This is a genomic window from Psychrobacter frigidicola, assembly GCF_007997305.1.
In the GTDB taxonomy this organism is placed as follows: domain Bacteria; phylum Pseudomonadota; class Gammaproteobacteria; order Pseudomonadales; family Moraxellaceae; genus Psychrobacter; species Psychrobacter frigidicola.
Map to the genome: position 1 here is coordinate 1 of NZ_VORZ01000002.1, position 57,671 is coordinate 57,671.

Genomic DNA, 57,671 nt, shown 5'->3' on the forward strand with positions numbered 1-57,671 from the left:
TATAACATAAAATGTAAGTCTGTCAACCCTTTGTTCTAATTCGTTTCAGTAAGTGAGTCAGGTTATAAGTGTGTTACTTATGTCGCTGCTCTCCCTTGCTGAGGGGCGTATTATAGACGCTTTTAAGTTGGTGTCAAGAGCCTTTTTAGAATTAATTGAATTTAGTCGCTAATGATCTGATATAGGGTGACTTAGAACCCCTTATTATTATAAAGATAGCTATCTGAGCTTAATTGTCAGCTTTGATGAAGCTACTATCTATCTTAGCGTACTACGTCATTTAGTGATTCAACTATTAATCATACACTTATATAGTGTAGATGGTTTTAAACTATCTGATTGATGCTCATGACTAACCTTCTATACATAGCGGCGCTACTAACTACTAGTTTATAGGTTTACCACATTATTAATAATGCCATTTGCGTTCTATTACTTGTATTACCTACTTTTTATAATGCTATCTTCTGCTGTCTAGTGTTTATATACAGTTTTTGCTATAATAATTGGTTTTCTGATTGTATAGTACGGCTCAACGGCACTATCAGTTAACAGTATTTAAAAGATAGGCTGCTGTATTTGGCTCTTGTTCATAATTAATAAGAGTAATACTCTGTTTCAGTCAATCATAATAGATAAGTCATGCTATTAACTCACAATATACCACGATGGGTGGTTATAACATATGTAGTCTTACGGTCATATGTTTGATGGTTGCACTCATCACTGCCAACAGACCCAAAACAGGTGAATAGATTATGGTAGCGATTACTTTACCCGATGGTAGCGTAAAAAACTTCGAAGGCAATACTACCGTTATGGAAGTTGCGCAAAGTATTGGACCAGGGCTTGCTAAAGCAACCGTTGCTGGACGTGTAGATGGTCAGTTAGTTGATGCTTGCGATCCTATCATTGCGGATGCTAAGGTCGAAATCGTTACTGCAAAAGATGATGACGGGGTCGATATCATTCGTCACTCCTGTGCGCATTTGCTCGGCCATGCGGTTAAGCAGCTATATCCTGATGTGAAAATGGTCATCGGTCCCGTGATTGATGATGGATTTTATTATGACATCTTTAGCGAAACACCCTTCACACCTGAGCACATGGAAAAAATTGAAAAACGCATGATGGAACTGATCAAACAGGACTATGATGTCATCAAAAAAATAACGCCTCGTGATGAAGTTATTGAGATATTCAAAGCTCGTGGCGAAGACTATAAGCTTAAGCTGATTAATGATATGCCGGGTGAAGATGCTTTTGGTTTGTATCATCATCAAGAATACGTTGATATGTGCCGTGGCCCCCATGTTCCGAACACTCGTTTTTTGAAAGTCTTTAAACTGACTAAAATGTCAGGTGCCTATTGGCGCGGCGATGCTAAAAATGAGCAGCTACAACGTATTTATGGTACGGCATGGGCTGATAAGAAACAATTAAAAGCTTATATCCAGCGTATCGAAGAAGCAGAAAAACGTGATCACCGTAAAATCGGTAAAGCGTTAAATCTATTCCATATGCAAGAGCAAGCGCCGGGTATGGTGTTTTGGCATCCAAATGGTTGGACGATTTATCAAGTACTTGAGCAATATATGCGCAAAGTACAAAATGATAATGGCTATGAAGAAATCAAAACGCCGCAAATCGTCGATCGTAGCTTGTGGGAGCGTTCTGGTCATTGGGGCAACTATGCGACCAATATGTTTACCACTTCTAGTGAAAGCCGTGATTATGCGGTGAAGCCGATGAACTGTCCGTGTCATGTGCAGGTTTTTAACCAAGGCTTAAAATCTTACCGTGAATTACCATTACGTATGGCTGAGTTTGGCTCTTGTCACCGCAATGAACCATCAGGCTCGTTGCATGGTTTGATGCGCGTACGTGGTTTTACTCAGGATGATGCACATATCTTTTGTACGCAAGCGCAAATTCAACAAGAAGTAGCAGACTTTATTAAGCTAACCCTTGATGTTTATGATGATTTTGGTTTTAAAGACATCATCATGAAGCTCTCTACCCGCCCAGAAAAACGTGTGGGTAGCGAAGAAGCGTGGGACTTTGCCGAAAAAGCGTTGGCTGATGCTTTAAATAACTCAGGACTTGATTGGGAATATCTACCGGGTGAAGGCGCGTTTTATGGTCCTAAAATTGAATTTAGCCTTAAAGACTGCTTAGGTCGTGTATGGCAATGCGGTACGATTCAAGTTGATCCGAATATGCCTGAACGCCTTGACGCTGAATTCGTCAACGAACAAGGTGAGCGCGAAGTTCCTATTATGTTACACCGTGCTATTTTAGGTTCATTCGAGCGCTTTATTGGTATGCTGATCGAACACTATGCCGGTTGGATGCCAGTATGGCTTGCGCCGCAACAAGTAGTGGTAATGAATATCACTGATAAACAAGCTGAAACCTGTGAAAATGTTGTTAAAGAGTTAAAAAATGCAGGCTTGCGCGCTATTAGTGACTTGCGTAACGAAAAAATTGGATTTAAGATACGAGAGAAAACATTAGAACGTATTCCCTATATGCTAGTATTAGGGGATAAAGAAGTCGAATCAGGCAGCGTCAACGTCCGAACCCGCGAAGGTGAAAACCTAGGCGTAATGAGCGTGCCTGAATTTATCACATTAGTAGAAACAGCTGTCGCCGAAAAAGGTCGACACATCCCAAAAATAGATCAGGAGTAATACCTATTAAACAGTCAAACCGTTTGAACATCAACGAAGATATCAGCGCTAAAGAAGTCCGTCTGGTTAAAGAAGATGGCGAACAGATGGGCGTAGTCGATATCGAAACCGCGATGAAAGCGGCACGTGAAGACAGTCTGGATTTAGTCGAATTGGTTCCCGAGGCCAAGCCGCCTGTATGCAAAATCATGGATTATAAACATTTTCTCTATGATCAAAAGCAAAAGGCGAAAGAAGCTAAAAAGAACCAGAAGCAGACTCAGCTTAAAGAGATGAAACTACGTCCTAGTACTGAAGAGGCGGATTATCAGGTTAAACTGAAAAAAATCGTTAGCTTCTTAGAAGACCAAGACAAAGTTAAAATCAGCATTCGCTTCCGTGGTCGTGAAATGGCGCACCAAGAAATTGGTCGTAAGCAACTTGATCGCATCATTGAAGATACCGCTGACATCTCAAACGTCGAGCAATATCCAAAAATGGAAGGTCGGCAAATGGGTATGCTGCTAGGGCCTACGAAAAAGAGATAATTATATAGTAGGTTTTAGTCGCTAAAATACTCATCTATACTTTCTAACCATCAATATGCTGCAGGATATTGGTGGTTTTTTGCCATCAATTCAGGACTTAGCCCTTATAATTACTTACTGGCCACAAATATTAAATAACTTTTAACCCTTACTATTTTACAAAACCAATCTTCATTACCCTTTAAGAACACAGTAACCTTACTATCTATTTAATTTTAATAAATTAACGTTTGATTACGAATCTTCATATTCAGGTTGTTTAATCAATAAATTTCAGCCTCTCTTAAATCTCGTTTGTTAAAAACTAAAATACTTAAAAGAAAATAATTCATATTTCAATGATAGGAAACCTTATGCAAGAGTTGACACCCCCAGACAACACCACGGTTCCAACTATTTCTCTAACGCCTCCTGCTGCTGTTAAAGAAGTACAAAAAAGCGAAGCAGACCAAATGGTCACGTTGGATTCCAGTCATATTCCCGAACTTGATGCCAAGGTTGCTGCTTTTGTTGATAACGTTATTAACAACTCAGTACACAGCTCTGACTTTCAACAAAATGTGCAATCTATCCATAATTTAGGCAACAAAGAAATTCGAGAATCTGCGCAAATATCCAATCGTATGCTAGAGCTACCAGCCAAAAGTCTCAATGACAGCTTGTTCGATAACTCACCCATTGCCAAATCACTTACTGAGCTGCGCGGTATTGTTGAGGATTTAGATCCTAGTAAGAAGGAGCTAACGCATTCACGCAAGCTGTTCGGTATGATTCCATTTGGTAATAAGGTACAAGATTATTTTCGCCAATACGAGTCCGCACAATCACACATCAATGCGGTAGTAACCAGTCTTTATAACGGTAAAGACGAGCTACTTAAAGACAATGCTGTGATTGAGCAAGAAAAAGTAAATATGTGGGAATTAATGCAGTCAATTCGCCAATATATCTATGTTGGTAAAAAAATTGATGAACAGTTAGAACAAAAAGTGTATGCCGTCGAAGCAACAGACCCTGAAAAAGCGCGTATCATTAAAGAAGAGATGCTATTTTATGTGCGCCAAAAGAACACTGACTTTTTAACGCAACTGGCTGTTAACGTCCAAGGTTATTTAGCATTAGATACCATTCGTAAAAATAACTTAGAGCTGATTAAAGGGGTCGATCGGGCCACTACGACCACGGTCTCTGCTCTGCGTACGGCAGTCGTGGTCGCGCAAGCGATGACCAACCAGAAACTGGTACTTGACCAAATTACAGCGCTCAATAAAACCACCAGTAGCTTGATTGAATCGACCTCCGCTATGCTCAAACGCCAATCAATTGAGATTCATGAACAAGCAACCAGCAGCACTATTGAGCTTGATAAATTACAAAACGCCTTCAATAATGTCTATGAAACCATGGATATGATTAGCAATTATAAAATTGAAGCTTTAGAGAATATGAAACAGACGGTTAATACCTTAACCACTGAAGTAGATAAAGCGCAAAAATATTTAGATAAATCAAACCAGACGACAGTGCTTGAAGTGTCAAGAGAATTGGACACTAAGAAGATAACAGATAAGTCTGGTTCGCTTGATATTGATATCTAGTACTTTTACATATCTAGTGCCTTTACCTGCTAAGAAACCACGGGCTGTCTACAATACATAAGATAATTGACGCAAGATATTGCAGCGTTGTTCGTGTTAAGATAGCTATAACTAATAATCTTAAAAATAGATACGGTACTTTATGAGTTGGAATGATCCAAACGCCTCGGCTGAAGCACAAAAATATATTAATCCTATTCCTAGTCGTGAGCTGATATTGAGCACGATTACAGAGCAAGGTGAGCTGACGCATCCGCAGTTGGCAAAAGCCTTTAATATTACTGATCCTGATCAATTTGATGCATTAGGCAACCGCCTTAAAGCGATGGTTCGTGATGGACAAGTTAATCGCGATGGTCGACCTTATCGATTTCGTACAGTGACGCAGCATGATGTTGTCAGAGGTACGGTATCTGCTCATCCTAAAGGTTTTGGCTTTGTACTATTAAGTGACATGCCTGATTTATTTTTGCATGAAAAACAGATGCGTTGGGTATTCAATGGCGATATAGTTGATGCTATCGGTACGTCAACTGACAACCGTGGCCGTACTGAAGGACGCATTGTTGACGTTACTGAACGCCATCAGAACCACTTTATAGGGACGCTTGCACAAGATGAAGATGGCTATTGCGTAGAGCTTGGTAGTCCTAACAACCATCAACCAATTACCGTTACTGAAGATAATGTGCAAGCATTAGGCGCTAAGCTTGGTAATCCAGTGAAGGTCGATGTGATTGATTGGCCTAACCAGCATGAATTTGCTACCGGCAAAATCACTGAATTGCTTAATGATGAGAATGACCGTGAATTAATTATTGAAACCACCTTATTAAACTACGATATTCCTTCTGAATTTAGTGCGGCGGCCCTTAAACAAGCTGATGACTATCGTGAGCCGAGTAAAAAAGATTTAAAAGGCCGTACTGATTTACGTGATATTGCGTTGATTACGATTGATGGCGCAGATGCACGTGACTTTGATGATGCCGTATTTGCTGAAAAGCGCGCTGGTGGCAATTATCGTGTACTGGTCGCCATCGCTGACGTGAGTTTTTATGTGACACCAAACTCTCCACTGGATGTTGATGCATATGAGCGTGGTACCTCAGTTTATTTTCCACATCGCGTAATTCCGATGTTGCCTGAAGTGCTTTCAAATGGTTTGTGCTCGTTGAACCCTAACGTTGATCGCTTATGTATGGTTGCTGATATCAAAGTATCGCGTGCCGGTAAGGTCACAGGTTATGAATTTTATCCGGCGGTAATGAATTCACAAGCGCGCTTGACTTATAACCAAGTAAACGATTATTTTGCCAATCCAAAAGATGAGAGCATTCCTAAATCGTTGACTGGTAATGACGCCGTTAAAAAATCTGTCGATACATTGCATCAGCTGTATGATTTACTGCTTAAGAAGCGTGAAGAACGTCATGCAATGGAATTCGAGACGGTCGAAACCTATATCGAATTCAACGAAAAAGGTGGTATTGCCGCTATTTTACCGCGTACTCGTGGCGATGCGCATAAGCTTATTGAAGAGTGCATGCTGCTTGCCAATACTTGTGCGGCAAACTTTGCGCTACAAAACGAGCTGCCTGTCTTGTATCGTAACCATGATAAACCTGACGGTGAAAAATCAATGCGTATTCATGAATATGCGAAGAACTTTGGTTTAAGCTTCCCGGAAGAGAACCCAACGCAAGCAGACTATCAGCGCATTATTGAAGCCACTAAAGACCGTCCTGATGCCATTAGCGTTCATAGTATGTTACTGCGTTCAATGATGCAGGCCAATTATTCACCTGATAATATCGGTCACTTTGGTTTGGCCTATGACGAATACAGTCACTTTACCTCGCCGATTCGCCGCTATCCTGACTTAATGCTACATCGTGCCATTAAAGCAAAAGTGACTAATAGTACGCAGCCAGTCATGGAATTCTCTCTTGAAGGCGCTGGCACGCAAACGTCAGATACAGAACGCCGCGCTGAAAAAGCGTCACGCTTTGTAGAGTCTTGGTTAAAGTGTCATTACATGAAAGATCATGTTGGCGAAGAATTCGATGGTGTGGTCACGACTGTGACAAGCTTTGGTCTATTTGTGACATTAACAGATTTGTATATCGATGGTCTGGTGCATATCTCTAACGTTGGTAATGACTTCTTTGTTTATGACGAGAAGCAACAACAGCTTATCGGTAAAGACAAAGGCACATTATTTGGGCTTGGCGATTCGGTACGCGTCAAAGTTGCTGGCGTGAATATGGACTTATTACAAATCGACTTTGATCTTAAGTCTAAACTGCAAGCGAGTCAGATGAATCAAACTGAAGCGAGTCCAGCTAAGAAAAAACCACGCCGTAGTAGTGGTAATAATGGTAATGGTAATGGTAAGAGCAAAAAAGACTAATACTATTTGAACATAAGACCCAATGAAAAAGAAAAGGCTAACGTTATGTTAGCCTTTTCTTATGCGGCTGATTTGATTGAAGTTGACTTTAATAATTAGAAACCGTTTTTATTACTGTGCCTTATTCATTTGCGCCAAACGTTCTTCCTCCGCTTGCTGCGCATCGTCTATCTGAACGCTCGCTTTATCAAGTATGGCTTTGGGTTGCTCGCCTAGGGGCTTATCTGTAATCATTGTCGATTCATTTACATTAATATCAACTTCATTCATAACATTATTGCTGTCTTGAGCTGGGTCTTCTTTAGTACCTGAGTCGACCATAGCGACTCTATTTTGTTCATGATGGTTACTGTTAACCATATTAAATCCCAGCAACATAGCCATACTTATTAACGCAATAACAATTAGATATTTTGCTTGCATAGTGGTTCTCTTTATAATGACACTTTCTATAATGACGCGCTCTACTATTAAAGATCGTTCTTAATTATCGAGCGCTGTGCCATATTTATTGCATTTTTCATGCCTATTCTTGCGGGCTATTCTTATTCAATAAATCAGTCTCATTAGTATTTTCAGCTATTTCTTGTTCAACCTTTTCCATCAGCTTTTCATCCGGACGCGCATTGAGCACGTCATCAGCATTGTGACCTTGTAGAATAATCTTGGCACGGGCTTTAGCCTGCTTTTTATCTTTATCATCCATCGTAGGTTCGTCGATAGCAAAGTCACTAGCTGGTATAGAAATAGCGGGCGTTATAATAGTCTCAGAGCTGGACTTATTAGCATCAAAATTGGTATTTAAGTTTGCAATTGCCTTTTCTAACTTATGATTGAAGCGTAACCGATAAATAGGTTCCGGTAAGCTAAAGCCTTCGTTCTCTAAAGCATGCTTGGTTTCACGAATGGCAATACTGCGCGCTTTAGAAAAATCGGTCGCTGATTGGTTAACCCACACTTGAAACTCAAGAAGGATGTTCGAGTCGCCAATTTCTTTAATAACAGCAATGGCTTTGGGCTTGTCTAATACAAAGTCTAACGTACATATCGCATCAATCCCGACTTTAATAGCGGCCAATGGATCATCATTGGCATCAACGCCAAGCTCAAAGGTAAAGCGGCGTTCAGGGTTTTTTGTGTAGTTTAAGATGGTACTTTTAAAAACTTCTCCATTGGGAATCCGCAGTTGATTGCCGTCTAAAGTCATTAAAATGGTCGCTCGAGAAGTTAACCGTACGACAATGCCCTCTTTACCATTAATGACGATGTGATCACGAGCACGGAACGGTTGGCGAACACTCAGCATCAAGGAGGCAATATAGTTTTCAATAGTATCTTTTACTGCAAAGCCAACCGCGATACCAATAACCCCTGCACCGCCCAGCAGTGTGCTCAAGATGGTTTCTGCACCCACGAGACTTAATGCCAATATTAAGCCAAAGATAATGAAAATAACTTTGACCGTTTGCGCTAACAGCTCAGCTACAAATGGATTGGGCGTCAAACGTTGCCACATTTTTTGTCGATTGGATAGCCAACTACCAAACCAAGTCACGATAGCAAACACTACAATGCCGACAAATAATAAAGGTAAAGCTTTAATCAACGTCTTACTTTGATTTTTAAGCACTTGATAAACGGTCGTGACATTATCTTGCACATCCAAAGTACGGCTAATCTTGTCCTCAACGGTAACCACATCGGTCAAGCGATTGGTCAAATTAATAGCTTGCTGGGCTTTCTTCTCATTGGGAGCCTCACCGCTTAAAGTGACCACACCTTGGGAGACATTGACATCAATCGCTTTCAAACCTTCGATTTCAGAAAAGATACCGCTGATACGTTGACGGATGTCATTGTCTTTTAGAGGTGTTGGGGTGGTTTCAATTTGGGCATTATTGGTACTTTCACCGCTAATAGTCGGTGCTGGCGTGATTGGCACAGGTGCTGTTGGTAACGCACTGCTATCGGCAGGACTAGTAGTAATGTTGTTAGTATTAATGTTAGGGACATTGGCGATGTTATGGGAGTTATCAGCAATGCGAGGTGGCGCATTAGACTCGCTACTCGCGGTTATTGCGCGTTCTGTTTGATTGTCTGAGGCAGAGTTAGTGGATGATTCAGAATTAAGGGCCGATTCAGAACTTTCTATTTGCGATGCAGTCGTTACACTTGCCTGCTCTTCTCCTACAGCATGGACAGGTAAACCATAAAAGACGTTAAGTAGCAGCAACCATTGACCGCACACCAACAAGTATTGACGTATTAACTGACGGTCAAGAGAAGTAGCCATAAACATCCTTTATAGTTATCTATTGATAATTTCAGTATGAAAAACAATATTAATATATCAATGGTAACAATATAGGCTTTGTCACCTCACTTAAAGTTATTTACGGTCTAAGTAGTTTTGCGCCTCGCCTAAATCTAACGTGCCTTCATAAATGGCGCGGCCAGTAATGATGCCTTCAAGACAGTCGCCATAAGGCTTGAGCAATTTAATATCCTGCATGTCAGTGACGCCGCCAGAAGCTATAACGGGTATACCACCTTCTCGGGCCAAATTGACCGTTTGCTCAACATTCACGCCTTGCATCATGCCATCACGGTTAATGTCCGTATAAACAATCGATGACACACCGACATCGGCAAAACGCTTTGCCAGCTCAGTTGCTTTAGTGTCCGTCACATTTGCCCAGCCATGAGTGGCAACCAAGCCGTCTTTGGCATCGATACCGACAATAATATGTCCAGGAAATTCGCGACAGGCCTCAGCTACGAACTCAGGGGCTTCAACTGCTTTGGTTCCAATAATAATATAAGTCAAACCCGCAGTGATATATTGTTCAATAGTTTGCATATTACGAACACCACCACCCAGCTGAATGGGCAGCTTAGGAAAAGCTTTGGCAATATCATTTACCACACTTCTATGAACCGGCACGCCATCAAATGCGCCATTCAAATCAACTAAATGTAGACGGCGTGCGCCTTCTTTAACCCAGCGTGCCGCTACCGCCACAGGGTCATCAGAGAATACCGTATCATCTTCCATACGACCTTGTTTTAGGCGCACACATTTACCATCTTTTAAATCAATAGCGGGAATAATCACAGGCGCAGCACACATATAGCACTCCTTATAGAAAATATAAATTTGAATAATTAAAGTGTTAAAGATTAAGATAAAACAAAAAAGACACAGTTTGAAATTAAGTATTAAGTTTGAAGCGGGTTCGAAACCAATAGATTTTAGCTACATTTTAAGCGTACTACCACACTCTATTCACTTTGATGCTATTTTATTATTGAATTTATTGTTGAATAAAATTTTTAGAGCAGTTGATTAAAGAGTATACCTCGATAATGAACTATTGATGAGCCATTTTGCTAGATTGCAACAGCAGTATAATGATAGAAAAGCAATTACTAACTGGCAATTTTGGGTCAATTTAGCGTATAATCCTAAGTATATTTGTATTTGTTTCTCTGTTAAATCCATCGCGCAGTTTTGTCGTATCAACATCAGACGTCGAGAATAAATTGTATTAACATTGATGGTAAAACACTGAACTTACAGTTTTTAAGATTGTATAAAACGTATGAAAATAATGCAGGTCAACTCAGGTCTATACCTTTAGCAGTAAGCTTTGGGCACCTATTTGCCACGATCAGCGTTATCATACATCTTGGTAGCCAGTCGCACCTTTGGTAATTCGACTAAGATTTTAACGTGTTGTTAAGGAGTCTAAGGTCAGCGTTAATATTCTTAAGCAGTAATGTCCAAGCGTCATTTTTGAGACCCATCATCACAGTTTTGCTTTAAGGCTACTGATGATCAAGCGTCTTTAGAGTTGCTTATAGCCATTATTGCAGTCGTACCAAACAGGACGTCTGGTATCGTTTTAGACTATGGACTAAGTTTTCGCTTATGATTACCATCAAAAAAGGTTTGGATTTGCCCATCACTGGTGAACCCTCCCGCGAGATATCTGAGCACAGACCCGCACATGTCGCCCTAATTGGCTACGATTATGTGGGTATGAAGCCCACGATGAACGTTAAAGAAGGCGACATTGTAGCAAAAGGTCAACCCGTTTTTGAAGATAAAAAACGAGTGGGCGTTATCTACACAGCGCCTGCTGCTGGCAAAGTCATCGCGATTAAGCGCGGTGAACGTCGGGTGTTCGAAAGTCTTGTGATTGCGGTTGACCCAAACGGTGAAGAAGTAGACTTTGAGCGCTACGACTCCCAACAACTTGCTGACTTAGACTCTAAAGTCGTTGAAACCCAACTGCTTGCCTCTGGCGAATGGACGGCGTTTCGTACCCGTCCCTTTAGCCGCTCTCCTGATATCGGTGCCCGTCCACATGCTATTTTTGTGACAGCGATCGATACCAATCCATTAGCGTTTGATCCGATGTTGCTTATCAATGAGCAACTACAAGCATTCAATGACGGCTTAGCAGTATTATCAACGTTAAGCCCAAAGACCTTTGTTTGCCATCATGGTGACGCCCAGCTGATGCCAGTAGCGAAAACAGCTGCTAATAATGTCACTGAGTATCATAGCTTTACTGGTAAGCATCCAGCGGGACTTGCCGGCACGCACATTCACTTTTTGCATCCTATTGCTCGCGGCGTGACCGTCTGGACAATTGGCTATCAAGATGTGATTGCTATCGGTAAATTGTTTACCACTGGTCGTCTATATACTCGTCGCCTGCTCAGCTTAGCTGGCCCTGCGGTTAACAATCCGCATCTTATCGCCACCGAACGCGGTGCGGATATTATGGCATTGACCAAAGGTAAGCTTGTCGATGGCGACAACCGTATTATTTCAGGATCAGTATTATCCGGTCGTAAGCTGTTTCCAAATATCGCTTATTTAGGTCGTTTCCATGATCAAATCAGCGTATTAGCAGAAGGCTATGAGCGTCCGGCGTTCCACTTTTTGACGCCCGGTTCTAACCGCTTCTCTAAACTGCCTATTTATATCTCGCAATTCTTTGGTAGTAAGAAATATAACTTCACCACAACTACCAATGGCTCACCGCGAGCGATGGTACCTATTGGGGTTTATGAAGAGATTATGCCGCAAGATTATTTGCCGACGCAGCTGATGCGTGCGCTGATTATCGAAGATATTATCACGGCAGTTGATTTAGGTGTCCTTGAGCTGGACGAAGAAGATGTGGCGTTATGCACCTTCGTGTCTCCTGGTAAATATGAATACAGTGACATTTTGCGTGATAACTTAACGCGCATTGAGCTGGAGGGCTAACCACGATGAAATTTTTACACAATATGTTCGATCGTATGGAGCCGTCCTTTCTGAAGGGTGGCAAACACGAAAAGTACTATGCTCTCTTTGAGATGTTTGACACTTTTTTACGTCAACCGAGCTCAACAACGTTTACCTCATCACACGTGCGCGATGGTATTGACCTAAAACGTATTATGATTACCGTATGGATGTGTACCTTCCCAGCGATGTTTTGGGGTATGTATAACGTTGGTCATCAAGCCTTAACAGCAGTTGAGCGCCTTGGCTTACAGCCTGACGGCTGGCGTACTATTATCACCAGTATGGCAGGCTATAACCCGGAAAATATCTGGGCGTGCTTTGTCTATGGTGCGATGCAGTTCTTACCGATTTATCTGGTCACCTTTGCAGTGGGTATTTTTTGTGAGATTTTATTTGCAGTGGTTCGTGGCCATGAGGTTAATGAAGGCTTCTTTGTGACCTCAGTACTTTATGCACTGATTCTGCCACCGGATATTCCGTTATGGCAAGTTGCCCTAGGCATTATCTTTGGGGTCGTCGTTGCTAAAGAAGTATTCGGCGGCACCGGTAAGAACTTCCTGAACCCTGCTCTATCCGGCCGGGCGTTCTTATACTTTGCTTATCCTGCTTATATGTCAGGCGACTCAGTATGGACGGCAGTTGATGGATTCTCAGGTGCGACACCGCTTGGTCTTGCTGCTCTTGGCGTAACACCAGACAAATTCGTTGACGTGTATGGTCAAGCGATCACATGGAGCGATGCATTCTTCGGTAATATACAAGGCAGTATCGGTGAAGTATCGACCATTGCTATTTTGCTTGGTGCCTCTGTTCTGTTATGGACGCGCATTGCCTCATGGCGCATTATGTTAGGCTGCGTTATTGGTCTGATTGCCACCTCAGGTATCTTTAACATGATTGGCTCTGAAGACAATCTCATGATGAACTTGCCCTTCTATTGGCACTTAGTCATTGGTGGTTTTGCCTTTGGCGCCGTATTCATGGCAACCGATCCGGTGTCAGCGGCGCATACTAATAAAGGACGCTGGGCTTATGGCATCTTGATTGGCTTTATGACGGTATTGATTCGAGTTGTGAATCCAGCCTTCCCAGAAGGCATCATGCTTGCCATTCTCTTTGCCAACTTATTTGCCCCATTGTTTGACTATTTTGTCACCCAAGCCAATATCAAACGCCAAACGGCACGGAGGGTTCGCCATGTCCAAGCCCAAAAGTAACCTTAAGCCTAAAAGCAACAATATGAAAACCATCAGTGTAGCGCTAACGCTATGCTTGGTGTGTTCCGTATTGGTTGCAGCAGCAGCTGTCGGTCTTAAGCCGGCGCAAGTTGAAAACGCGCGCTTGGACCGTAATAAGAACATCTTAGTCGCCGCAAGCATGTTTAACCCAGATTCTGATACCAATGAAGATGTCGCTGAGCGTTTTAAAGACTTCGATATCGAAATTGTTGACTTAAATGCCGGCACTTACTTAGATGATGACGCGCTAAGCAAAGTCGGTATCGCTGATCGTAATACTTATGATGCCAGCCAAGCCAATAAGAACCAGGCATTAAGCGAAGACTTAGGCGATAACGACCCTGCCAGTATCGGCCGTAAACCTAAATACGCTAAAGTTTATGTCAAAAACGATGCCAGCGGTAAACCTGAGATGGTTGTACTGCCCATTCAAGGCTATGGTCTATGGGGTACTATCTACGGATTCTTAACGATTGGCAGCGATATGAATACCATCGAAGGTATCAGCTTTTATGACCATAAAGAAACTCCGGGTCTGGGGGGGCGTATTGAAGAGCCAAAATGGCGGGCGATGTGGAACGGTATCCACTCCTACGATGAGAGTGGCAAGGTTGCTACAGGCGTCACCAAAGCAGGTAATCCAAAAGACAATTGGGTCGACGGTATTAGCGGTGCAACTTTGACCAGTCGCGGCGTGAGTAACATGATCCAGTTTTGGTTAGGGGATCAAGGCTATAAGCCCTATCTAGATCATTTGCGTCAAGAGAGTGGCCAAACACTTGAGAAAGCAGATGCTCAAGCTCGTCAACAGCTAGATGAAAGTCCAGCTCAAACAGAGGCGCACCCCATAACTGAGCTGGTAGCCATGGCACCAGCAGCACACGGCAAGGAGGCATAACATGGCTGACACAAGAAGTATTTTAGTCTCACCTATTTTTGATAACAATCCTATTGGCTTGCAAATCTTAGGCATCTGTTCTGCATTGGCAGTGACTACCAGTGTCGCCAATGCGTTAGTAATGAGTGTGGCATTGACCTTGGTAACAGCATTTTCAAGCTTTTTTATCTCGATCATCCGTAAGCAGATTCCATCAAGTATTCGTATTATTGTACAGATGACGATTATTGCCTCCTTGGTTATTGTGGTCGATCAGATATTAAAGGCAGTCGCTTACGATGTTAGTAAAGGACTGTCGGTCTTCGTTGGTCTGATTATTACCAACTGTATCGTGATGGGCCGTGCAGAAGCCTTTGCAATGAGTAACCCACCCGTGCCCAGCTTTTTAGATGGTATTGGTAACGGTATGGGCTACTCGGCCGTCCTATTATTTGTGGCGACTATTCGTGAGATACTAGGCTCAGGTAGCTGGTTTGGCATTACGTTATTACAAACGACGACTGATGGCGGCTGGTATGTACCAAACGGTCTGTTATTACTGCCACCTTCAGCGTTCTTTATTATTGCGATGTTCATCGTCATTATTCGTATTTGGAAACCTGAACAAATCGAAGAGGCTGAGTTTGTAATGAAGCCGCAATCTAAAGGCATGGCACATGGAGGCGGTCACTAATGGGACATTATGTTAGTTTATTTATAACCTCAGTCTTTATTGAAAATATGGCACTGGCCTATTTCTTAGGTATGTGTACCTTTTTAGCGGTATCGAAAAAAGTATCTACCGCTATTGGTCTTGGGGTTGCAGTCGTCTTCGTTATGGCGCTCACCGTGCCGCTGAATAACCTATTATTTCAGTTTATCCTTAAAGATGGTGCGCTAGCATGGGCGGGTTTCCCTGATATTGATTTAAGCTTTTTAGGCCTGCTCAGCTATATCGGTCTCATTGCTGCTGTGGTACAAATTCTAGAGATGTTTTTGGATAAGTTTGTCCCAAGTCTATATAACGCGCTTGGGATATTCTTGCCACTGATTACGGTTAACTGTGCAATCTTGGGTGGCGTGTTATTCATGGTTGAGCGTGACTACAACTTCGGTGAGTCCATGGTGTATGGCCTTGGTGCTGGTTTTGGTTGGGCACTTGCCATTACTGTATTGGCCGGTATCCGTGAAAAGCTTAAATACTCAGACATTCCAGCGCCACTACAAGGTCTTGGTATTACCTTTATTACAGTTGGTCTGATGTCCCTAGGCTTTATGTCGTTCGGTGGTATGACGATTTAAGTGTTTGTTTAAGTAGCTATTTATCTAAGTGCTTTTCTATTTATACACTTATTTAAGCCGCTAATTAAACACTTAAGCTTAAAACCATACTCAGCTATTTGACCTATTTAATTCATTTATTCGGTAGGGGCTCGGGACAAAACGCAATGACGTCTCCCTATACTCCTACCCCATAGATTAAGGATACATATCATGGATTATGCTACGGCGATTGGTGGCGTTGCTATGTTTACCTTGATCATCATGGGCTTGGTTGTCATTATTTTGGCGGCGCGCTCAAGACTGGTCAGTTCAGGCGATGTGACCATTCACATCAATGATAATCCCGACAACGATGTGGTGACAGCAGCGGGTGGTAAGCTACTACAGACCCTTGCTGGTGAAGGTATATTTTTATCTTCAGCTTGTGGCGGCGGTGGTACGTGTGCCCAATGTCGCTGCCGCGTTATTGAAGGGGGTGGTTCTATTTTGGCTACCGAAACGGGGTATTTTACCCAAGGTGAAATTCGCAATCATATGCGTCTTGCGTGTCAGGTTGCGGTTAAACAAGACATGCAAATTGAGATTGACCCTGAATTCTTTGATGTACAAAAATGGGAATGTGAAGTTATCTCGAACGATAACGTCGCCACCTTTATTAAAGAATTGGTATTGAAGATTCCAGACGGCGAAGAAGTGAACTTCCGCGCGGGTGGTTACGTACAACTAGAGGCGCCACCTCATGAAGTGCACTATAAAGATTTTGATATCGCGGAAGAATATCAAGATGACTGGAACAATTTTGGTATCTTTAAGTATGTCTCGAAAGTTGATGAGCCGGTTATCCGTGCCTATTCAATGGCGAACTATCCGGATGAAAAAGGTTTAATCAAGTTTAATATTCGTATTGCGTCACCGCCGCCGCGTGGCCCTGACGGTATACCGCCAGGTAAAATGTCGTCATGGACGTTTAGTTTAAAACCTGGTGACAAAGTCACCGTATCTGGCCCTTATGGTGAATTCTTCGCTAAGAAAACGAAAGCAGAGATGATATTTGTTGGTGGCGGTGCTGGTATGGCTCCGATGCGCTCGCACATCTTTGATCAGCTGAAACGTCTGCACACTGATCGTAAAATAAGCTTTTGGTATGGTGCCCGCTCTATTCGTGAGATGTTCTACGTTGAAGACTATGACCAGCTAGAAGAAGATTTTGCTAACTTCCAGTGGCATGTGGCTTTATCAGATCCGCTACCAGAAGACAACTGGACAGGCTATAGCGGCTTTATCCATAACGTCTTGTTAGAGGAATATCTAAAAGACCATCCAAATCCAGAAGACTGTGAGTATTACATGTGCGGGCCACCGATGATGAATGCGGCGGTAATCGATATGTTACACAGCCTAGGCGTAGAAGATGAAAATATCATGCTTGATGACTTTGGTGGTTAATAACAGTCATTAAGTAGAGTATTTAATAAACGAATCAAACATCATCGCGGTCAATGAAAACGGTATAAAAGGAGCGTCAACACTGGCGCTCTTTTTTTTAATCTATTTTTGCTGTTGGATAAATCTATGAGTTTTACAACGAACAATACCTTAAACCAGTTTAATAAAGTAGCGCTGCTTACAGGGGCAGCTTTCACAGTTGTCAGTCTATCGGCATGCCAGCAAACACCTGATTATAACTATCTAACTGGTGAGACTATGGGTACCAGTTATCATATTAGTTATCAGTTACCTGAAGGTGTGGATGAGACAGCTGTCCAAGCCGCAATAGACGCGCGCTTGCAGCAGATTAATGACAGTATGTCCACTTATCAGGCGGATGCCACTATCTCTAAATTTAATCGCTTAGCAAAAGACACGCCAATTACTATTGATGCGGATTTTAGCCACGTAATGGAAGTTTCAAGACAGGTCTATGAACAATCAGGCGGGGCATTTGACCCGACGGTTATGCCACTTATTGAGACTTGGGGTTTTGGTAGCACCATGACGGTTGAACGGCTACAAAGCCCGCCAAGTGCCGCCGAAATTGCGCAGGCACAAGCTCTAGTAGACTTCAAAGGGGTAGTGCAAAAAGAGGACAGTATTTATAAGACCAAAGATGGTATCGGTCTTGATTTTTCAGCGGTGGCGAAAGGTTATGGTGTGGATGTGATCGCTGATGTCCTCAAAAATAGCTATCAAATTCGCAACTATATGGTTGAGATTGGTGGTGAAGTAGCCACATCAGGAGTTAGCAGCCAACAGCAACCGTGGCAAATTGCCATCGATGCGCCTATTGAAGGCAGTACGGTGACAGAGCGGCAAACGATTGCAGCTATTCGTCAGCCCATGAATAATGGCAACCAAATGCATTTAGCGACATCAGGCAACTATCGCAATTCAATCCTATTTGCAGGCAAGCGTTATAGCCATACCATCGACCCAACAACTGGCTCACCTATTGTTGGCGGTGCGCCCTCAGTAACGGTGGCAGCAAGTTCGGTAGCGTTGGCTGATGCATGGGCCACAGCGTTGACAGCAATGCCTTATGAAAAAGCGTTAACGACGGCTAAAGAACAAAATATAGCTGCACTGTTTGTAATACTTGCTGATGGTATCAAAGCCGATGCAGCGGCTGATACCATTGACAATTGGCAAACGGTACAGACGCCAGCTATGCAGCAATTACGCGCGGATAAAAAGCGTTAACTCATGATGATAAACCGTCGCAATTAAACGGGCACCTCAAAATTTTGTTATACTGACAGTCAGTAACCTTCACAGACGACTGTCTCATTTTTTAAATACGAGGTCACCCCATGCTTAGCCAAATGCTGCCTATGCTTGCTATCACTTTTACCGTATTCATACTGTTTTTTATCTTTATGGGTATTGGCTACATGTTCCAGAAAAAACCGCTTAGAGGGTCTTGTGGTGGTGTCGCTAAATTAATGGGCAATGAAAAATGCTCATACTGTGGTGACGATCCGAATAAATGCGACTCTATAATTGCAGAACAGCAGGAAAATGCGCTTAAAGCTGCTGAGCTTGGCAAACCTGCTCTATAGTAGGTTTGATTTCTAACCACTTATTAAATGGCCAGTTTACTTAAATAGCGTTAAGAAGCACTCATTTATAGCATCTGGTAACTTTATATGGCTTGTAATAGTAGCTATTAGTTACTATACGCTGGTAGTAGTAATCTGTATCTCCTCTTATAATAGTCTCCAGTCTTATTTATAATCTGAGTAAAATCAGATAAATATCATTCGCTTTCTGCGATATGTATTATTAAATATTTTTTGAAATAGCTTTATCATATAAGTATATTCAACCGTTTTGTTCCATCCTTTATGATTTTCTTTCTGCAAAAACTTATACCATTCTAATCAAATAGTCAGTCACCGGCTTGGTGCAATTTTTGGGTGTTATTTTGCGAGTGGCGGTTTTCCGGCACTCGAAAGTGACGTGGCTTTTTTCTTATTTTGATTGTTGTGCTTCTATGTCTACCCCTTCTGATTTACAGTCCAATTCCCACTTGGATAAGCCGAAAGTATATAACCCACCCTCCTGCAAATTTACCTTTTGGTTAGTGCTCTGCGCCATGATTTTGCTGGGTACCAATATGCGTGGGCCTATTGTCGCGCTAGGTTCCATTAAACCCGTGGTAGAGGCCGCACTCAATATCTCCGGAACTCAAATCGGCTGGCTGGGTGCAGTGCCGATGCTGACTTTTGCCGTTGGTGCCCTAATTTCTCCTGCTATTGGTAAACGCTTTGGTATTGAGAATACGCTAATTGTTATGATTGTCATGCTGACCTTTGGTATGGTGCTGCGTGTTGTTGTGCCCACTTGGATTGGTTTTTTAAGTGGTACGGTGATACTGACTTTAGCCATAGGTTTTGCTAATACTTTAGCAGCACCCGTCATTAAAGAGCGTACCCCCAATAATATCCCGCTCATTACTGGCCTATTCAGTCTGACTATGACCGTAACCGCTGGCATAGTGGCAGGGGTCGTATTGCCATTGTCTGAGCGCGTGGGCTGGCAATGGGCGCTGGGTGGGTGGTCATTTTTGGGTATTTTTGCCATTGCTATCTGGATATTTTTGCGTATACGTTTAGGGTCATCTAGCAATCAAGCCGTTGCTCCTGTGGAGCAGGGTCCATCCAAGATTTCGGTATGGCGCACCGCCTTTGCTTGGCAAATCGCGGTCTTTATGGGCATTCAATCACTGTTATACTATACCGTCGCCAGCTTTCTACCCGCTATTTTGTCTAGTAAAGGCATGAGCGAAATACAAGCAGGACAGATGGCTTCAGTGTTTCAGTTTATGGCACCCGTTGCGATTATAACTTTAACGTGGCTGGTCAATCGTGGGCGTCCTATTCAGGCTCTAGCTGTGCTGGCAGCGGTATTTAACGTTATTGGTATTCTGGGTCTTAGCTATACGTCTACTGATTGGGCATGGCTGTGGTCAGCTCTGATGGGCGCTGGCTGTTCAGCGATTTTTACTTTGAGTATGATGCTGTTCTCCTTGCGCACTTATACTACCAATCAGGCCAGCGAGCTCTCTGGTATGGCGCAGTTCGTCGGCTATATCATTGCTTTTTTTGGCCCGTTAGGCACCGGTTGGCTGAATGAAGCGACTGATAACTGGGACTTACCGCTACTTATCATATTAATCCTGATGATTCTTAACGTCGGTATTGCCTGGCTAGTCAGTCGTCCAGTCATGGTCGATGGTAAAAAGATTTAAGAGGCATTAAAACGGTTTAGGATAAATCTAGGCGGGTTAACCATTCACAATTAAACACTGTTGAATGGTTAACCCGCCTTTTTATTTGCTACACTAGATTGATTGTAAATAGGACCAGACAGCCATGATAGATGTATCTCTAAGTTCCAGTAAACGCTATAACGTGGCAGTCATCATGCTGAGCACTTTATTAATGCTAACTATTAGTGGCTGCCAAAAAGCACCTGATGCGGATAGCGTTACTGATGACACGGTGATAACTACCCAAACCACGCCTGCCAGCCCGGCGCAAAATGAGCAGCAAGTGAACCAGTCAGTCAATAGTCAAGTATTAACGATATTGGCACTGGGCGATTCTTTAACAGAAGGTCTTGGGGTAGCAAATGATGACAATTATCCAGCGCAGTTAGAGGCACGGTTACAAGAAATGGGCTATAACAATGTCAAAGTGGTCAATTCGGGCTTAAGTGGCGAGACCAGTAGCGGCTTAGTTAATCGTCTAGATTGGGTCACCCAAACCAAGCCAGACATTACTATCTTAACGATTGGCGCCAATGATGCCATTCGCGGTATTGATGTGGCAATCGTTGAGGCCAATATTCGTACTGCCGTTAAGCACCTTCAAGATAATGGCAGTGAGGTAATCTTAGGTGGCATGCAGATTTATGACAATCTCGGCTCTGATTACGTGCAGTCTTTTGCCGCGATGTACCCAAAAATAGCCAAAGAGATGAATGTGACGCTGATTCCTTTCTTTTTAGACGGGGTCGGCGGTGATCCTAAGCTCAATCAAGCAGATGCGATTCATCCCACTAGCGAAGGCTATACCATCATCGTTAATGATAATATCCTACCGATATTGCAGCCTGAGGTTGAGCAAATGCTTGTGGCTAAGACTAATAAGACGAGCCTACCAGCACCAGTAGTCACAAATTAAATAGAGAACCATTAATGACACCTTCGTTGCCCTTAAAAACAGAAACACAAACAGATTTAGAAACTGAAGCAACTTCATCAGAGACAACCCTAACGGTTGAAGAAAAAGAAAATGCGCTGCTTGTTGGCTCGAACTTGAACAAAACCGTACAAGTTGGTGAACAAACCCTATCGATTATTAAAGACGTTAATATTCATGTTAACGCTGGCGAGTTTTTGGTTATTATGGGCAAGTCGGGCTCCGGTAAGTCCACCTTACTAGGACTATTGGCCGCTTTAGACTATCCTAATAGTGGTTCAGTGACGCTAGGCAAACAGACATTAAGCGAACTTAATGAAGACGCACTAGCAGTTATCCGTCAGCGTGAAATGGGCTTTGTGTTTCAATCATTCCATCTATTGCCAACCTTAACCGTCGCCGAAAACATTGCATTTCCTCTCGATATTGCTCGCCGTCCGAATAAGACGCGGGTTGATGAATTGATTGAGGCGGTTGGACTGGGTCACAGACGTAACAGCTTGCCCAGTCAGTTGTCTGGTGGTGAGCAGCAACGTACGGCAGTCGCACGCGCTTTGGTATCACACCCTAAAATTGTATTTGCCGATGAGCCCACTGGTAACTTAGATGAGCAGAATGCCGATCAAGTTATGCAGCTGTTATTAGATTTACGCCAGCAAGTCGGCTCGGCACTGGTGGTCGTAACTCATGATGCCGCGCTGGCCAAAATGGCTGATCGCGTCATTACCATGCACGATGGGCGGATTTTGTCTGAATGAATAATAAGCTAACCAATGATAACCCCATGGATAATGAATCAAATTATCCTAGTGGCATACTGAATTCATCTCTGACACGTGTGTTATTTACACGCACTTTGGGGACCCAAGCGTTAAGCCGTAGCTGGTGGCGACGCTGGGTTTACCCACTGCTGTTTTTAATTACCTTAACCTTGTCGCTTGCGACTTACCTGACCCTCGACTCTATCCAACAGTCGGTCAATAGCTATATCAATGACAATCAACGCGCGCTGGTCGGTGGTGATTTAGTATTAACCAGCAATCAAGACTGGCCGGCGGAAGTATTAAGCCAAGTACAAACTGTTGCTGATACCCAAATCGTTTATGACTATCAATTTAGTGCGATGGTGGTCACTGAGCAGCAAACGCTCCTTGCCCAAGTTAAAGGAGTGACTCCAGCTTATCCTTTATATGGTGACGTAGCACTGGCCTCTGGCAAACCCTTATGGCAACAGCTGAATTTAAATAGCGTAGTGGTCGCTCCCGAAGTTCTTAAAAGCTTAGATGCCAGCGTTGGCGATCGTATCAACGTGGGCGATGCACAGTTTATTATTAGTGATGAGCTGATTAAAGAGCCGGATCGTCCATTAACTGCCTTCGGTTTTGGCGGTCGCGTATTGATGCAGCAAGAGGCTCTTGAGGCCACTAACCTGATGGGGCAACGTAGCCGCGTCAGCTATCGTATTGAGCTGGCAGGTGGCCCTGAGCTGATGGCAAGCCAGCGTGAGCAGCTCACGCAAATATTAGAGAACTATCCTGATATTGAGCTGTCCGATGCAGAGTCTGCCGATACCTCAGTATCGCGTATCTCTGACAATGTCTTGAAGTTCTTAAAGCTGTTGGTCATTGCCGTCTTGCTATTATCAGCAGTCGCTATGTATGGCGTCATTACCGCCTTTGTGACCAAGCAGCAGTCCAGTAATGCCATTCGCATGGCGTTCGGTGAGCCTGTTGGAGCCATCAAGGCCAGCTATTATCGCTTGTTAATGAGCACCGCAGTCATTGCTTGTATTGCCGCCGTTATTTTAAGCTTTGCTTTTCTCAAAATCAGTCAGCCTTATCTGGCCGCAATTTTACCCGCAGATATTGGCCTTGCCATCAATCCACTGAGCATTATTAAGACGGTCATAATCGCTTCAGTATTGACCTTACTCATTACCCAACGCGGTCTTAATACACTCAGCACCACTAAACCTGCCACCTTACTGAATCAAGGTGCCAGTCAACCATCACAACGCTTGCCTTGGTATCGTCAGCTGCCGCTATTATGGTATGGATTGATACTAGTCGGTTTATATGGCTTCTTTGCCTATGAAGTGCAATCTCTGAAACTAGCTGCCCAATTACTGATTGGTTTAATCGGCTTTATTGCTATATTTTGGGCACTGGCACGGGCTTGGTTATGGCTACTTTCGCGCGTGGCGACGTATAGCAAGATCAGCTGGATGCAGCGTATCGCTATTCATAACCTTGCGCGTAAAGGCAATCAGTCGACGCTATTCTTCATTACCCTATCGTTAACGGTAGCCGTACTAACGCTAATTACCACGCTTAACCACAGTATTAATGCACAATTTATTAATGCCTATCCTGAGGATGCACCCAATTTATTCTTATTAGATATTCAGAGTGATCAACACGATGACATTAATAATTTGATTGCAGCACCGGTCAGCTATTATCCAGTGATTAGGGCACGGGTGGTGACGGCTAATAATATTCCTGTACAAGATATTGAGCCGGCTGAAGGCTTTGATGATCCAACCCGCGTCTTTAACTTAAGCTACGCTGATACGGTAATGGACACTGAATTTATTACCTCCGCAGTACAAGATAACACCCTCTATAGCCCTATTGTTAATGAAGATATCGTTAATGAAGATGTGGCCAATCAAAGTAAGGCCGCTCAAACTACTGAGCAAATACAGCCTTTGTCTATCTTAGACACTGCCGCTACCATGCTCAACGTGAAGATAGGCGAGCAAATTCGCTTTAATATTCAAGGTATTGAGATTGTTGGTCAAATTACCAGTATCCGTTCACGCTATGAGCAGGGTCCAAGTCCGTATTTTTATTTCTTATTTGAGCCGTCCGTATTGGCTACTGCCCCGCAAATTCAATTTGCCACCGTTCACGTGCCAGCAGATGCTATTCCTGAGATACAAGGCAAGCTCGTCCGCCGCTTCCCTGCCATTACTACTATTGATGGCACCGCCATTGCGCAACAAGTGCAAGAATTAGTCGCACAGATGAGCCGCTTGGTTTATATTTTCACCTTATTGGCATTACTGACCGGCATTATGGTGTTGATCAGCTCGCTATTATCTACCTCGCAAGATCGTATGCAGGAGAGCGCCTCCTTCCGTCTATTAGGGATGCAAAAGCGCGACTTGTATGTGCTTAATATTTTAGAGCTCGGTCTGCTCGGTATTAGTGCTGCTGCATTTGCGGTAACGATTGCTAGTGTTGGTGCGTGGGCGGTCATTACTTACTGGTTTAATTTACAGTTTAGTATGCCGTGGATAAGTATCGCTATTGGCTCACTGATGCTGATTGGTTTATTATTCACCATCTCTATTGTTTATGTGCGTTTGGTCATTGGCCGTGGCATTATGGCGCGGGTGCGAGCGATGATTTAGGGTGAGAGGCATTAAGAAATTGTATTCAATTTTAGCTTTGCAAAGAAAAACCCCTTCATGGGGTTTTTCATCTGATGTTATCTACCACACTTACCCGCTATAATTTTTGTTCAATCCCAATAACTACAAATTTCATTAGAATAATTAGTGATTGGGGAGATGAATTTTTTATCTATACTTAATAACTGACAGACTTCATCAAATTTTTGTAATACAGACTGTTTTATAGAAGGCTCACTAAAAGATAAGACATTAATCTCACCAAAAACTAAACCAATTATTACTTTTTTCAAAAACCCTCTAGTCTCATCTTGTAGAATCTCATATTTCATAGGTGAAAAATTCACCGTAGCTAAGAAATTTCTAATGATATTAACTTGTTCAGCGCTTAATGCTGCTTCCATCTCAACTATGAAAGAAGCTATCTCACTAGGGTCTCTGTATGCAATACTATGTAGGCTTTCTAAATTCATTTTTCTATCCCTATAAATCCAAGCTAATGTCATGGTGAGTTTGTAACCAATCATCAACGAACCAACTTAGCTCCAAAAATTCATTGTGACCTTCAAAACTAGAAACATTTTTTATTTCTTTAAATTTTTTATAAGATGTGAATAACCAACGCAGTCTCTTACTATTTATACTATCCCAATTTAAGCCTACTATATTAGCACTATCAACAATTATTTCATCAAAGAAACTAATATCTATCTCCAAACCACCTTTTATTACTTCGCCTTGTTTTATAAGGTTAGCTACTTTAGGAAAGTCTTTCTTATATAGGTGTAATGAATCCGTAAAATGGTTATGCAGTCCAACTTTTACATTCAACTCTCTTGATATATAAAACTGTATTAATCTAAAAACAAAAAAGTTGTATGGTACTCCTTTGTAAACATCATTAGATCTATTCAATACAGTCATATCTAACTGGTTATTACGGATTTTAAATAAAAGAGATATATTACAAGGTATATCTAATGAAGTTAAATTATTTAAATCTTCAGCCGTATAAATAGAGATAACTGCTCGTCTCGAATACGGGTTTTCTAATAGCTCTTCTATCACTTTTTCGACTTGGTTGACACCAAACTTATTGAAAATACGATAACCGTAGGCACCGTATAGAGAAATACTATCCTCAGAATACTTTCCATAACTATCTATTATAGTCTGTAAAGGCTTAAGCTCATTAGAACCTGTATATATCCAAGCTACTTCCATTATCGCGAAAAATATATTCAAACCTCTGCCCTTTATAAAAGGCAAACCACAGCTTAAAGAACTGATAGAAAACATAGCTGTAGAAAGATCGTAACAGTCTCCAACTCTTGATTCAGTCAAAGCAATACCAGAGTTAAACGCTTTTAGAGCTGAATAATAGGTTTTTGAATAGTTATCACCAATGAAATATTCCATTTATATACCATTAAAACGTTGTTTGTTTTTTTCAAGTTTACTTAGATACCCTTCTTCAAGATCAACATTGAACTGGTTAGATATTTTTATTAAATAAATAAAAGCATCCACAAGCTCTTCGTCTAAATCACCTTTGACGTCTTCTAGACTAAAATCACCTCTAGTAACTTTTTTTAAAATATTTGCAAACTCCCCGAGCTCACCTAATAGACAAACAATTAAGTGTTCTAATTCATGGATGTTACTCTCATTAATATCCACATAGAAAGCTTTATCCCCTACAGAATGGTTTCTATCAAAACCTTTCTGTAAAATCTTTATCTTTTCAAGTGATAAGCTCATTGCTCCACTCCAGATTCAATATACGTTATATAATTATTAATAACGATTAATCTAAAAATAGTTTATTCATAACTTCTAATATTTCATTGTGTATTTCGACTACGTCTTTATTAGCTGCAATAATAGCTAGGTTTCCTTTATAATTACTAAATATTTTCTCGTAATTCTTACTTACTAAATTTAGCTTTTCTTCATTCTCATATTCATCTGTAAAAGCTCTAGAAGCAATACGTCTAAGAGACTCTTCTACAGGGTTATTAAGATATATTACTAAATCAGGCTTCGGAAACTTACTATTGAGAGATTTAACAAATTGAAAGTCTTCTTCCGTAGTACAGTGATAAGCGTAAGAAGAGAAGTAGTACCTAGTACTAATAACTACTGAACCAGTGTTTACTAACTTGAAAACTCCATCTACTTCATTGTATAAGTGATCGTGTCGATCAGCGGCAAATAAGTAAGCCATCTGCTCATCAAACACATGATCTTGTTCTAAAGGATTATTATTAGACTTTGCAAAAGTGACTCTTCCTTTCATACCCTGTCTTATCAAGTTCCCTATAGGCCCTGAAGAAGGTTCTGAAGTTAAAAAGCAACTGTTTTGCTTCTCTTGGAAAAACTCTGCAAGGAGTTGAGACTGTGTACTTGTACCAGACCCGTCGATACCTTCAAATACTATAAACTTACCTTTCATCTTAGCTCTCTAAAATTTGTATACTAAATTACATATATCTTATTTTAAGATTTTATGCGTAAAATATGTCTTATCAACCGAGTATTACCTAATATCTCATCTAGCAAAGTCAGAATCAAACAATTGTATATTATTTTGTTATTTGTTACTCTCTTCTAACAGAATATGCTTATATAGATAAACGAGTCTACTATGTAGGTATTGGATAATACATATAATTATAACCTTTTACAAAGAGTAGAGTTGATGAGTTTTTTAGGAGAGCAAGAGCTTAAGGACAGAGTTGAAGTCGAAAAAATAATTCTAGACTTTCACGAAGATAATATAAAAAGTAACCACTATGAACTTACTCTTGGACAATCATATTGCTCTACAACTACGAACTCTAAGGTATTAAAAGCTGAAGATAATCAGATTGTGATAGAACCTGGTGAATTTTATTTTTTAGAATCCTCTGAAACACTTCATATACCTAATAACTTAATGGCTTTTATCTCCATAAAAAGCAAAGTAAAATTCAAAGGTTTAATTAATATTTCAGGTTTTCACGTAGATCCGAATTTCCAAGGTAAACTTGTATTTTCCGTGCTGAACGTAGGAACAAATCCAATAAACCTTACAGTAGGTGATCCATTGTTTCAAATATGGTTTTCAACTCTAACTAGTATCACTACTTATGAAGGCGACCATCAAGGCTTAAAAGGTGTCAACGGAGAGTTTCTTAGTAAGTACATGATTAGCAGTACAAATGCTTATCCTGCTGATTTGCAAAAACAAATTCACGAAATTGAAAAAAAAATAAGTATCTACCCTTCAAATACGCAAGAACAGATTCATGAATTGAAAACAAAATTAAGTAATATATATTTGTTTGTAAAAATTATTTCTGGTGTAATAATACCTATAGTGATAAGTATATCCGTAATGTTAGCTAAAAACTATTTCACACCCCCCGTTGTTTAGCTGTCTAAAAAAATAAAGCTAGCCATTAGCTTAGCATTCTAGACTAATATATTTATAAAATATCTGTGTTCTAGGTTAGATTTATTTTAAGATATAAGCCCTGCCTACGAACTACAGGCGCAAAGCAGGATTAGCTCCAAAATCCTAAGCCCCTAAAACACAAAATAAAAAACGTCCTCTATTAATTTAGAGGATGTTTTTTGATTCACTCGACGTATAGTCATATAAACTAATATAAGCCTTGATGGTTTACTCATTTAGAGTTTGTCATTTGATATACTAACGCTACATTTTTAACTTTATCAAATGACGGTAACGCTATGAAATTCTCAAAATTTGGGCAAAAATTTACCCAACCAACTGGCATCTCGCAGCTGATGGACGATCTAGGCGATGCCTTAAAAAGTGACCAGCCTATCAATATGCTGGGTGGCGGCAACCCTGCCCGTATTGAAGCGGTCAATGAAGTATTTTTGCAGACTTATAAAGCAATTGGTGATGATGGACTAGAAGGAACTGCCCTTAATGCCATGGGTAATTATTCTAACCCGCAAGGCGATGCCGCGTTTATTGATGCTTTAGTAGGCTTCTTTAATCGTCATTATGATTGGAACTTGAGCGCAGAAAATATCGCCCTCACCAATGGCTCACAAAATGCTTTCTTTTATCTATTTAATTTGTTTGGCGGTGCTTTTACCGATGAGCACAACCAATCGGTAGATAAATCTATCCTACTGCCCTTAGCACCAGAATATATTGGCTATAGTGATGTGCATGTTGATGGCCAGCATTTTGCCGCAGTGTTACCACATATTGATGAGGTTACTTACAATGGCGAGGAAGGCTTCTTTAAATATCGGGTAGACTTTGAGGCGCTAGAAAACTTGCCCGCGTTGGTTGAGGGTCGTATTGGCGCAATTTGCTGCTCACGTCCGACCAATCCAACGGGTAATGTATTGACCGATGAGGAAATGAGCCGTTTAGCAGAAATTGCCAAACGCTATGAGGTACCGCTCATTATTGACAATGCTTACGGTATGCCGTTTCCCAATATCATTTATTCAGATGCCCATTTAAATTGGGATGATAATACAATTTTATGTTTTAGCTTGTCTAAAATTGGCTTGCCGGGTGTACGCACGGGAATTATTGTGGCAGCGCCTGAAGTGATTGCCGCGGTCAGTTCGATGAATGCGGTCGTCAATCTAGCCCCTACACGCTTTGGTGCGGCGATTGCCACGCCATTGGTCAAAGATGACCGTATCAAGCAATTATCTGATGACGCTATTAAACCGTTTTATCAGCAACAGGCGAATACAGCGGTGCGGCTGTTAAAAGAAGCGTTGGGCGATTATCCATTAGTAATTCATAAGCCTGAAGGCGCGATATTCTTATGGTTATGGTTTAAAGATTTGCCCATTGATACCGTTGAGTTGTATGAGCGTTTGAAAAAACAAGGCACCTTAATTGTGCCGAGTAAATATTTCTTCCCCGGTGTCGATGTGGCAAACTATCCGCACGCGCATAAATGTATCCGCATGAGTATTGCCGCTGATGAGCAGACGCTAATTGATGGTATCAAGGTGATTGGAGAAGTGGCTCGTGAGCTTTATGATGCGAGTTAAATTAACCATGATGCAAGACTAGCTCACTTAACTTAATTTTAAAGAAAAGTACTTCAGTCTATTATCGCTGTTTTAATAAGCTGCTTGGTTTACTCACTGTCTGAAAAGTCTTAGTCCATAAAGTGAGGGCATAGAGCACATAAGAGAGCAGGCAAGTATTAATAATATCATGGATACTGGCCTTTATCTCTACGCTGCCTAATTCCGAGAGGCCTAGCTCTGCAATAGTATGGCGGTTGTCTAAATACTCGCCTAATAAGGCAATGCAGGTCACTGCGATTAAAGCAATAAATGATCGGACACTTTGCTTTTTAAAAATTGGACGCAGTAGTATTAAACATAACAGATAGATACTGATGCCAACATACATATGTAGCGCATCTTTATCTAATCCAGTAACAGCTATAATGCCATCTTTAAAATTTCCAAATTCCACTGAGGTCTCACTACCTTAATACAAAAAATCGTTATATCAAAAAACGCTCATAGTTATAATGCGCATTATATAAATCTCGTTGTTCATAAGAAACCTCAGCAACAAGTCTAAAAGCAAAAACGATTACTAAATATCCCAATCCACAAAATTCTTTAATAGTTGTAAGCCGGCGTTATGACTTTTTTCTGGATGGAACTGGGTGGCAAATAAATTATCTCGCAAAATACTGGCACAAAACGGCTGCCCATAATCACAAACCGCAGCAACTTGTGAGCTGTTTTCTGGCTCACAATAATAACTGTGCACAAAGTAAAAGTGCGAATTTTCCGCAATACCGCGCCACAAGGGATGCGCAAAATTCATGCCGCTAATGGTATTCCAACCCATATGTGGCACTTTAATTTGGCTACCATTTTTATCCGTCCATACCGGATTAAACGCTTTCACCGTGCCATCTAAAATACCGAGACACGCTGTGCCACCATTTTCAGCGGTCTGATGAAACAACGCCTGCATACCCACACAGATGGCCATCACGGGCTTATTGAACACCGCCTGACGGATTACCTCGTCAATACCTGCCTCATGCATGCCAGCCATACAGTCGCGCATCGCACCAACGCCTGGAAATACAATCTTATCCGCAGCGGCGACGACTTTCGGGTCATTGGTGATAGAAACTTCCGCGCCGACCGCTGATAGTGCTTTGCTGGCAGAGTGCAAATTACCCATGCCATAATCTAGTAATGCAATTTTGGTGGCTCGACTCATCTAAAACGCCTCTTTGGTCGACGGCAAGGTATTTAGCGCGCGCTCATCATATTCACAAGCCATACGCAAGGCACGAGCAAAGGCTTTGAACGTACACTCGATTTGGTGATGGCTGTTTTTACCTTTTAGATTGTCCAAATGCACGGTCATCCACGCATGATTAACAAAGCCGTAGAAAAACTCACTGAATAAATCCACATCAAAAGTGCCGACATGCGAGCGGGTAAAGGGAATATCCATATGTAAGCCCGGACGACCCGATAAATCAACCACTGCGCGGGTTAACGCTTCATCGAGTGGCGCATAAAAATGCCCGTAACGACGAATGCCCTTTTTATCACCGAGCGCTTTTGCAAATGCTTGCCCAACGGTAATACCGGTATCTTCAACACTGTGGTGATCATCGATAAAGGTATCGCCGTTACATTTAATATCTAAGTCAAACAAACCGTGACGCTTAATCTGATCAATCATATGGTCCAAAAATGGTACGCCGGTATCCACTACCCCTTGACCAGTACCATCAAGATTCACCGTACAGGTCACTTGCGTCTCCGCAGTATTGCGCTCAACCGTCGCAATACGCGGGGCATGGCCGTATAGGTTTTGAGCAGAATTTTGATTTTGTGCAGTAGAATTAGAATTGGCTGTCATGGCTACTCTCTATAAATAAAAAAGCAAACAATAAAATTGGGCTATCAATAAGCCCAACGTGTTCTCAATTTGAGAAACATAAAATCGAATCGGTATCTGTTGGCTGCCATTGTCCTATCCTCTCTAGAAATATCTTATATCTAGGAATAGTCGGATTAAGACCAGCACGCCATTATTTACCCTTATCATAGCAAACCCTGCGATTTACTGCCATGACCAAGCGGTATACGACGCGCAATTTTGTGCCATTCTGCTAAAATACAGCCTTTAGTATTATCAATCGACCTGATAATCCATCACGCCACCATAAACGCCGGAGCCAACTATGCCTTTAGAAGCCATTGCCATCAATCGCTTGGATGCACCACTGATTCAAAAACCTGCGCGCGACAATGAATTGGCCGAGCGTCTGCAAACTTTATATGACACCGATGACAATCAGCCTGCCGGTATGGAGGTGCTCACTATCATAGAACAAGGTTTTAAACGCGGTCAGTATCTGTATGTCGGCATGTTCAATGACAAGCCTATTGCCGCCGTGGGCTGCTTTGATGACGGGCAAACAGATGCCAAGCGCTTGCAATATTTAACCGTGCATACCGAAAACCGCAATCGAGCGATTGATGCTAAGTTTATTAAACTGGTCTATGATGCGGAAGTAAAAAAAGGCGTGCGTCAATTTGTGCCAGTCGATGCCGATATCCATCGCATTATGACCGAATACGACTTGCTACAGGTCAAAAGCTAGATGCCTTTGTTATCAACGCAGTAAAATCTACTTTGAATAACCTGACCTCTGAAGTCAATTTTTACCTTTTTATTACGGTTAGTGTAAAAATAACTTGACAGCAGCGCCAATATTTAGTTTAATAGCGCCTCAACGAAGACGGCTCGATAGCTCAGTCGGTAGAGCAACGGATTGAAAATCCGTGTGTCGGCAGTTCGAACCTGCCTCGAGCCACCATTCGTTTTAGAATTCTAAAAGCCTCAAACATTAATGTTTGAGGCTTTTTTTATGCTTGTAGATTACTGATTTAAAATCCTACTATACGCTTGGTTAACACTTTTGGGCTATAGTTTATATCATGGCGCTGATTATACTAAAAATCATTATCGTTAATAGGTAAAAACTATGCGAGAGTTTAATTATGATTTAGATTATAAAAGCCTAAATCTACGTGAGCAGCCTGAGCTATACCGTGTCGGTCGCGGCGAGCAAGGGGTATTATTGGTTGAGCCGTATAAATCTGAAATATTACCGCATTGGCGCTTTGCGACGCCTGATATCGCAACCGAAAGTAGCAATATTATTTACCAAATGTTCTTAGAGTATCTGGCTGCGGATGATTTCGTTGGTGCTGATATGGCACGCAAATTTATTCAAATGGGTTTTACACGGGCACGGCGCTATGCCAATCATAAAGGCGGTAAAAAATATAAAGGCGCGGTGCCTGACGATAAAAAAGGGCAAAGCGGAGCACACGGTCGCGCAGAGCTACCACGCCAAGAGGAAGATCCCATCAAAGCTGAATCGGCTCGTATTTTTAAACAAAAATGGGACTGTTGCCGTGACAATGAAGATTATTTAAGGATGAAAGCGGAGCACCGTGAACGTTATAAAGATGTTGAATAATACGCCAAAATTTAGATAGCCTCGGACACTGTGCTAAGCTAAGTAAATTAAAATATGATTTGTATAGCAATTATTTTTAATTACCAGCAATTACCAATTACCAATGATAATAAATAGTGAGCATAAATAATGACTAAAAAACTGTTAATGTTTGATTTTGATGGCACTTTGATCGATAGCGTCCCTGATTTAGCGGATGCGACTAACCAGATGCTCACGCAATTGGGCAAACCAACTCATACGCTTGATACGATAACAGAATGGGTAGGTAACGGGGCACGAGCGCTGGTTGAACGTGCCTTATCCGGTAGCAACAACGTCGATGCGCGTCTATCTGTAGCAGAGATTGAAGCGGCTGAGCAATTATTCTTTACCGCTTATGCTGAGCATGACGTTAGCAAAACCATTACTTATCCGGATGTTGACCAAGGTCTACGTCAATTAAAAGAAGCTGGCTTTACTTTAGCGTTAGTCACCAATAAGCCGATACGCTTTGTCCCAAATATTCTGGATGGCTTAGGGTGGACGCCATTATTTGATATGGTATTAGGCGGCGATAGCTTGTCCACTAAAAAGCCTGACCCCGCCCCGCTACTTCATACCTGCAAAACCCTAAATTTTGACCCCGCACAAGCCGTTATGATTGGCGATTCTATTAATGATGTCTCAGCTGGCAAGAATGCAGGCATCGAGACTATCGGTCTGTCTTATGGTTATAATTATGGAAATGATATCCGTGATAGTCAGCCAAATCAAGTCTTTGATAACTTCGCAGATTTGCTTGCTTACCTGCTAGAAAAATAAGCTTTTGGTGTCTTAGTTTTTAGTATCCAGCTTTTATTTCTCAAATTAACAATATGAATGCTAAAAGCCTTAATGGCATACCCTTACAACACTCCCCTCAAAACAACACTCCCCTCAAAAATTGAAATAGCGCGCTTAAAGACGCTATTTTTTTTTGAGTGCTATAAAGATTAAAGAGACTTTCAACATGACTGTACCTAGCGATATTGCTATTGCTCAGAGCACGACCTTACAATCCATCAATAGCATTGCCGCAAAAATTGGCCTATCTACTAATAATATAGAACCTTACGGGCACTATAAGGCGAAGATAAATCCCAACGATGTTTTTGCTAAGCCTGCAAAATCCAAACGTAGCAAACTGATATTGGTCACTGCGATTAACCCGACACCTGCCGGTGAAGGTAAAACCACGGTCACAATTGGTCTCGCTGATGCTTTGAATAGAGTTCATCAACAGCAAAAGTCTGCTGAGATAACGATGGTTGCCTTGCGTGAGCCTTCATTAGGCCCAGTGTTTGGGATGAAAGGCGGTGCGGCTGGTGGCGGTTATGCACAAGTGTTACCGATGGAAGATATTAACCTACATTTTACTGGCGACTTTCATGCCATTGGTGCGGCCAATAACTTATTGGCTGCCATGCTGGATAATCATATCTACCAAGGTAATGCGCTGAATATTGACCCAAAACAAGTATTTTGGCGACGGGCGGTAGACATGAATGATCGTCAGCTGCGCAATATCATTGACGGTATGGGCAAAACCACCGATGGCGTCATGCGTGAAGATGGCTTTGATATCACTGTTGCCTCTGAAGTGATGGCTATTTTTTGTTTAGCGACAGATTTGGCTGATTTAAAACAGCGTTTGGGCAATATCTTAGTGGCATACAACAAAGACAAACAACCTGTTTATGCAAGAGAACTCAATGCCCACGGCGCTATGGCTGCTTTATTAAGAGACGCACTCAAACCAAACTTAGTACAAACTATCGAGGGCACACCAGCCATTGTTCATGGCGGTCCCTTTGCTAATATCGCTCATGGATGCAACTCCGTGATTGCCACTCGCGTTGCCATGCATTTGGCAGATTACACGCTTACAGAAGCTGGCTTTGGCGCTGACCTAGGGGCGCAGAAGTTTTGTGATATTAAATGCAGACTATCAGGTCTGACACCAGATGCTGCCGTTATTGTCGCTACCATACGAGCGCTAAAATACAATGGCGGCGTTGCTAAAGATGCGTTAACTACTGAGAACTTATCAGCGCTTGCACAGGGTCTACCAAACCTATTCAAACACATCGAGAATATGCAAAATGTTTACGGTCTGCCAGTCGTCGTCGCTATTAATCAATTTGTTAGCGATACCGATGCTGAAGTAGAGATGGTAAGGCAGGCGTGCCAAGAAAAAGGCGTTGAGGTTGCTCTAACACAAGTATGGGAAAAAGGCGGTGCGGGCGGAGAAGCATTAGCGAATACATTACTTAATCTACTCAAAGATCAAGATGACCAATCTAGCCAGTTTCGTTTTTCTTATGACAGTGACAACACCATTGAAGATAAAATTCGTACGGTTGCTCAGCGTATTTATGGTGCTAAAGATATTGACATTAGTATACTTGCGCAGTCTAAGATTCGCCAATTAGAAGCACTCCATCTAGATAAAATGCCTATTTGTATCGCTAAAACTCAATACTCACTAAGCGATAATGCCAAGCTACTGGGCCGACCTACTGGCTTTGATATCCATGTGCGTGATATTAGTATCTCCTCCGGTGCAGGATTTATTGTGGTTATCTGCGGCCCTATTATGAAAATGCCAGGCTTGCCCAAACGTCCTTCAGCTGAACGCATTGATGTGGACGATACTGGCAATATTACGGGGTTGTTTTAATAGCCATCACACCCCAAAAATAAATCAGCGGCTGTTATATCGTCCGTATTGCTTATACTGTTTGTGCTATTTACTGCGATAGCTTAGTGCCTCAGACACATGGGCACTACTAATATTAGGGCTATCAGCCAAATCAGCAATGGTGCGCGCCACTCTTAACACACGGTGATAGCCGCGCGCTGACAGCTTGAGTCGTTGCTGTGCCATCTGTAATAACTGCTGCTCGCCCTCGCCTAATTGGACATACTCATCAAGCTCGCTTGGGCTAAGCTCATTATTGACTTTTTGTTGCCTTGCTAACTGACGCTTATGGGCAGCGATAACTCTCATTCGCACCTGCTCGGAGCTTTCACCAGCGTGGCTGTTTTGCAAGTCCGCAATCGGTAATGCTGGCACGGTGATATGCAAGTCAATACGATCCAGTAGTGGCCCTGATAGTTTGTCTTGATAGCGTTTAATCTGCTCAGGACGACAACGACAGCGTCCGGATCCGTCTCCATCATAGCCACAAGGACATGGATTCATGGCAGCAACCAATTGAAAATTAGCCGGGAACGTCATTTGTGAGTTGGCACGACTAATGGTAATTTGCTTGGCTTCTAGGGGCTGGCGCAATACCTCTAACACACTACGATCAAACTCAGGCAGCTCATCCAAAAATAGCACCCCTTTATTGGCCAAAGTAATCTCTCCAGGCTTGGGACGTGAACCCCCACCGACGAGTGCAACCGCCGATATGGTGTGATGTACTTGCCGAAAGGGTCGCGTACCGTAGTCATAGTCGCTGTCTGCTACTGAATACGTACTGGCGACTTCTAGCGCGTCCTCCGCGCTCAAATCTGGCAAAATAGTCGGGAGACGTGATGCCATCAGGGTTTTACCAGAGCCAGGAGGTCCGGTAAATAATAGCGAGTGTCCACCAGCTGCGGCAATCTCTAACGCCCGTCTGGCATGATGTTGCCCCTTTACATCAGCTAAATCCACTTGATAGCTGGCATTAGGCTGAATGCACCTTAATGGAACGACTGCCAAACGCGCCTCCATCGCACTGGGATCGGCTAGCGATTGCAAATGCGCACACACCTCTTTAAGGCTTTGCGCAGCTAATATCGTTACGCCTTCAACACGGCTGGCATCGCTGCTATTCTCCATTGGCACGATTAATTGCCGTGTCTCTTCTGATTGCTGTGTTTCTTGCAATAACTCTGATGGCAACATTTTTAATCCTAATGTTTTCAATGCCAAGGCTTCTGCTTTTATCGCTCGGGCAACCGCTAGACTGCCCGTTACTTGCCTCAGCTCCCCATTCAGTGCCAGCTCACCAATAAATTCAAATGCGGATAACACGTCAGGGTCAAGCTGCCCGCTGGCTGCCAAAATACCAATTGCAATAGGTAAATCTAACCGTGCACCATCTTTGGGTAAATCAGCTGGCGCTAGATTAATCGTCAAACGTCGATTGGGAAACTGAAAGCCAGAGTACAAAATAGCCGAGCGCACCCGATCTTTACTTTCTCGAACTGCCGCTGCGGGTAGCCCTACGATAGTCAGTGCTGGCAAGCCTTGGGACAGATGTACCTCAATAATCACCTTTGGCGCGTGCAGGCCGACGACTGAGCGGGTATAGACTTGAGCGAACGACATAGTAGCTTCTTAATTTAAAAGATTATTGATAATAGACTACTCTTTATCAGTGCGCAAATGTCGTGTCTTATGCCTTACGAAAAATTTTCATTTAATACTGGCCTGACACGTTAATGATATGAAAACTTGTCAGCTTCCACACTCTAAGCAGGGATTTGTTATAATAGTTGCCAGCTATTTAATCGTCATTATTAACACTATAAAAAACCAGCAATACAAGAGTCTTAAACTGCACAGTATTAGAGTAAATAAATAACGATATCTACAGTCAAAAAGAGGAATGTCGCATGCCAGAATATACCGACCATAACGACGCACCGCAGCAGCCTATCAATCAACAGCCACATGAGCCGCCCACAACTGTACGTCCTGTTGTGCAGCAGATTAGCCCTTATGCCAGCCTCCGCGGTACTCAAGCAAGCAAGCAGCTACCGGCGTTTGATGTGGAGATTATTAATAAGTACAATCGTTCTGGGCCGCGCTATACCTCTTACCCGACTGCTTTAGAGTTTTTACCAATGCCGGACGGTCTTGAAGCTAAGATTCTACAAAATCGTGAAGCGCACGTACCCTTATCTCTCTATTTTCACATCCCGTTTTGTCGCCATTTATGCTATTACTGTGCCTGTAATAAAATTATTACTAAAAAAAATAGCGATTCAGGTGACTATCTGCAATATCTTATTGCTGAAATTAAGCACAAACGCAGCTTATTACCCACACTAGAAGACGGCAAAAATCCACTGGTTAAGCAGCTGCATCTAGGCGGCGGTACCCCAACCTTTTTGCGCGATGAAGAAATGGTACAGCTTTGGGAATTCTTGCAAACCCAGTTTGAATTTTTACCAGAAAACGAGGGCGATTATTCCATTGAAATTGACCCACGCGAGCTAGGTGACAACACCCTACAGACCTTGCGTAAGCTCGGCTTTAATCGTATCAGCCTCGGTGTGCAAGACTTAGATGAAGCGGTGCAGATTGCCGTTAATCGGGTACATTCAGCAGAAATGATTGCCACTATATTAAATGAAGCCCGTGATTTAGGCTTTCATTCGATTAATATCGATTTGATTTATGGCCTACCGCACCAAACCCCTATTACATTGGACAAGACCGTACACCGTATTATTGAGATGTCGCCAGATCGTCTGTCCGTATTTAACTACGCCCATCTGCCTGAGCGCTTTAAAGCCCAGCGCCAAATTAAAGATGAGGATTTACCAGATCCAGCTGAAAAAATTGCCATGCTCGGTAATACTATTAATACTTTAACCGAAGCAGGTTATCAATTTATTGGTATTGACCATTTTGCAAAACCTGATGATGAGCTAGCAATAGCACAACGCGAAGGCCATTTGCATCGTAACTTCCAAGGCTATACCATCATGGCTGACTGCGATTTATTGGGTTTTGGAGTCTCAGCAATCAGTCAAATCACCAATGCTAATAGCAAATATATTTTGCAAAACCATACAGATTTACAGGTTTATCAAGATAATATTAACGCGGCAAGCAGTAACCTTACCGTCATGCCAGCGGTCAAATACATCAAGACCTCTATCAAAGATCGCTTGCGTGAATATGTCATTATGAATCTACTCTGTCATGACTATATTGACTTTAAAGACGTTAACCAGAAGTTTGGTATCGATGCTGTCACCTATTTTATTAATGAGATTCAACAGCTCGGTGAGATGCAAAAAGACAAGCTGATAGATATGGATGTGGCTGGTATCCGCATTTTACCTAAAGGTCGCTTATTGGGTCGTAACGTGGCCATGGTATTCGATGAATATCTTGAGAAAAAGCATAAGAATCGCTTTTCTAAAGTAATTTAATATATTCTCATTAATAATAAAAAGACCTCAACATGAGGTCTTTTTTTGGTTAAAAATAAGTGAAGTTAAGTGTACCTACTCGCTCATTTACTAGGCGCTACTATATTAGGTATTACGATATACAGTCGATTGGCATCCTCTATCGTTTTCTCACTATCTAGATATTTTTGTTCAACCGTATTGTTTAAATCTGTCATGGCAAAGTCATCATCATTTAGCAAACCAATTGAGCCATCTTGACGTAACCATAAGCCTTCAAGCTTATCGTGCGGATAATCAAGACTTGCAAGAACATCAACCACCAATGTTTTATTAACAGGTTTAATATTAATATCCGCAAGGGCTTGCCAGCTACTATGGTCATCAACCGCAATAAACTGCTCTAGTGTCTGGCTATTAATCAAGAGACCCAGCTCTTTATCTTGCTTCACGCTGTCTTCATTAGTTATAGACTCAATATCAGTCGCTTGCGATATGTCAATTTTGTAGATATATTTTTGTGCTGATTCATCTTGTAAGGGAAATTTACGATCATGCTCAATGATGTAAAACTCATGGCCGCTTAAAGCAACAATACCCGAATTGACGTGCTGTGCTTTATCGAGACGATACAAATACTGCGCAATCTGACCACTCACTAGATTTATCGTGACCACGCGCGTCAAATTTGAGTGTCTTCCTGACTTATCAGGATTGTCCATGGACGACTCCATAACACCCACTAACGTGGTTTGGTCAGGGGTAATAGTGAGACTTTCGATACCCCGATTGGCACGACGATTGATAAACTCTGCAGGCAATAATAACGGCTTATCATTAACAATAACCGTATTACGCTCATCATGCGCAAAAGGATTAATCCGTTCAATCTCTACCCCATCAGCATCATAATGAACGAGGTGCGGGCCATATTCATCACTAACCCAAAAACTGCCATCCTTTAACGCCGCTAACCCTTCAGGATCAAGTCCATTCATATCGTTTTTAATAGGATTGATAATCTCGTCATAGGGCAATTCACCATGAACCGTCATCAACTTACCCTGTGCGTCATACGGGATTTCATTAGTGCCACCGAGTGTTTTTGGATTGGGTAAACCCGTGATAGGCGTACCATTAGCGTCTTTGAGTAAAACCTCTTTAACCTTGATTATATGTCCATCATCTTGCAACTCAAACAACCCAATGCGTGGCGTATAATTGGGCAACAAAAAGCGTTTTCCTGCGCCTGCACTGCCATCAAAGTCGGCATTAGGACCGCGATCCGTTAGCACGTAGAATTGATTAGGATTAGTGGGATGAGCCGCGGCGTCAGAGCCAAATCCACCCCCTCGAATCTCTAGCTTTTTATCAGGATACGCTGAATTAATATATTGATCGTCCAGTACACTATAAGGTAACGGGCTGCCTTGAATGAATTCATTATTCAGCATTTCTTTACTTTTATTTATTTTTGACATTTTTGACTTCCTAAATTGATACTTTTAAAGTTTAAAATAATAAGCACTGTGAAAACCATACCTTACTAAACAAAAGGATAAGAAGTAATTTGTTGTTAATTTATAGCTGAAAATCAGATAAAAAAATAGTCAGTGCACAAGATGCTTACTGACTATTTTAGGACATAATTTTATATGAGCCGTTTAAAAATTATTTACTATACCTTCAGCTTATCACCCACCATACCTTTAACTGTACTTAAAATATCAGCAGGTAACACCACCATTTTAGTATTATTAGACTCTGCCAACTGACGAATCGACTTGATATACTGCTCACCCAGCAAGTAGACAATCGGCATCTCCTCGTTACCCATAGCAGCGGTAATAAGGCGAATAGACTCCTCAGACCCTTTGGCCAATACTACTTGTGCTTCAGCGTCACGGCGTGAGGCTTCTAGACGCCCATCAGCCTCTAGGATAGCGGCTTGTTTCTGACCATCAGCACGGGTAACAGTAGCGCGGCGTAGACGCTCTGCCGCTGCTTGCTCTTCCATTGACGCTTGCATCGTAGATGAGGGATTAATATCCTGAATCTCTACTGTCTTTAGGGTGATACCCCAATCAGAGATATCCTCTGAAATCGCATGCTTGAGCTTGGCTTTAATCTCATCACGACTAGATAAAGCGCTGTCTAAATCCATCTCACCAATGATTGAGCGCAAAGAGGTCTGTACCAAATTACGGATACCATAGGCATAATCTTCGATGCCATAGACTGCTTTGTCTGGTCGAACAATATTTATGTAAGCGACCGCGTTGGCAACGATAACCACGTTATCACGGGTAATGACTTCTTGGGATGGAATATCAAGTACGATATCTTTAGTAGTCACTTTATAAGAGACGCGATCAACAAAGGGGATAATCAGGTTTAAACCCGGTTCAAGAGTTTGACTATACTTTCCTAAGCGTTGGACGATCCATTTATAACCTTGCGGTACAATGCGCACGCCTTTAAAAACTGTAAACGCAATTAGAGCTACTAGTACCAACATAACGATACTAAAGCTATTCATGCTATTTATAATGCTATTCATGTTGCTCTCCTTGAACCATCAATAACAATGGCGCGGCAATGTCGTATTTGTTGTCTATCTTTTATTCTGTAGTGCGATAAGTATTTAATATGAAGCACAAAGTTAATAGATAGGTATTTCAGTGATTTCTTCGTCAGCTATTTAGTGGCTACTGTCTATTTTATTAAGCTCAGCTTTTTTAAGACTAAGTTTATTAGCGACAGGACGGCGGTTAATAATAGGACGATTATCAACAATAGGGGTAGGGATGACTATATCGACAACAGGTGCTGTTATGCGTTTAGTAAGAGCGACGATAAGCTCATTACCAATAATCTCTGTTACGACTACACGGTCGCCTACTTCGACTTCTTCGTCACGCGTACGACAAAACCATTCATCTGCGCCGACAATGGGCACGCTAAAGCGTACGCGTCCAAGGGCATCGGCTTGCGGCTTGGCCACTATCATACCTGTCTCACCAATAATAACGCTGCCGCCCAGTCCCGCCTTAGTACGGTTTACCGATAGTGGCTTGATATATTTGAACCACGCTAACATAAATATGACGGACAAGCTCAACCAAATCAGTACTTGCCATAACAATGAAATCGGCAATAGCCACGATAACGCAGCAACAATGACAGCAGCGGCACCAAACCAAAGACTGGCAAACGTTGGAATAAACATCTCGGCAATCATTAATAAAAAGCCTAAGACCAACCAATGCCACGGCTCAATCATATAAATTGTCTCAATCATTGCCGCTCTCTCCTTTGCAATTCTACCTTTCAATGTAGCACAGTTTCTTTGTTAACATTACCTTAAAAATCAGTCCTGTACTGTTACCTATCGTTTAATATGCTTTCTTATACAACACCTATTAGTTTAAATAAAATGCATAAAAAAACGACCACATGAAGTGATCGTTTTTTCTTTGGACTATGAGACTAATTTGTTAAACTACGATTAAATATCGCAAGTTTAATAAGCTTAGAACTTCAGATGTGCACCAACAGTCATTAGGTTAGCATCGCTGCTTACGATATCATATTCAGCTTCGATACCGAAGTCAGAGTTCACTGCGTAACCTACACCTAGGCCACCAGCAAGTCTAGTGTCGCTGTCAGAAACACTACGGTTTCTTCTAACGCCTAGATTGTCAAGATAGCTACTATCACCTTCTATTTTAGTTTTAGCGACGCCTAGCTTTGCTTTACCATATAGAGCAGTGTTTGGAACGAAGTAGCGATAAGTACCATAGACGCCATAAGTTTTCGCGTCTACATCACCGTTACCATAAAAGTCAGCATCATCTGATCCTACATATTCAGCTTCAACACCGAAATTAGGATCGAAGTTGTAACCACCATACACACCATAAGCGGTTGGGTCGCTAGCGCCATTGGTATCTAAATCGAACTTACCAACTTTTACACCAACGTATGGCTGGCCAGTGTAGCCGTTGCCATAAGAGATGGCCGCTTGTGCACTTACACTCAATAAAGAACCAACTGCTAGTGCGACTAGAGTTTTTTGTAAAGTTTTCATCGTCATCTCCTTAAAATTAGTTTTGACAAGCAAGTTATTTAATTGTGGTGACTTTTACAGTCATATCGCCTTGCTTGCTAACGATGTATACATAGTAACAAATTATGTCATTCACAATGTCAGTTTTTAATAGCAGCTAAGTTAAGTTTTGCAATCGTTTGTCAGTAGGTATGTCACAAACTGCTATTTATGACATTATTTGTTACATTCGAAGGTATTGTGCAATACTCTCTACGCATTTAACTATTTATATATATAAGCAAACTTATATTACAAATAGTTTCGAAAAATTAAATAATAACATTAGAGACTAATAAAAGATGACTAGCCCTATCGCGACTGCTATCACTACTCGTTTGCAAGAAGCACTTGAGTCCTTAAAATCGCGCCAGCAATATCGTCACTTGCCAAACCTTGATCATCAAGGCCGCTATGTAATCAGTCAAGGTAAGTCGCTACTCAATATTGCGAGTAATGATTACCTCGGCTTGAGTGCTGACAATGAATTACGAGCCGTATTTTTCAATCAACTGCAACAGTTGCCAGCGGCGCAACTACCAAAAATGAGTGCGACATCGTCGAGGCTTCTCACGGGTAATGATCACCAACTGCAAGCGTTGGAGTCAGAATTACAGCAATGGTATCAGGCAGCAAATCTACAGGATTCATCTGCTCCAAAATCTGCTTTGGTGATAAATAGCGGCTATCATGCCAATATTGGTATTTTACCTGCATTAACCGCTCTCCCCGCGAAGACAATTATTTTAGCAGATAAATTGGTACATGCTAGTATCATCGATGGGATGCATCTTAGCCAAAGCAAGCTATGTACCTATCGGCGTTATCGCCATAATGATTATATGCAATTAGCCTTGATGATTGAGCAAGCTGAGCCAGACGTCGAGCGCATTATTATTGTCACTGAAAGTATTTTTAGTATGGATGGTGACCGCGCAGACCTGCCGAGGTTGGTACAATTAAAAGCCACAGACAGTCGTATTGAGCTATATGTAGATGAAGCGCATGCGGTTGGGGTACTGGGCGAGCAAGGTTTAGGACTAGCAGAGGAGACAAAAACGCTAGCAGACATTGATTATTTGGTCGGTACTTTTGGTAAAGCTTTTGCCTCAGTCGGTGCTTATATTCTGTGTCATGATAGCGTGAAACAATGGTTAATTAATCATATGCGTCCGCTTATTTTTAGTACGGCATTACCGCCGACCAATCACGCATGGACACGTTTTATTTTGGCAAAAATGCCGCAATTAAATGATAAGCGCGCGCATTTAGCGGCATTATCGTTACAGCTTAGCCAAGCGATTTCCCAACCATACAGACCATCGTCAAGCACGCAGCAAGAACGTTATCAGTCACCAATCATACCGTACATCTTGGGCGATAATGCCAGCACTGTTGCCAAAGCAAAGCAGCTTCAAGATGCAGGGTTTTACGCGTTACCCATTAGGCCGCCTACAGTTCCAGCAAACACCGCTCGTATTCGCTTGGTTATGAATGCTGCACTAACTCACGACGACTGCCAACGGTTGATAGAAAATTTATGAATAATGCCACTGTTTTTGATGCACTTGATACTAGAAAAAAAACCATTGCCCGTCGTTTTTCGGATGCCCGCGATTACAATCATCACGCCAGCATTCAACAGCAGGTTTGTCAGATACTCATTAACCAAATTGCCGATACTCAACAAAGTAGCGTGTTAGAAGTAGGTGCAGGTACGGGCCTGATGACCCGCTTATTAATCGCGAACATTCGAAGTGAGCAGTGGATTATTAATGAATTAGCAGGTAAACAGTTGCCAATTTTACAAGCGATTTTGCCTTCTGCCAAAGTAAAGATTGGCGATGCTGAAGCCATAAATTTAGGTAAGAACCATAGCTTAATTATTAGTGCTAATGCTGTGCAGTGGTTCAATGATCCATTAAGCTTTATCCAACAATCGTATAATTGCCTACAGTCTGGTGGACAACTGCTATTTAACACCTTTACACCCAATAATTTTTTGCAAATAAAAAAATTAACGGGCCAAGGGTTGGATTATCCAGCCGTCGACGAATGGAAATTAGAATTGGAAGACTCAGGTTTTGAGCAGGTTAAACTTTCCATCCATCGTTTTGAGTTACCGTTTGATAACCCTTACGATGTGCTCAAACATATGCAGCTGACCGGAGTGTCTACCAATCAGACAGCCACATCATCGAATGATACGCCATTTATATGGACAAAGACCCGTCTGCAGCATTTTGAGTCAGATTATTGGCAACAGTTTTCAGGGCAAGATAAAAATGACCAACCATGCGTCAACTTAACTTATGAAGTGCTTATGATTAATGCTTTTAAATAGTAAAACCACTACTCATAATTTGGCCATAAAAAAACGCACCCCGAAAGGTGCGTTTTTTAACTTAACTACTTATTAGCAGTATTATTTTTTATCTTCGTCAACTTCAGTGAATTCAGCATCAACCACATCGTCGTCTGCTTGATTGTTTTCGCCTGCATTATCCGCACCTTGTTGGAACTGGTTTGGATCCATGCCTTCAGCACCCGCACCGGTATCCGCGTAGATTTTTTGGCTGACTGGTAAGAAAGCATTGTCTAACGCTTCAAGCTTGGCTTTAATCTCTTCATGGTCGTCTTCTTTAGCAGCCGCTTCAAGCTCAGAGATAGCCGTTTCTACCGATGATTTCTCATCCTCAGTCACTTTATCTTCTGCATCTTTTAGTGCTTTTTGTACCGCGTGGATACGACCATCTGCTTCGTTACGCACTTGCGCTAGATTGGCAAATTTCTCATCTTCAGCAGCATTGGCTTCAGCATCCTGAATCATTTGTTCAACTTCTTCGTCCGACAAACCAGAATCTGCTTTAATTTGGATACTTTGCGCTTTACCAGTACCTTTATCAGTCGCTGAGATATTCATGATACCGTCAGCGTTGATGTCAAAGCTTACTTCGATTTGTGGCAAACCACGTGGTGCTGGTGGAATGTCCGTCAAGTCAAAACGACCAAGCTGTTTATTCTGGTTCGCAATTTTGCGCTCGCCTTGATACACCTGAATACTAACCGCTGGTTGGTTGTCTTCAGCCGTTGAGAATACCTGTGATTTCTTAGTTGGAATCATAGTATTTTTCTCAATGATTGGCGTCAAGATGCCACCCATTGTTTCGATACCAAGGGTCAGTGGCGTCACATCAAGTAGCAATACGTCTGTTTTTTCGCCAGACAATACCGCACCTTGAATCGCTGCACCGGCGGCGACTGCTTCGTCAGGGTTCACGTCTTTACGTGGCTCTTGACCGAAGAAGTCTTGTACTTTTTGCTGTACTAGTGGCATACGAGTCTGACCACCAACCAAGATAACGTCATCAATGTCACCTGCTTTTAGACCAGCATCTTCAAGGGCAATTTTACAGGGGCCCATGGTGCGCTGAACCAATTCTTCCGTTAGGCTTTCAAGTTTTGAGCGGCTGATAGTGACGACCAAATGCTTAGGACCACTGCTATCAGCGGTGATATACGGCAAGTTTACTTCCGTACTTTGGGCACTTGATAACTCAATCTTTGCTTTCTCTGCTGCTTCTTTTAGACGCTGCATCGCAAGAGAGTCACCTTTTAGATTCACGTCTTGGTCTTTTTTGAATTCAGTGACCAAGAAATCAATCAATGCTGAGTCAAAGTCTTCGCCGCCAAGGAACGTATCACCGTTGGTTGCCAACACTTCAAACTGCTGCTCACCATCAACGTCAGCGATTTCAATGATTGATACATCAAAAGTACCACCACCTAAGTCATAAACGGCAACAACGCTATCGCCTTGTTTTTTGTCCATGCCATAAGCAAGTGCCGCAGCCGTTGGTTCGTTGATAATACGTTTTACATCAAGACCCGCAATTTTACCCGCATCTTTAGTGGCTTGACGCTGTGAGTCATTAAAGTAAGCAGGGACGGTAACGACTGCTTCAGTAACGCTTTCACCAAGATAGTCTTCAGCCGTTTTTTTCATTTTTTTCAAGATTTCAGCAGACACCTGTGGTGGCGCTAATTTTTTACCGTTAATCTCAACCCATGCATCACCGTTATCAGCTTTGGCGATTTTATAAGGCACCATACCGATGTCTTTTTGCACGACTTTGTCATCAAAACGACGGCCGATTAAACGCTTAATGGCAAATAAAGTATTGTTTGGGTTGGTGACTGCTTGACGCTTAGCTGATTGACCGACTAAGATTTCATCATCTTTATAAGCAACGATTGAAGGCGTTGTACGTGTGCCTTCAGCGTTTTCAATAATTTTAACCTTATCGCCTTCAAGTACCGCCACACATGAGTTAGTTGTACCTAAATCAATACCAATTACTTTACCCATAATCAATTGCTCCAATTTATTTTAAGTTAATTTGTATAAATTACTATTTATAGTGGCTGCTAGCGATACTTATTGCATCGTACCAAACTAGACTTACCGGACCATAACTGGTCACTTGTTGCTTTATATCGGTTTACGTTGTCGTTTTTTCAAGTCTATGCCAGCGTAAATATTTTCATTTTGTGTGAAGTTTTGTGAATACCCTTGCCGATGGCAAGGTTTACTGACCAACACGTACCATGGCGGGGCGCAATAAACGACCATTTAAGCTGTAGCCTTTCTGCAATACGGTACCAACGGTATCCGCTTCAGCTTCTGGATCGATACCCACCGCTTCATGAAAATCAGCATCGAACTTCTCACCTTGGGGATCGACTACAGCGACACCATTTTTATTCAATACGGCTAAGAGCGCCTTATGGGTGAGCATGACCCCTTCGGTGACCGGATCATTGGCGTCTGCATTTTCAACCGCACGCTCTAGGTTATCAACGATTTCTAATAGCTCTTTGGCAAATTTTTGTAGAGCAAATCTTTTACTTTTATCCGCTTCTTGTTCGATACGTTTTTGCGCATTATACGTCTCTGCATTGGCACGAGCGGTGCTTTCTTTGGCTTGCTTCACTTCACCTTCTAGCTCTGCAATACGGGCTTCAAAAGCATTAATATCGATCTCATTTTCAATGGTTTCATTCGCACCTGAATTAACTTCTGGATTAAACTCATCAATCGTTTCTTCTAAGATACTTTCATTACGATCAATGTTACTTTGTGCCGCTTTTGGATTTTCAGTGTCAAATTCGTGGTTTGGGGTTTGCTCGCTCATGATAACTCCTTAGGATTTTTAATAGGTCTTATTGGGGGTTTTAATAATGGATTTTAATGCCGACTCTTAATAATGAGTCTTAGTAGACATTTTTCAATTTAAAACGAGATCGGTCATGGTAGATATTTATTGACCGTTTAAACTTTTTTGCAATTTTTGCAGCTGTATGGCTGCTTTTAATAAACAGATTCAATAGCTGCTTGATAAAGGTGATGAGACTAAATTTCAAGCCTAACTATGATGAATTTTTGCTTTAAGTAAAATTAATAGTATATATAAGTGCTATTAATGACACTTGTAGAAAATAGTACGCTTAAAAATAGCACAACATAACTAGCTAAAGAAACGTCATGTCGGTTACGGTTTTGTCACCGAGACCTACTTAACTTTTTGCAGTCTAACTTTTATGATGAGGTTACATAAAATAATGGCTGTCCACTACTGGCTAAAACTGACTTTGAACCGATTATTTTAAAAATATGACTTTGAAACGATAAGGGGTGTTATGCCTATTTTACCCATACCCTCATTACAGGCACTGGTAACAAAAGTGGTAAAGACTGTAAAAATGACTACGCCTCATTCAACTGCTGGAAAAAGGTCATCCTATCAGCTGCACCAACTATATTATGTACTAAAAGCATTAGGGAGGCTGCCAACACCGCTGCTTGAGCGCCTTAATGATTATCTAGATGCTCCTAATGCTAAGCAATATAAGCACGCTGATGCTCATCTACGTTTGATTCTTGCTATTAGTAGTAAGCTCAAGCGCCCCCTCAACATAAATCAGCTGGTAGAATTACGGCATAGATTCGCGACTGATGTAGTAGCGATGCAAGACCCAAAAGTATGGCAACAGTCTAACGTTGGCGTTAATAATAACACTAGGACTAATATTAGTTTTAAATCGAAAAATAGAAGAAATGGGTTAGTAAAACAATTGGGGGTCAGTTGGCAGGATAAGACTATTACAAACGCTGATGGTGATGATATGGCGATTCGCTGTTATCGAGCACGAGATAGTAATCAGCAAAGCAATGTTAAGCGAAGCACTGATAAAATAGTGATGCTGTTTTTTCATGGTGGTGGATTCTGTATCGGTAATATCGATACGCATCATGAGTTTTGCCATAGAGTTTGTGCGCAAACTGGCTGGGCGGTGGTCAGCGTTGACTATCGGTTAGCGCCCGAATATCCTGCGCCGACGGCACTTAGAGACAGCTTAGCAGCTTATGCTTGGTTAGCCGAACACTGTCAAACTTTGGGTGCGCCACCTTCACGCATCGTATTAGCGGGTGATAGCGCAGGCGGTTGTCTTGCTATTTTAACATCTCAGCAAGTTACCGAACCGAGTAAAACCCAATGGCAAGGTCTTGGTGAAGATGATATTGCCGATAACAGCTTTATAAGTAGGTTGCAAGATTTACCGCGTCCGCTAGCACAGTTATCTTTATATCCTGTGACCGACATCGCAACAGACTATCCAAGCTGGGCTTTATATGGTCAAGGGTTATTGCTTGACCACGATGATATCGAAGTGTTTGATAGCGCTTACATGCAGCACAGCGTATTGCCACGCTCGCATACCCTTGTATCGCCTATGCATGGCAATAACACACACATGTGTCCAAGCTATATAGTGGCTGCTGAATTGGATATTTTACGAGACGAGGCGTTGGCTTATGCTGCGCAACTACAAAAAAAAGGTATCCTTGTTCAGAGTCATACCGTCATTGGGGCGCCACATGGGTTCATTCATTTAATGAGTATAAATGCAGAGCTTGGGCGCAAGACGGACTATGTTATTAATCAGTTTGCCAAGTTTGTAGGAGAGGTTATTAGCACAGAAGTCAGCGTATTGCCGACGGAATAAAAAATAAGATTAAGATTAGAGGCCGTTATTTATGGTAGTCAGTATTTGTAGTAAGAATTAAAAGTACTTAAACTTGGTTCCTGTTAATAATTTTTAAGACTGGCGAATGCTGGTAGTAGGCATAGTTTCTGTACCCGTCAACGTGATTAGCCAAATCTCAGAGCGTGAGCCTAAGCGAAAGGGTATGCCCCAAAAACCATAGCCGGACGACACCACAAAATGACCTTGTCCAATAGCCTCATACCCATAACCCAAGCGATTAATAGCATTAACAATAAAGTTAGCGGGGAATATTTGCCCGTTATGAGTATGTCCCGAGACCTGCAAATCTACCGGCAGCGCACTGTGCTCAATAATATCGCTAGGGCGATGATCCAACAGTATCACGGGCTCACTGATATTGACTTGAGCCAGTAGCTCAGTAGTCATTACGCGCTGGCGTTTATGGTTATCAAAGCGACCGACTAACCAAATCGGTTGGCCTTGATGCTCTAAGCGTGTGAGTTCGTCGTTTAATAACTGCACACCAGAGTCGCGTAAAGCATTACTGATACTTTTTTCATGACCATATAAATCGTGATTTCCTAATGTGGCATAAACGCCATATGGTAGACTTTTGCATAATTCAGCTAAATTTGTCGTCATATCATAAGTCGTAAATGCTTTGGTATTGTCATCCATAATATCCCCTGGCATCAGCAGGATATCCGCTTTAGTTTTAATGAGCAGACGCTTCAGCCTATCAATAGCGCTGCTACCAAACAGCCTCCCTAGATGCAAATCGCTAGCCACTGCAATGCGCAGTTGCCCCTGCATGGGCTTATTAATATTAATAACTTGCTTACGCACCACGGGCACGTAAGCGCTATATAAGCTATAAATAAACAGACCTATAAAAATAAGCAAAGCGCATGCTCGTAGTCCAAACCCGACCATTTCTGGAGTACTAAAGACATCACCAGCGAACATACCAATTAACCAATAACCCCCATACAATACACTGGTCAAGACAGCCGTCAGTATCATGAAATGCATGATTAGCATCCAGCCACTCACCCATCGGTAACTATTAGCCAGTAACTTGCTAACACTTAGCAGTAACAGGCCATTGCTGATTACAAATACTACAGAAAATATTGCTGTCGGTAAGATCGGCATGAATGCTATCCATGGCTGCAACCACCATTGCAAACTCAACGCTGCGCCTAAGCTAAACAGCTGTAGTAGCGCAATAATGGTAATAATAAATCCGTAGCGCATGGACATTCCTAAAGCTATTTTATTGAGAATAATTAATCAGCTAATTGCTCTGCAGATGTAGATGACTCTGTAGATTGTAGAGTCACCACCCAAATCTCAGACCGCGTTCCCAATCTAAACGGTACGGCTCCAAAGCCGTAACCCGAGGTCACCAAAAACTGTGTGCCAGCAATTTTCTTGGCACCATAAACTAATGGCATAAACATCTTCATCAGTTCCGTTAACGGAAATATTTGCCCACCATGGGTATGGCCAGATAGATGCAAATCAATTGGCAATGTGCTAATTATCTCAATTTCCGAGGGATTATGCTCTAAAATTATCACTGGCTTCTTGGTGTCAACCTGCGTCAGTAAATCTTTTGCTATAGGACGACCAAGATCAGTTTCATCTGAGCGTCCAACCAGCCATACGGCGTCATCTAATAACACACTTTTATTATCAATGACCTGTATCCCCGCGCGCTCAACCGCTGACGCAATCGCTACATGATTGCCTGAGTAATCATGATTGCCCAATACCGCATAAACCCCGAGCGGCGCGCGCAATTTTTCTAAATGCTCACGCATATTGGTCTTATCATAATAATAGGTGCTGTCATTCATAATATCACCCGCTAACAGCACCACATCGACATTTTGCGCCTCAACGAGACTCGCTAATTTATCCAACTGCCGATTACCAAACCATCTATCTAAATGGGTATCCGACACTAAAGCCATAGTCAAAGGCTTATCTAAAGGCTTATCTGTTGTCACGGTCAAACGATGTACCACTGGTGAATACGTGTTGAATACCGCCAAGCCCACAATACCGATATAGCTCAATATAGCAACTGCCCGTATGATGTGGGGCACACGTGGTTGCCTAAACAATCCATAATAAGTTAATGCTACAATTAACGTAATTATTGCAGCATAAATCATGAAGCCTTGCAGAATATTTATAACTAAATAGACACCAAAACGGTCATTACGGAACGCACTTAGCCCGTATATCAGCACTATATTATTAATAATAACAACAGCTGATACGACCACGATGATATGACGCCGACGCTTTATTCGTAGTAGCCAGTATAAGGCAGCACTGGTGGATAGTGCCAATACTTGAGTAGTAACAATAAATTTAAGCATTATAAATAGGTCTAATTATCAAAAACTAGCCCATCTTAGGCTAAAACTATGCAACTAACTATATGGATTGAGTATTTTATTGATTAAGATTTTTTAATTGATTTCATGTACTCAAGACATTTCGTAATAAAGCATCAATATAAATCAAAAGGCTAGTTGACATACAACTCATCTTATCCTAATAATAATTTTGTCTTCAGCTCTACAACTATAATGCCTATTCACTAGTTATCAGTGCCTTTTATTAGCCCCTTTTTTGTTTCACGTGAAACTTTATAAGTATTTTTTTTATTTTACGACTTGCCCTTTTAGCGCTTGCTCAAGTGTTGGCTGCTTAAACTCATAACCTGCATCAAGTAACGCTTGTGGTACTACCTTTTGTCCGTCAATTAATAGTGTCGACATCTCACCAAACATTAATTTTAACAAAGGGGTTGGCAGCGTAAAAAAAGTAGGACGATGTAGCCATGCGCCAACGTCTTTAGTAAAAGTATGATTGGTCACTGAGTTAGGAGCAGTAAGGTTATATACTGCAGCTAGCGTGTCATTTGGCATTTTCAATGTATTGTCATTGGTATTTGAGCCACTATGCTGCTGACTGTTATTTTTTCCAGAAAGATGCTGTTCTATAATAAAAATAGCTGCTCCTACCCAATCATCGCGGCTAACCCAGCTCATAACTTGTTTGCCGTCGCCCAACTGTCCACCGACTCCCATCTTAAACGGGGTTAGTAGTTTACCAAGCATGCCGCCGTCAGGATGGATGACTACGCCGGTACGCATAATGGCAACGGGTACGCCATAGTCAGTAGCTTTTAACGCAAGCTGTTCCCATTCCTCGCATAATCGATGCGAAAAATCAGTCTGAAAAGTACTACTTTCGGTCAAAGATTTATCACCTTGAGTACCATACCAACCAATAGCTGAACCGCTGACCAGTAATTTAGGCTTAATAGGATGACGTTCTATAAACGATAATAATGACTCTGTCGGCTTAACCCGACTGGCAAGCAGCTGTTTTTTGCGCTCATCACTCCAGCGCGAGTCGGCAATACCAGCACCCGCCAGATTTAATATCACATCAAAGCTTTGCTCAGTCCTAGCCAGCTCATCATAAGTCATCATACTAATATTATCAGGCCGCACTTGACTGCTGTCACGCGTGAGCCAAGTGATATGCAAGTCTTTATTTTGCGTGCGGTAACGCTTGAGCATCTCGTCACTAAAAGCACTACCTAAAAACCCCGATCCGCCACTGATTAAAATATTCATCACTTATTATCCTTATATTTTTTATAGCATCCTTAGTAGTGTGGCAAAAAATACGATACAAAAACAAGAGGGCAATTGTAGGGACTGACAATTAATACTATGAGGGAGTGATGCAATGACACTAGATTGAATATTATCGGATTATTTGTCCCGTTAATGCATCATTGATTTGGCTTGGCAGCTGGTATCCCAAGGTATCACCTTGTAGGTAACCAACTTTAGCAGCGTAAGTATTATCTGCAAAATAAGTCTGTGCTTGAGCTAAAGACAGCGCTGGCGGCTGTCCTGATGGATTACAGCTGGTTGAGACGATAAAGCCATAAGGATTAAAAGCGGACACGAGTTGCGCGCACAACTGCTGAATGAGTGGATGAGCGGTGACGCGTACCGCTACGCTGTTATGGGCACCGGTTATCCACGCTGGAATCTGGACGGTAAGTGGCTCAGATTCTAGCTTGGATAACGGTAATAGCCAGGTATGTGCTTGGCTGTTGGCTGTATCTAGCGGTAGCTGCCAGCTGTCGAGAACAACTTTTCGCTGTGTGCTGTTTAAACTATTTAACAGGGGCGCAATGTGTTCAGTATCATCAGTAATTACAATCATCCCTTTGTCTACTGGACGTTGTTTAATGGCTAGTAACTGTTGCACAGCCGATTCATTAAAAGGGTCACAGCCAATACCCCAAACGCTCTCAGTAGGATACGCAAGCAGATTCCCTGCGCTGAGCCATTCTGCTGCTTCTATGATGGAATCAGTCGTTAAACAAGGTGTTTGAGGTGTGGATATTTTCATAAAATGATAAATTAAGTAAGCTAAAGAAGAGAACACAGACCACAAATAAAATTTGAGTTAAGTGACATAATTGAGAAATATCAAACCGAATAACTATCTAAATATGTCTGTTATTTAGACGCGCAAATAACGTCCACCTTGTACACTAATTGTACCCGACAGCTCAAGTTCCATAAGCTGCCCAATCAATTCTGGTGGCGCAAGTCCTGTGGACACCAGTAAAGCATCTAAATCTTGACCATGCCAATCAAGCTGTTCGTAGACAGCTATTAAATGTTTAGATACTGGCATAGGAATAGCCACGCTAGGTTGCTGACTACTAGTTAGAGGCTTAGCGTTAGGTTGAGATAAAGTGTCTACTGATTGCTGGGGTGAATTATCTGTAGGCCCATTATTCTTAGGCTTAATAGAAGGCGTGCGAAGTTGTACGTTAACATCATCAAGCACTTGTTCAGGATGATAGATTAAGGTGGCGCCTTCACGTATCAGATGATGACAGCCTTCAGCATTAGTGTTATCGATATGACTTGGAACCGCAAAGACTTGCTTGCCTTGCTCAGATGTGAGCCTTGCGGTAATCAGTGAACCGCTTTTAATAGTCGCTTCGGTGACAATCGTTGCCAAGCTTAGGCCCGCAACCAAGCGATTACGCCGTGGAAAAGTATGCTTATGGGGCTGAGTATGCGGTAATAGCTCACTGATAAGGCAGCCACCTTCCTCAATAATTTGGGTAAAAAGCTGGTCATGATGGTTGGGGTAACAGACATCAATACCGGTTCCCATGACCCCAATGGTACGCCCTTGATACTCAGGATCTGTCTGGGCTAACGCGCCAAGATGCGCGCGTTTATCCACCCCCAACGCAAGCCCACTAGTAATGACATAACCTACCTGCGCCAAATATTGCGCCATATCAAAAGTAATTTTTTGGGCATGGGTGGTAGGCTTGCGGCTACCGACAATCGCAATTTGCGCTTGCTGTAATCGCGCTATATTACCTCGGCAGAATAATAGCGGCGGTGGATCAAATATTTGTGATAACTGCGCAGGAAACTCAGGCTGGTCAGCAAACAGTAACTGATACTTCCCAGCCTGTAACGCCTGCTCAATATTATCGATGCTCTCAAGGGTTTGCTGCGGCTCTTCATGACGTTTAAGATGGCTGTGATGAATACCCGACTGCTGCCATGCACCGACCTTAGCAGACCATGCTTGCTGAGCGCTACCAAAAGCAGTGATCAGCTTATGATAAGCCGATAATGACGCATTTACCTCATACCATAGCGCCAATATCGCGCGCTGTTCGTCCGATAAAGTAGGTGGTAATACCGTCATAGTCGTCTGCTCATAAAAAAGGTTATCCCTTGCTAGGTCTTATCACTATTTATAAAATAGTTGCTCATAATTTTAAGGGTTATAAATAAGGCGGTGGCAACAGTTGATCACCGACATTAAGCGGTAATTCTGAGTTCAGTACATATGCATAGCTGATGTCATCAAAGGTATTAAATATCATCACCATTCCAGAAGGCTCACTTGGCAGGCGCACAGGCATGTCATTATCGATGACATCACGGACTAATGGCCCTTTTTGATAAACCGTTAATACCGCGCCAGGCTTTGCGCCCTGATTGCGACCTAAATTCACTGCCACCACGCTACCACGTGCAGCAGAACTGATAGAGTCCATTACCCGTATAATCATACCGCCGCGATTCACCGTCGCTGGGGTCGGATAAAATACTGGCGGAATGGAATTATCCAACTCTACAAATACTCGATCGCCTTCACGCACTTCTTTGCCATAAGACTCAGTCAACTGTAAGCTGGTCACGCCATTACTTTCAACACTGGTCACCAATCCAGTCGCTACTTGCGTGACCTCAAGCCCAATAACTTGTTGGGTTTTTGGCTCAACATATAGCTCACCTTTACGGTAAACGCCGTAGCGCTGACCCACGATAAGCGGCACGCCTTTAGCATAAATCTTATCACCACTGCCCGTAATTAAGTTGCGATTTTTGGAGGCCAATACATAAGGGGTCGTATTAAAATCTTTCGGATTAACGATGAGAGTCTTGTCGAGCCAATGCTGAATAGCCGTCCACGGAATCGCCGGAATACTATTAGCAGTGGAAGTAATAGCAACAGTGCTAGCAACCACGTTACTGGTTAATTGTTTCTCAACACCCGCACAGCCTTCACCCGTATCCACACCAATCAGCGTCTGTCCTTTTATCACACATAAGATAAGAATATCATTAGGATAAATAAGAT

Annotated in this window: 48 protein-coding genes, 1 tRNA gene and 1 pseudogene (1 of these 50 running past the window's edge); 27 read left to right on the forward strand and 23 right to left on the reverse strand. The window is 42.1% G+C overall.

All coding sequences use genetic code 11. The features are described 5' to 3' along the window. The first annotated feature begins 758 nt into the window (after positions 1–758). The 4 genes from thrS to rnr all read left to right on the forward strand — a co-directional run bounded on the left by thrS (position 759) and on the right by rnr (position 7,231). A complete protein-coding gene (thrS, locus tag ES754_RS06595; RefSeq protein WP_147223367.1) occupies positions 759–2,693 on the forward strand; it encodes a threonine--tRNA ligase in 1,935 nt (644 codons plus the stop codon). A 23-nt stretch (positions 2,694–2,716) separates the two neighbouring features. Next, positions 2,717–3,220 (forward strand): translation initiation factor IF-3, encoded by a 504-nt coding sequence (infC, locus tag ES754_RS06600; protein ID WP_147223369.1) that lies wholly within the window; start codon positions 2,717–2,719, stop codon positions 3,218–3,220. Positions 3,221–3,573: 353 nt separating this feature from the next. After that, positions 3,574–4,818 carry a toxic anion resistance protein gene (locus tag ES754_RS06605; protein WP_147223371.1) on the forward strand — a complete coding sequence of 415 codons (1,245 nt, stop codon included), beginning with the start codon at positions 3,574–3,576 and terminating at the stop codon, positions 4,816–4,818. Positions 4,819–4,960: 142 nt separating this feature from the next. Continuing rightward, the gene (gene rnr / locus ES754_RS06610) at positions 4,961–7,231 is read left to right on the forward strand and encodes a ribonuclease R (RefSeq protein ID WP_147223372.1); all 2,271 of its coding nucleotides are present in this window, start codon (positions 4,961–4,963) and stop codon (positions 7,229–7,231) included. 111 nt (positions 7,232–7,342) lie between these two features. Here the strand turns inward: rnr and ES754_RS06615 are convergent, their stop codons facing one another. The 3 genes from ES754_RS06615 to hisA form a co-directional block, all read right to left on the reverse strand. Then, complete coding sequence (locus ES754_RS06615; RefSeq protein ID WP_147223374.1) at positions 7,343–7,654, reverse strand: hypothetical protein; 312 nt, start codon at positions 7,652–7,654, stop codon at positions 7,343–7,345. Between the two features lie 103 nt (positions 7,655–7,757). Then, positions 7,758–9,524, reverse strand: a complete 1,767-nt coding sequence (locus ES754_RS06620; protein WP_147223376.1) for a mechanosensitive ion channel domain-containing protein — start codon at positions 9,522–9,524, stop codon at positions 7,758–7,760. A gap of 96 nt (positions 9,525–9,620) precedes the next feature. Next, positions 9,621–10,361: a 1-(5-phosphoribosyl)-5-[(5-phosphoribosylamino)methylideneamino]imidazole-4-carboxamide isomerase gene (gene hisA, locus ES754_RS06625; protein ID WP_147223378.1), complete on the reverse strand. Its 741-nt coding sequence runs from the start codon at positions 10,359–10,361 to the stop codon at positions 9,621–9,623. A gap of 801 nt (positions 10,362–11,162) precedes the next feature. Here hisA and ES754_RS06630 point away from each other — a divergent pair. The 12 genes from ES754_RS06630 (at position 11,163) to ES754_RS06685 (ending at position 25,058) form a co-directional block, all read left to right on the forward strand. Beyond that, positions 11,163–12,515 carry a Na(+)-translocating NADH-quinone reductase subunit A gene (locus ES754_RS06630; protein WP_147223380.1) on the forward strand — a complete coding sequence of 451 codons (1,353 nt, stop codon included), beginning with the start codon at positions 11,163–11,165 and terminating at the stop codon, positions 12,513–12,515. 5 nt (positions 12,516–12,520) lie between these two features. Beyond that, positions 12,521–13,756 carry an NADH:ubiquinone reductase (Na(+)-transporting) subunit B gene (locus ES754_RS06635; protein WP_147223382.1) on the forward strand — a complete coding sequence of 412 codons (1,236 nt, stop codon included), beginning with the start codon at positions 12,521–12,523 and terminating at the stop codon, positions 13,754–13,756. Beyond that, positions 13,737–14,675 (forward strand): Na(+)-translocating NADH-quinone reductase subunit C, encoded by a 939-nt coding sequence (locus ES754_RS06640; RefSeq protein WP_147223384.1) that lies wholly within the window; start codon positions 13,737–13,739, stop codon positions 14,673–14,675. Before ES754_RS06635 ends, ES754_RS06640 begins: the two co-directional genes overlap by 20 nt. A gap of 1 nt (position 14,676) precedes the next feature. Continuing rightward, positions 14,677–15,348 carry an NADH:ubiquinone reductase (Na(+)-transporting) subunit D gene (locus ES754_RS06645; protein WP_147223385.1) on the forward strand — a complete coding sequence of 224 codons (672 nt, stop codon included), beginning with the start codon at positions 14,677–14,679 and terminating at the stop codon, positions 15,346–15,348. Then, entirely contained in the window at positions 15,348–15,956 is a 609-nt protein-coding gene (gene nqrE, locus ES754_RS06650) for an NADH:ubiquinone reductase (Na(+)-transporting) subunit E (protein ID WP_147223387.1), read from the forward strand. Before ES754_RS06645 ends, nqrE begins: the two co-directional genes overlap by 1 nt. A gap of 192 nt (positions 15,957–16,148) precedes the next feature. Continuing rightward, positions 16,149–17,384 (forward strand): NADH:ubiquinone reductase (Na(+)-transporting) subunit F, encoded by a 1,236-nt coding sequence (gene nqrF / locus ES754_RS06655; protein WP_147223389.1) that lies wholly within the window; start codon positions 16,149–16,151, stop codon positions 17,382–17,384. Positions 17,385–17,510: 126 nt separating this feature from the next. Beyond that, positions 17,511–18,635: an FAD:protein FMN transferase gene (locus tag ES754_RS06660; protein ID WP_147223391.1), complete on the forward strand. Its 1,125-nt coding sequence runs from the start codon at positions 17,511–17,513 to the stop codon at positions 18,633–18,635. Between the two features lie 110 nt (positions 18,636–18,745). Continuing rightward, positions 18,746–18,994 carry a (Na+)-NQR maturation NqrM gene (gene nqrM / locus ES754_RS06665; protein WP_147223393.1) on the forward strand — a complete coding sequence of 83 codons (249 nt, stop codon included), beginning with the start codon at positions 18,746–18,748 and terminating at the stop codon, positions 18,992–18,994. Between the two features lie 434 nt (positions 18,995–19,428). Next, positions 19,429–20,685 (forward strand): MFS transporter, encoded by a 1,257-nt coding sequence (locus ES754_RS06670; protein ID WP_227677848.1) that lies wholly within the window; start codon positions 19,429–19,431, stop codon positions 20,683–20,685. A 124-nt stretch (positions 20,686–20,809) separates the two neighbouring features. Then, positions 20,810–21,622: an arylesterase gene (locus ES754_RS06675; RefSeq protein ID WP_147223395.1), complete on the forward strand. Its 813-nt coding sequence runs from the start codon at positions 20,810–20,812 to the stop codon at positions 21,620–21,622. A 14-nt stretch (positions 21,623–21,636) separates the two neighbouring features. Then, the gene (locus ES754_RS06680; RefSeq protein ID WP_147223397.1) at positions 21,637–22,398 is read left to right on the forward strand and encodes an ABC transporter ATP-binding protein; all 762 of its coding nucleotides are present in this window, start codon (positions 21,637–21,639) and stop codon (positions 22,396–22,398) included. Continuing rightward, a complete protein-coding gene (locus ES754_RS06685) occupies positions 22,395–25,058 on the forward strand; it encodes an ABC transporter permease (RefSeq protein ID WP_227677850.1) in 2,664 nt (887 codons plus the stop codon). The genes ES754_RS06680 and ES754_RS06685 overlap by 4 nt, the downstream gene beginning before the upstream one ends. Positions 25,059–25,168: 110 nt before the next feature. On the opposite strand, the gene ES754_RS06690 is transcribed toward ES754_RS06685, so the two are convergent. From ES754_RS06690 to tmk, 4 genes are read right to left on the reverse strand one after another with little or no spacing between them, the layout of a single operon-like run. Beyond that, positions 25,169–25,531: a hypothetical protein gene (locus tag ES754_RS06690; protein ID WP_147223399.1), complete on the reverse strand. Its 363-nt coding sequence runs from the start codon at positions 25,529–25,531 to the stop codon at positions 25,169–25,171. Between the two features lie 10 nt (positions 25,532–25,541). Next, a complete protein-coding gene (locus tag ES754_RS06695; RefSeq protein ID WP_147223401.1) occupies positions 25,542–26,477 on the reverse strand; it encodes a thymidylate synthase in 936 nt (311 codons plus the stop codon). Further along, positions 26,478–26,819 carry a MazG nucleotide pyrophosphohydrolase domain-containing protein gene (locus ES754_RS06700; RefSeq protein ID WP_147223403.1) on the reverse strand — a complete coding sequence of 114 codons (342 nt, stop codon included), beginning with the start codon at positions 26,817–26,819 and terminating at the stop codon, positions 26,478–26,480. 46 nt (positions 26,820–26,865) lie between these two features. Further along, entirely contained in the window at positions 26,866–27,513 is a 648-nt protein-coding gene (gene tmk / locus ES754_RS06705) for a dTMP kinase (RefSeq protein ID WP_147223405.1), read from the reverse strand. Positions 27,514–27,759: 246 nt separating this feature from the next. Between tmk and ES754_RS06710 the strand changes: the two genes are divergently transcribed. Together ES754_RS06710 and ES754_RS06715 are read left to right on the forward strand one after the other, a co-directional pair. Further along, a complete protein-coding gene (locus ES754_RS06710; protein WP_147223407.1) occupies positions 27,760–28,476 on the forward strand; it encodes a dCTP deaminase in 717 nt (238 codons plus the stop codon). Between the two features lie 320 nt (positions 28,477–28,796). After that, positions 28,797–30,101 carry a valine--pyruvate transaminase gene (locus ES754_RS06715; protein WP_147223409.1) on the forward strand — a complete coding sequence of 435 codons (1,305 nt, stop codon included), beginning with the start codon at positions 28,797–28,799 and terminating at the stop codon, positions 30,099–30,101. A gap of 61 nt (positions 30,102–30,162) precedes the next feature. On the opposite strand, the gene ES754_RS06720 is transcribed toward ES754_RS06715, so the two are convergent. The 3 genes from ES754_RS06720 to hisB form a co-directional block, all read right to left on the reverse strand. Beyond that, positions 30,163–30,537, reverse strand: coding sequence for a hypothetical protein (locus tag ES754_RS06720; RefSeq protein WP_147223411.1), 375 nt, complete (start codon positions 30,535–30,537; stop codon positions 30,163–30,165). A 126-nt stretch (positions 30,538–30,663) separates the two neighbouring features. Continuing rightward, positions 30,664–31,308, reverse strand: coding sequence for an imidazole glycerol phosphate synthase subunit HisH (hisH, locus tag ES754_RS06725; protein WP_147223413.1), 645 nt, complete (start codon positions 31,306–31,308; stop codon positions 30,664–30,666). After that, positions 31,309–31,962, reverse strand: a complete 654-nt coding sequence (gene hisB / locus ES754_RS06730; protein WP_227677851.1) for an imidazoleglycerol-phosphate dehydratase HisB — start codon at positions 31,960–31,962, stop codon at positions 31,309–31,311. 325 nt (positions 31,963–32,287) lie between these two features. Here hisB and ES754_RS06735 point away from each other — a divergent pair, with 325 nt between their 5' ends. From ES754_RS06735 to ES754_RS06755, 5 genes are all read left to right on the forward strand, one after another. Further along, positions 32,288–32,710, forward strand: a complete 423-nt coding sequence (locus ES754_RS06735; protein ID WP_147223415.1) for a hypothetical protein — start codon at positions 32,288–32,290, stop codon at positions 32,708–32,710. Positions 32,711–32,850: 140 nt separating this feature from the next. Further along, positions 32,851–32,926, forward strand: a tRNA-Phe gene (locus ES754_RS06740). Positions 32,927–33,094: 168 nt separating this feature from the next. Then, on the forward strand, positions 33,095–33,595 hold the full coding sequence (locus ES754_RS06745; protein WP_147223417.1) for a DUF4385 domain-containing protein: 501 nt from the start codon (positions 33,095–33,097) through the stop codon (positions 33,593–33,595). Between the two features lie 129 nt (positions 33,596–33,724). Further along, positions 33,725–34,399: a phosphoglycolate phosphatase gene (locus tag ES754_RS06750; RefSeq protein WP_147223419.1), complete on the forward strand. Its 675-nt coding sequence runs from the start codon at positions 33,725–33,727 to the stop codon at positions 34,397–34,399. 187 nt (positions 34,400–34,586) lie between these two features. After that, positions 34,587–36,296, forward strand: coding sequence for a formate--tetrahydrofolate ligase (locus tag ES754_RS06755; protein WP_147223421.1), 1,710 nt, complete (start codon positions 34,587–34,589; stop codon positions 36,294–36,296). 66 nt (positions 36,297–36,362) lie between these two features. Here ES754_RS06755 and ES754_RS06760 read toward each other — a convergent pair whose 3' ends face one another. Further along, a complete protein-coding gene (locus ES754_RS06760; RefSeq protein ID WP_147223423.1) occupies positions 36,363–37,940 on the reverse strand; it encodes a YifB family Mg chelatase-like AAA ATPase in 1,578 nt (525 codons plus the stop codon). A 287-nt stretch (positions 37,941–38,227) separates the two neighbouring features. On the opposite strand from ES754_RS06760, the gene hemN reads away from it, so the two are divergent. Then, complete coding sequence (gene hemN / locus ES754_RS06765) at positions 38,228–39,778, forward strand: oxygen-independent coproporphyrinogen III oxidase (RefSeq protein ID WP_147223425.1); 1,551 nt, start codon at positions 38,228–38,230, stop codon at positions 39,776–39,778. Between the two features lie 83 nt (positions 39,779–39,861). Here the strand turns inward: hemN and ES754_RS06770 are convergent, their stop codons facing one another. The 4 genes and pseudogenes from ES754_RS06770 to ES754_RS06785 all read right to left on the reverse strand — a co-directional run bounded on the left by ES754_RS06770 (position 39,862) and on the right by ES754_RS06785 (position 43,847). Then, the gene (locus ES754_RS06770; RefSeq protein ID WP_147223427.1) at positions 39,862–41,238 is read right to left on the reverse strand and encodes an esterase-like activity of phytase family protein; all 1,377 of its coding nucleotides are present in this window, start codon (positions 41,236–41,238) and stop codon (positions 39,862–39,864) included. A gap of 197 nt (positions 41,239–41,435) precedes the next feature. Further along, positions 41,436–42,296: an SPFH domain-containing protein gene (locus tag ES754_RS06775; RefSeq protein WP_147223866.1), complete on the reverse strand. Its 861-nt coding sequence runs from the start codon at positions 42,294–42,296 to the stop codon at positions 41,436–41,438. A gap of 312 nt (positions 42,297–42,608) precedes the next feature. Continuing rightward, a pseudogene (locus ES754_RS06780) lies at positions 42,609–43,058 on the reverse strand (NfeD family protein); the annotation flags it as partial. Positions 43,059–43,289: 231 nt separating this feature from the next. Beyond that, the gene (locus ES754_RS06785; RefSeq protein ID WP_147223431.1) at positions 43,290–43,847 is read right to left on the reverse strand and encodes a porin family protein; all 558 of its coding nucleotides are present in this window, start codon (positions 43,845–43,847) and stop codon (positions 43,290–43,292) included. A gap of 320 nt (positions 43,848–44,167) precedes the next feature. On the opposite strand from ES754_RS06785, the gene ES754_RS06790 reads away from it, so the two are divergent. Continuing rightward, entirely contained in the window at positions 44,168–45,409 is a 1,242-nt protein-coding gene (locus ES754_RS06790; RefSeq protein WP_147223433.1) for an 8-amino-7-oxononanoate synthase, read from the forward strand. Further along, entirely contained in the window at positions 45,406–46,209 is an 804-nt protein-coding gene (locus ES754_RS06795) for a class I SAM-dependent methyltransferase (protein WP_147223434.1), read from the forward strand. Before ES754_RS06790 ends, ES754_RS06795 begins: the two co-directional genes overlap by 4 nt. 81 nt (positions 46,210–46,290) lie before the next feature. On the opposite strand, the gene dnaK is transcribed toward ES754_RS06795, so the two are convergent. Together dnaK and grpE are read right to left on the reverse strand one after the other, a co-directional pair. Further along, the gene (gene dnaK, locus ES754_RS06800; RefSeq protein ID WP_147223436.1) at positions 46,291–48,234 is read right to left on the reverse strand and encodes a molecular chaperone DnaK; all 1,944 of its coding nucleotides are present in this window, start codon (positions 48,232–48,234) and stop codon (positions 46,291–46,293) included. 220 nt (positions 48,235–48,454) lie between these two features. Next, positions 48,455–49,060 (reverse strand): nucleotide exchange factor GrpE, encoded by a 606-nt coding sequence (gene grpE, locus ES754_RS06805; protein ID WP_147223438.1) that lies wholly within the window; start codon positions 49,058–49,060, stop codon positions 48,455–48,457. Between the two features lie 505 nt (positions 49,061–49,565). Here grpE and ES754_RS06810 point away from each other — a divergent pair. Next, positions 49,566–50,933 carry an alpha/beta hydrolase gene (locus tag ES754_RS06810; protein WP_147223440.1) on the forward strand — a complete coding sequence of 456 codons (1,368 nt, stop codon included), beginning with the start codon at positions 49,566–49,568 and terminating at the stop codon, positions 50,931–50,933. A gap of 93 nt (positions 50,934–51,026) precedes the next feature. Here ES754_RS06810 and ES754_RS06815 read toward each other — a convergent pair whose 3' ends face one another. From ES754_RS06815 to ES754_RS06840, 6 genes are all read right to left on the reverse strand, one after another. Beyond that, a complete protein-coding gene (locus ES754_RS06815) occupies positions 51,027–52,193 on the reverse strand; it encodes a metallophosphoesterase (RefSeq protein ID WP_147223441.1) in 1,167 nt (388 codons plus the stop codon). 32 nt (positions 52,194–52,225) lie between these two features. After that, positions 52,226–53,329, reverse strand: a complete 1,104-nt coding sequence (locus ES754_RS06820) for a metallophosphoesterase (protein ID WP_147223442.1) — start codon at positions 53,327–53,329, stop codon at positions 52,226–52,228. A gap of 288 nt (positions 53,330–53,617) precedes the next feature. After that, positions 53,618–54,601, reverse strand: a complete 984-nt coding sequence (locus ES754_RS06825) for a TIGR01777 family oxidoreductase (protein ID WP_147223444.1) — start codon at positions 54,599–54,601, stop codon at positions 53,618–53,620. Positions 54,602–54,734: 133 nt separating this feature from the next. Further along, the gene (locus tag ES754_RS06830; protein WP_147223445.1) at positions 54,735–55,394 is read right to left on the reverse strand and encodes an L-threonylcarbamoyladenylate synthase; all 660 of its coding nucleotides are present in this window, start codon (positions 55,392–55,394) and stop codon (positions 54,735–54,737) included. Positions 55,395–55,508: 114 nt separating this feature from the next. After that, a complete protein-coding gene (gene dprA / locus ES754_RS06835) occupies positions 55,509–56,729 on the reverse strand; it encodes a DNA-processing protein DprA (RefSeq protein WP_147223447.1) in 1,221 nt (406 codons plus the stop codon). A 79-nt stretch (positions 56,730–56,808) separates the two neighbouring features. Further along, positions 56,809–57,671: the 3' portion of a LysM peptidoglycan-binding domain-containing protein gene (locus tag ES754_RS06840; protein ID WP_201538807.1), read on the reverse strand. The gene runs 235 nt beyond the window's last position; 863 of the gene's 1,098 nt are visible here — the last part of the coding sequence; its start codon lies beyond the right edge, outside the window; the stop codon is at positions 56,809–56,811.

Excerpts from the sequence above, each read along its gene's own strand:
- thrS (WP_147223367.1), top strand. The coding sequence starts at position 759 with ATGGTAGCGATTACTTTACCCGATGGTAGCGTAAAAAACTTCGAAGGC.
- ES754_RS06605 (WP_147223371.1), top strand. The coding sequence starts at position 3,574 with ATGCAAGAGTTGACACCCCCAGACAACACCACGGTTCCAACTATTTCT.
- rnr (WP_147223372.1), top strand. The coding sequence starts at position 4,961 with ATGAGTTGGAATGATCCAAACGCCTCGGCTGAAGCACAAAAATATATT.
- ES754_RS06615 (WP_147223374.1), bottom strand. The coding sequence starts at position 7,654 with ATGCAAGCAAAATATCTAATTGTTATTGCGTTAATAAGTATGGCTATG.
- ES754_RS06620 (WP_147223376.1), bottom strand. The coding sequence starts at position 9,524 with ATGGCTACTTCTCTTGACCGTCAGTTAATACGTCAATACTTGTTGGTG.
- hisA (WP_147223378.1), bottom strand. The coding sequence starts at position 10,361 with ATGTGTGCTGCGCCTGTGATTATTCCCGCTATTGATTTAAAAGATGGT.
- ES754_RS06630 (WP_147223380.1), top strand. The coding sequence starts at position 11,163 with ATGATTACCATCAAAAAAGGTTTGGATTTGCCCATCACTGGTGAACCC.
- ES754_RS06635 (WP_147223382.1), top strand. The coding sequence starts at position 12,521 with ATGAAATTTTTACACAATATGTTCGATCGTATGGAGCCGTCCTTTCTG.
- ES754_RS06640 (WP_147223384.1), top strand. The coding sequence starts at position 13,737 with ATGTCCAAGCCCAAAAGTAACCTTAAGCCTAAAAGCAACAATATGAAA.
- ES754_RS06645 (WP_147223385.1), top strand. The coding sequence starts at position 14,677 with ATGGCTGACACAAGAAGTATTTTAGTCTCACCTATTTTTGATAACAAT.
- nqrE (WP_147223387.1), top strand. The coding sequence starts at position 15,348 with ATGGGACATTATGTTAGTTTATTTATAACCTCAGTCTTTATTGAAAAT.
- nqrF (WP_147223389.1), top strand. The coding sequence starts at position 16,149 with ATGGATTATGCTACGGCGATTGGTGGCGTTGCTATGTTTACCTTGATC.
- ES754_RS06660 (WP_147223391.1), top strand. The coding sequence starts at position 17,511 with ATGAGTTTTACAACGAACAATACCTTAAACCAGTTTAATAAAGTAGCG.
- nqrM (WP_147223393.1), top strand. The coding sequence starts at position 18,746 with ATGCTTAGCCAAATGCTGCCTATGCTTGCTATCACTTTTACCGTATTC.
- ES754_RS06670 (WP_227677848.1), top strand. The coding sequence starts at position 19,429 with ATGTCTACCCCTTCTGATTTACAGTCCAATTCCCACTTGGATAAGCCG.
- ES754_RS06675 (WP_147223395.1), top strand. The coding sequence starts at position 20,810 with ATGATAGATGTATCTCTAAGTTCCAGTAAACGCTATAACGTGGCAGTC.
- ES754_RS06680 (WP_147223397.1), top strand. The coding sequence starts at position 21,637 with ATGACACCTTCGTTGCCCTTAAAAACAGAAACACAAACAGATTTAGAA.
- ES754_RS06685 (WP_227677850.1), top strand. The coding sequence starts at position 22,395 with ATGAATAATAAGCTAACCAATGATAACCCCATGGATAATGAATCAAAT.
- ES754_RS06690 (WP_147223399.1), bottom strand. The coding sequence starts at position 25,531 with ATGAATTTAGAAAGCCTACATAGTATTGCATACAGAGACCCTAGTGAG.
- ES754_RS06695 (WP_147223401.1), bottom strand. The coding sequence starts at position 26,477 with ATGGAATATTTCATTGGTGATAACTATTCAAAAACCTATTATTCAGCT.
- ES754_RS06700 (WP_147223403.1), bottom strand. The coding sequence starts at position 26,819 with ATGAGCTTATCACTTGAAAAGATAAAGATTTTACAGAAAGGTTTTGAT.
- tmk (WP_147223405.1), bottom strand. The coding sequence starts at position 27,513 with ATGAAAGGTAAGTTTATAGTATTTGAAGGTATCGACGGGTCTGGTACA.
- ES754_RS06710 (WP_147223407.1), top strand. The coding sequence starts at position 27,760 with ATGAGTTTTTTAGGAGAGCAAGAGCTTAAGGACAGAGTTGAAGTCGAA.
- ES754_RS06715 (WP_147223409.1), top strand. The coding sequence starts at position 28,797 with ATGAAATTCTCAAAATTTGGGCAAAAATTTACCCAACCAACTGGCATC.
- hisH (WP_147223413.1), bottom strand. The coding sequence starts at position 31,308 with ATGAGTCGAGCCACCAAAATTGCATTACTAGATTATGGCATGGGTAAT.
- hisB (WP_227677851.1), bottom strand. The coding sequence starts at position 31,962 with ATGACAGCCAATTCTAATTCTACTGCACAAAATCAAAATTCTGCTCAA.
- ES754_RS06735 (WP_147223415.1), top strand. The coding sequence starts at position 32,288 with ATGCCTTTAGAAGCCATTGCCATCAATCGCTTGGATGCACCACTGATT.
- ES754_RS06745 (WP_147223417.1), top strand. The coding sequence starts at position 33,095 with ATGCGAGAGTTTAATTATGATTTAGATTATAAAAGCCTAAATCTACGT.
- ES754_RS06750 (WP_147223419.1), top strand. The coding sequence starts at position 33,725 with ATGACTAAAAAACTGTTAATGTTTGATTTTGATGGCACTTTGATCGAT.
- ES754_RS06755 (WP_147223421.1), top strand. The coding sequence starts at position 34,587 with ATGACTGTACCTAGCGATATTGCTATTGCTCAGAGCACGACCTTACAA.
- ES754_RS06760 (WP_147223423.1), bottom strand. The coding sequence starts at position 37,940 with ATGTCGTTCGCTCAAGTCTATACCCGCTCAGTCGTCGGCCTGCACGCG.
- hemN (WP_147223425.1), top strand. The coding sequence starts at position 38,228 with ATGCCAGAATATACCGACCATAACGACGCACCGCAGCAGCCTATCAAT.
- ES754_RS06770 (WP_147223427.1), bottom strand. The coding sequence starts at position 41,238 with ATGTCAAAAATAAATAAAAGTAAAGAAATGCTGAATAATGAATTCATT.
- ES754_RS06775 (WP_147223866.1), bottom strand. The coding sequence starts at position 42,296 with ATGAATAGCTTTAGTATCGTTATGTTGGTACTAGTAGCTCTAATTGCG.
- ES754_RS06785 (WP_147223431.1), bottom strand. The coding sequence starts at position 43,847 with ATGAAAACTTTACAAAAAACTCTAGTCGCACTAGCAGTTGGTTCTTTA.
- ES754_RS06790 (WP_147223433.1), top strand. The coding sequence starts at position 44,168 with ATGACTAGCCCTATCGCGACTGCTATCACTACTCGTTTGCAAGAAGCA.
- ES754_RS06795 (WP_147223434.1), top strand. The coding sequence starts at position 45,406 with ATGAATAATGCCACTGTTTTTGATGCACTTGATACTAGAAAAAAAACC.
- dnaK (WP_147223436.1), bottom strand. The coding sequence starts at position 48,234 with ATGGGTAAAGTAATTGGTATTGATTTAGGTACAACTAACTCATGTGTG.
- grpE (WP_147223438.1), bottom strand. The coding sequence starts at position 49,060 with ATGAGCGAGCAAACCCCAAACCACGAATTTGACACTGAAAATCCAAAA.
- ES754_RS06810 (WP_147223440.1), top strand. The coding sequence starts at position 49,566 with ATGCCTATTTTACCCATACCCTCATTACAGGCACTGGTAACAAAAGTG.
- ES754_RS06815 (WP_147223441.1), bottom strand. The coding sequence starts at position 52,193 with ATGCGCTACGGATTTATTATTACCATTATTGCGCTACTACAGCTGTTT.
- ES754_RS06820 (WP_147223442.1), bottom strand. The coding sequence starts at position 53,329 with ATGCTTAAATTTATTGTTACTACTCAAGTATTGGCACTATCCACCAGT.
- ES754_RS06825 (WP_147223444.1), bottom strand. The coding sequence starts at position 54,601 with ATGAATATTTTAATCAGTGGCGGATCGGGGTTTTTAGGTAGTGCTTTT.
- ES754_RS06830 (WP_147223445.1), bottom strand. The coding sequence starts at position 55,394 with ATGAAAATATCCACACCTCAAACACCTTGTTTAACGACTGATTCCATC.
- dprA (WP_147223447.1), bottom strand. The coding sequence starts at position 56,729 with ATGACGGTATTACCACCTACTTTATCGGACGAACAGCGCGCGATATTG.